The sequence below is a fragment of the Azospirillum sp. A29 genome (assembly GCF_042604625.1).
GTDB lineage: Bacteria > Pseudomonadota > Alphaproteobacteria > Azospirillales > Azospirillaceae > Azospirillum > Azospirillum palustre.
This window is the reverse complement of the sequence record NZ_CP170467.1, coordinates 451,348-506,323: the sequence shown is the minus strand read 5'-3', so window position 1 is coordinate 506,323 and position 54,976 is coordinate 451,348. Positions and strand designations below refer to the sequence as shown.

The 54,976-nt window shown below is 67.5% G+C and carries 55 protein-coding genes, 1 tRNA gene and 2 pseudogenes (2 of these 58 running past the window's edge); 36 read left to right on the top strand and 22 right to left on the bottom strand.

From position 1 onward, the window contains the following. From ABNQ38_RS30415 to ABNQ38_RS30380, 8 genes are all read left to right on the top strand, one after another. Positions 1–737: the 3' portion of a transporter substrate-binding protein gene (locus ABNQ38_RS30415; RefSeq protein ID WP_377811021.1), read on the top strand. The gene continues 511 nt to the left of window position 1, outside the view; only the last 737 of its 1,248 coding nucleotides appear in the window; the start codon falls outside the window, past its left edge; its stop codon occupies positions 735–737. Positions 738–792: 55 nt separating this feature from the next. Continuing rightward, complete coding sequence (gene urtB, locus ABNQ38_RS30410) at positions 793–1,662, top strand: urea ABC transporter permease subunit UrtB (RefSeq protein ID WP_109446928.1); 870 nt, start codon at positions 793–795, stop codon at positions 1,660–1,662. Positions 1,663–1,811: 149 nt separating this feature from the next. Further along, positions 1,812–2,951 carry an urea ABC transporter permease subunit UrtC gene (gene urtC, locus ABNQ38_RS30405; protein ID WP_377811020.1) on the top strand — a complete coding sequence of 380 codons (1,140 nt, stop codon included), beginning with the start codon at positions 1,812–1,814 and terminating at the stop codon, positions 2,949–2,951. Between the two features lie 14 nt (positions 2,952–2,965). Next, positions 2,966–3,715 (top strand): urea ABC transporter ATP-binding protein UrtD, encoded by a 750-nt coding sequence (gene urtD / locus ABNQ38_RS30400; protein WP_377811019.1) that lies wholly within the window; start codon positions 2,966–2,968, stop codon positions 3,713–3,715. Further along, entirely contained in the window at positions 3,708–4,403 is a 696-nt protein-coding gene (urtE, locus tag ABNQ38_RS30395; protein WP_377811018.1) for an urea ABC transporter ATP-binding subunit UrtE, read from the top strand. The genes urtD and urtE overlap by 8 nt, the downstream gene beginning before the upstream one ends. Positions 4,404–4,519: 116 nt before the next feature. Continuing rightward, a complete protein-coding gene (locus tag ABNQ38_RS30390; RefSeq protein ID WP_377811017.1) occupies positions 4,520–5,560 on the top strand; it encodes an aliphatic amidase in 1,041 nt (346 codons plus the stop codon). Positions 5,561–5,644: 84 nt separating this feature from the next. Beyond that, on the top strand, positions 5,645–6,445 hold the full coding sequence (locus ABNQ38_RS30385) for a CbbQ/NirQ/NorQ/GpvN family protein (protein ID WP_377811016.1): 801 nt from the start codon (positions 5,645–5,647) through the stop codon (positions 6,443–6,445). A gap of 41 nt (positions 6,446–6,486) precedes the next feature. Beyond that, positions 6,487–8,253 carry a nitric oxide reductase activation protein NorD gene (locus ABNQ38_RS30380; RefSeq protein WP_377811015.1) on the top strand — a complete coding sequence of 589 codons (1,767 nt, stop codon included), beginning with the start codon at positions 6,487–6,489 and terminating at the stop codon, positions 8,251–8,253. Here ABNQ38_RS30380 and ABNQ38_RS30375 read toward each other — a convergent pair. From ABNQ38_RS30375 to ABNQ38_RS30360, 4 genes are all read right to left on the bottom strand, one after another. Beyond that, positions 8,232–9,413, bottom strand: a complete 1,182-nt coding sequence (locus ABNQ38_RS30375) for an ABC transporter permease (RefSeq protein ID WP_377811014.1) — start codon at positions 9,411–9,413, stop codon at positions 8,232–8,234. The two genes, ABNQ38_RS30380 and ABNQ38_RS30375, sit on opposite strands and share 22 nt — an antisense overlap. Further along, positions 9,410–10,636 (bottom strand): ABC transporter permease, encoded by a 1,227-nt coding sequence (locus ABNQ38_RS30370; RefSeq protein WP_377811013.1) that lies wholly within the window; start codon positions 10,634–10,636, stop codon positions 9,410–9,412. Before ABNQ38_RS30370 ends, ABNQ38_RS30375 begins: the two co-directional genes overlap by 4 nt. A 1-nt stretch (position 10,637) precedes the next feature. Beyond that, positions 10,638–11,624, bottom strand: a complete 987-nt coding sequence (locus ABNQ38_RS30365) for an HlyD family secretion protein (RefSeq protein ID WP_377811012.1) — start codon at positions 11,622–11,624, stop codon at positions 10,638–10,640. Positions 11,625–11,841: 217 nt separating this feature from the next. Then, positions 11,842–12,837, bottom strand: coding sequence for a LysR family transcriptional regulator (locus ABNQ38_RS30360; protein ID WP_377811011.1), 996 nt, complete (start codon positions 12,835–12,837; stop codon positions 11,842–11,844). A gap of 195 nt (positions 12,838–13,032) precedes the next feature. Between ABNQ38_RS30360 and ABNQ38_RS30355 the strand changes: the two genes are divergently transcribed. Next, on the top strand, positions 13,033–13,311 hold the full coding sequence (locus ABNQ38_RS30355) for a DUF4167 domain-containing protein (RefSeq protein ID WP_377811010.1): 279 nt from the start codon (positions 13,033–13,035) through the stop codon (positions 13,309–13,311). Between the two features lie 332 nt (positions 13,312–13,643). Beyond that, positions 13,644–16,061 carry a PAS domain S-box protein gene (locus ABNQ38_RS30350; RefSeq protein WP_377811009.1) on the top strand — a complete coding sequence of 806 codons (2,418 nt, stop codon included), beginning with the start codon at positions 13,644–13,646 and terminating at the stop codon, positions 16,059–16,061. Between the two features lie 16 nt (positions 16,062–16,077). Here ABNQ38_RS30350 and ABNQ38_RS30345 read toward each other — a convergent pair whose 3' ends face one another. Further along, positions 16,078–16,875, bottom strand: a complete 798-nt coding sequence (locus tag ABNQ38_RS30345; RefSeq protein WP_377811008.1) for a phosphodiesterase — start codon at positions 16,873–16,875, stop codon at positions 16,078–16,080. A 216-nt stretch (positions 16,876–17,091) separates the two neighbouring features. Between ABNQ38_RS30345 and ABNQ38_RS30340 the strand changes: the two genes are divergently transcribed. The 8 genes from ABNQ38_RS30340 to ABNQ38_RS30305 all read left to right on the top strand — a co-directional run bounded on the left by ABNQ38_RS30340 (position 17,092) and on the right by ABNQ38_RS30305 (position 24,000). Continuing rightward, the gene (locus ABNQ38_RS30340; RefSeq protein WP_377811007.1) at positions 17,092–18,393 is read left to right on the top strand and encodes an alanine racemase; all 1,302 of its coding nucleotides are present in this window, start codon (positions 17,092–17,094) and stop codon (positions 18,391–18,393) included. Positions 18,394–18,414: 21 nt separating this feature from the next. Beyond that, positions 18,415–19,083 carry an amino acid ABC transporter permease gene (locus ABNQ38_RS30335; RefSeq protein WP_377811006.1) on the top strand — a complete coding sequence of 223 codons (669 nt, stop codon included), beginning with the start codon at positions 18,415–18,417 and terminating at the stop codon, positions 19,081–19,083. Between the two features lie 14 nt (positions 19,084–19,097). Then, a complete protein-coding gene (locus ABNQ38_RS30330) occupies positions 19,098–19,748 on the top strand; it encodes an amino acid ABC transporter permease (RefSeq protein ID WP_174475026.1) in 651 nt (216 codons plus the stop codon). Continuing rightward, on the top strand, positions 19,735–20,463 hold the full coding sequence (locus tag ABNQ38_RS30325) for an amino acid ABC transporter ATP-binding protein (protein ID WP_174475025.1): 729 nt from the start codon (positions 19,735–19,737) through the stop codon (positions 20,461–20,463). Before ABNQ38_RS30330 ends, ABNQ38_RS30325 begins: the two co-directional genes overlap by 14 nt. A 66-nt stretch (positions 20,464–20,529) precedes the next feature. Next, a complete protein-coding gene (locus ABNQ38_RS30320; RefSeq protein WP_377811005.1) occupies positions 20,530–21,333 on the top strand; it encodes a transporter substrate-binding domain-containing protein in 804 nt (267 codons plus the stop codon). Positions 21,334–21,366: 33 nt separating this feature from the next. After that, positions 21,367–21,711: a RidA family protein gene (locus tag ABNQ38_RS30315; protein WP_098737421.1), complete on the top strand. Its 345-nt coding sequence runs from the start codon at positions 21,367–21,369 to the stop codon at positions 21,709–21,711. 92 nt (positions 21,712–21,803) lie between these two features. Next, positions 21,804–22,838, top strand: a complete 1,035-nt coding sequence (locus ABNQ38_RS30310; protein WP_377811004.1) for a succinylglutamate desuccinylase/aspartoacylase family protein — start codon at positions 21,804–21,806, stop codon at positions 22,836–22,838. A 43-nt stretch (positions 22,839–22,881) separates the two neighbouring features. Next, on the top strand, positions 22,882–24,000 hold the full coding sequence (locus ABNQ38_RS30305; RefSeq protein WP_377811003.1) for a LacI family DNA-binding transcriptional regulator: 1,119 nt from the start codon (positions 22,882–22,884) through the stop codon (positions 23,998–24,000). A 94-nt stretch (positions 24,001–24,094) separates the two neighbouring features. Here ABNQ38_RS30305 and ABNQ38_RS30300 read toward each other — a convergent pair whose 3' ends face one another. Then, positions 24,095–24,391: a hypothetical protein gene (locus ABNQ38_RS30300; protein ID WP_377811002.1), complete on the bottom strand. Its 297-nt coding sequence runs from the start codon at positions 24,389–24,391 to the stop codon at positions 24,095–24,097. Positions 24,392–24,400: 9 nt separating this feature from the next. Here ABNQ38_RS30300 and ABNQ38_RS30295 point away from each other — a divergent pair, with 9 nt between their 5' ends. Continuing rightward, the gene (locus tag ABNQ38_RS30295; protein WP_377811129.1) at positions 24,401–25,651 is read left to right on the top strand and encodes a serine hydrolase domain-containing protein; all 1,251 of its coding nucleotides are present in this window, start codon (positions 24,401–24,403) and stop codon (positions 25,649–25,651) included. Positions 25,652–25,817: 166 nt separating this feature from the next. Beyond that, positions 25,818–26,426, top strand: a complete 609-nt coding sequence (locus ABNQ38_RS30290; protein WP_377811001.1) for a phosphatase PAP2 family protein — start codon at positions 25,818–25,820, stop codon at positions 26,424–26,426. 254 nt (positions 26,427–26,680) lie between these two features. On the opposite strand, the gene ABNQ38_RS30285 is transcribed toward ABNQ38_RS30290, so the two are convergent. The 7 genes and pseudogenes from ABNQ38_RS30285 to ABNQ38_RS30255 form a co-directional block, all read right to left on the bottom strand. After that, positions 26,681–27,304 (bottom strand): NADP-dependent oxidoreductase, encoded by a 624-nt coding sequence (locus ABNQ38_RS30285; protein ID WP_377811000.1) that lies wholly within the window; start codon positions 27,302–27,304, stop codon positions 26,681–26,683. Positions 27,305–27,319: 15 nt separating this feature from the next. Continuing rightward, the gene (locus tag ABNQ38_RS30280; protein ID WP_377810999.1) at positions 27,320–27,451 is read right to left on the bottom strand and encodes a hypothetical protein; all 132 of its coding nucleotides are present in this window, start codon (positions 27,449–27,451) and stop codon (positions 27,320–27,322) included. A 10-nt stretch (positions 27,452–27,461) separates the two neighbouring features. Beyond that, positions 27,462–28,528, bottom strand: a protein-coding gene (locus ABNQ38_RS30275; protein ID WP_377810998.1) for an IS630 family transposase whose coding sequence is annotated in 2 segments (ribosomal slippage) — positions 27,462–28,040 and positions 28,043–28,528 — 1,065 coding nt in all. Because the reading frame shifts where the segments join, the coding sequence is not laid out codon by codon here. 13 nt (positions 28,529–28,541) lie between these two features. Continuing rightward, complete coding sequence (locus tag ABNQ38_RS30270) at positions 28,542–28,853, bottom strand: alcohol dehydrogenase catalytic domain-containing protein (protein WP_377810997.1); 312 nt, start codon at positions 28,851–28,853, stop codon at positions 28,542–28,544. A 109-nt stretch (positions 28,854–28,962) separates the two neighbouring features. Continuing rightward, on the bottom strand, positions 28,963–29,349 hold the full coding sequence (locus ABNQ38_RS30265; RefSeq protein WP_377810996.1) for an alpha/beta hydrolase: 387 nt from the start codon (positions 29,347–29,349) through the stop codon (positions 28,963–28,965). Positions 29,350–29,411: 62 nt separating this feature from the next. Beyond that, positions 29,412–30,494 (bottom strand): annotated as a pseudogene (locus tag ABNQ38_RS30260) (alkene reductase). 59 nt (positions 30,495–30,553) lie between these two features. Continuing rightward, positions 30,554–31,342 (bottom strand): SDR family NAD(P)-dependent oxidoreductase, encoded by a 789-nt coding sequence (locus ABNQ38_RS30255; protein WP_377810995.1) that lies wholly within the window; start codon positions 31,340–31,342, stop codon positions 30,554–30,556. Positions 31,343–31,402: 60 nt separating this feature from the next. Here ABNQ38_RS30255 and ABNQ38_RS30250 point away from each other — a divergent pair, with 60 nt between their 5' ends. Both ABNQ38_RS30250 and ABNQ38_RS30245 read left to right on the top strand, forming a co-directional pair. Further along, positions 31,403–32,014 (top strand): TetR/AcrR family transcriptional regulator, encoded by a 612-nt coding sequence (locus tag ABNQ38_RS30250; protein ID WP_377810994.1) that lies wholly within the window; start codon positions 31,403–31,405, stop codon positions 32,012–32,014. Between the two features lie 200 nt (positions 32,015–32,214). Further along, positions 32,215–32,313: pseudogene (locus ABNQ38_RS30245) on the top strand (transposase); the annotation flags it as partial. A gap of 173 nt (positions 32,314–32,486) precedes the next feature. Here the strand turns inward: ABNQ38_RS30245 and glmS are convergent. The 3 genes from glmS to ABNQ38_RS30230 form a co-directional block, all read right to left on the bottom strand. Then, positions 32,487–34,313, bottom strand: coding sequence for a glutamine--fructose-6-phosphate transaminase (isomerizing) (gene glmS, locus ABNQ38_RS30240; RefSeq protein WP_377810993.1), 1,827 nt, complete (start codon positions 34,311–34,313; stop codon positions 32,487–32,489). A gap of 65 nt (positions 34,314–34,378) precedes the next feature. Beyond that, positions 34,379–35,731, bottom strand: a complete 1,353-nt coding sequence (glmU, locus tag ABNQ38_RS30235; RefSeq protein WP_377810992.1) for a bifunctional UDP-N-acetylglucosamine diphosphorylase/glucosamine-1-phosphate N-acetyltransferase GlmU — start codon at positions 35,729–35,731, stop codon at positions 34,379–34,381. An 810-nt stretch (positions 35,732–36,541) separates the two neighbouring features. After that, positions 36,542–36,952 carry a hypothetical protein gene (locus ABNQ38_RS30230; protein ID WP_377810991.1) on the bottom strand — a complete coding sequence of 137 codons (411 nt, stop codon included), beginning with the start codon at positions 36,950–36,952 and terminating at the stop codon, positions 36,542–36,544. A 502-nt stretch (positions 36,953–37,454) separates the two neighbouring features. Here ABNQ38_RS30230 and ABNQ38_RS30225 point away from each other — a divergent pair. Continuing rightward, positions 37,455–37,721, top strand: a complete 267-nt coding sequence (locus ABNQ38_RS30225) for a hypothetical protein (protein ID WP_377810990.1) — start codon at positions 37,455–37,457, stop codon at positions 37,719–37,721. On the opposite strand, the gene ABNQ38_RS30220 is transcribed toward ABNQ38_RS30225, so the two are convergent. After that, on the bottom strand, positions 37,666–38,451 hold the full coding sequence (locus ABNQ38_RS30220; protein ID WP_377810989.1) for a DUF3108 domain-containing protein: 786 nt from the start codon (positions 38,449–38,451) through the stop codon (positions 37,666–37,668). The genes ABNQ38_RS30225 and ABNQ38_RS30220 overlap by 56 nt on opposite strands. A 314-nt stretch (positions 38,452–38,765) precedes the next feature. On the opposite strand from ABNQ38_RS30220, the gene ABNQ38_RS30215 reads away from it, so the two are divergent. From ABNQ38_RS30215 to ABNQ38_RS30200, 4 genes are all read left to right on the top strand, one after another. After that, positions 38,766–38,840, top strand: a tRNA-Val gene (locus tag ABNQ38_RS30215). A gap of 216 nt (positions 38,841–39,056) precedes the next feature. Next, positions 39,057–39,221 (top strand): sugar tyrosine-protein kinase, encoded by a 165-nt coding sequence (locus ABNQ38_RS30210; protein WP_377810988.1) that lies wholly within the window; start codon positions 39,057–39,059, stop codon positions 39,219–39,221. 168 nt (positions 39,222–39,389) lie between these two features. Next, entirely contained in the window at positions 39,390–40,298 is a 909-nt protein-coding gene (gene panC / locus ABNQ38_RS30205; RefSeq protein WP_377810987.1) for a pantoate--beta-alanine ligase, read from the top strand. 188 nt (positions 40,299–40,486) lie between these two features. After that, positions 40,487–40,897: a flagellar basal body-associated FliL family protein gene (locus tag ABNQ38_RS30200; protein WP_109446978.1), complete on the top strand. Its 411-nt coding sequence runs from the start codon at positions 40,487–40,489 to the stop codon at positions 40,895–40,897. Positions 40,898–40,976: 79 nt separating this feature from the next. On the opposite strand, the gene oxlT (ABNQ38_RS30195) is transcribed toward ABNQ38_RS30200, so the two are convergent. After that, positions 40,977–42,284 carry an oxalate/formate MFS antiporter gene (gene oxlT, locus ABNQ38_RS30195; protein WP_377810986.1) on the bottom strand — a complete coding sequence of 436 codons (1,308 nt, stop codon included), beginning with the start codon at positions 42,282–42,284 and terminating at the stop codon, positions 40,977–40,979. Between the two features lie 334 nt (positions 42,285–42,618). Here oxlT (ABNQ38_RS30195) and ABNQ38_RS30190 point away from each other — a divergent pair, with 334 nt between their 5' ends. Both ABNQ38_RS30190 and ABNQ38_RS30185 read left to right on the top strand, forming a co-directional pair. Further along, entirely contained in the window at positions 42,619–43,314 is a 696-nt protein-coding gene (locus tag ABNQ38_RS30190) for a thiamine phosphate synthase (RefSeq protein WP_377810985.1), read from the top strand. Between the two features lie 154 nt (positions 43,315–43,468). Further along, the gene (locus ABNQ38_RS30185; protein WP_377810984.1) at positions 43,469–44,158 is read left to right on the top strand and encodes a GntR family transcriptional regulator; all 690 of its coding nucleotides are present in this window, start codon (positions 43,469–43,471) and stop codon (positions 44,156–44,158) included. A 42-nt stretch (positions 44,159–44,200) separates the two neighbouring features. Here ABNQ38_RS30185 and pyk read toward each other — a convergent pair whose 3' ends face one another. Next, a complete protein-coding gene (pyk, locus tag ABNQ38_RS30180; RefSeq protein ID WP_377810983.1) occupies positions 44,201–45,667 on the bottom strand; it encodes a pyruvate kinase in 1,467 nt (488 codons plus the stop codon). A 200-nt stretch (positions 45,668–45,867) separates the two neighbouring features. Between pyk and ABNQ38_RS30175 the strand changes: the two genes are divergently transcribed. From ABNQ38_RS30175 to ABNQ38_RS30165, 3 genes are all read left to right on the top strand, one after another. After that, on the top strand, positions 45,868–46,650 hold the full coding sequence (locus ABNQ38_RS30175) for an NUDIX domain-containing protein (RefSeq protein ID WP_377810982.1): 783 nt from the start codon (positions 45,868–45,870) through the stop codon (positions 46,648–46,650). Positions 46,651–46,804: 154 nt separating this feature from the next. After that, entirely contained in the window at positions 46,805–47,383 is a 579-nt protein-coding gene (locus ABNQ38_RS30170) for an NAD(P)-binding domain-containing protein (RefSeq protein ID WP_377810981.1), read from the top strand. Further along, positions 47,380–49,113, top strand: coding sequence for a pyruvate, phosphate dikinase (locus ABNQ38_RS30165; RefSeq protein WP_377810980.1), 1,734 nt, complete (start codon positions 47,380–47,382; stop codon positions 49,111–49,113). The genes ABNQ38_RS30170 and ABNQ38_RS30165 overlap by 4 nt, the downstream gene beginning before the upstream one ends. A gap of 46 nt (positions 49,114–49,159) precedes the next feature. Here ABNQ38_RS30165 and ABNQ38_RS30160 read toward each other — a convergent pair whose 3' ends face one another. Then, positions 49,160–50,089 carry a histone deacetylase family protein gene (locus ABNQ38_RS30160; protein WP_377810979.1) on the bottom strand — a complete coding sequence of 310 codons (930 nt, stop codon included), beginning with the start codon at positions 50,087–50,089 and terminating at the stop codon, positions 49,160–49,162. A 99-nt stretch (positions 50,090–50,188) separates the two neighbouring features. Next, complete coding sequence (locus ABNQ38_RS30155) at positions 50,189–50,644, bottom strand: CBS domain-containing protein (protein ID WP_377810978.1); 456 nt, start codon at positions 50,642–50,644, stop codon at positions 50,189–50,191. 427 nt (positions 50,645–51,071) lie between these two features. Between ABNQ38_RS30155 and ABNQ38_RS30150 the strand changes: the two genes are divergently transcribed. Further along, a complete protein-coding gene (locus tag ABNQ38_RS30150) occupies positions 51,072–51,293 on the top strand; it encodes a hypothetical protein (RefSeq protein ID WP_098737466.1) in 222 nt (73 codons plus the stop codon). 86 nt (positions 51,294–51,379) lie between these two features. Here the strand turns inward: ABNQ38_RS30150 and ABNQ38_RS30145 are convergent, their stop codons facing one another. Next, on the bottom strand, positions 51,380–51,823 hold the full coding sequence (locus ABNQ38_RS30145) for a GNAT family N-acetyltransferase (RefSeq protein WP_085084000.1): 444 nt from the start codon (positions 51,821–51,823) through the stop codon (positions 51,380–51,382). Between the two features lie 476 nt (positions 51,824–52,299). Between ABNQ38_RS30145 and oxlT (ABNQ38_RS30140) the strand changes: the two genes are divergently transcribed. The 3 genes from oxlT (ABNQ38_RS30140) to ABNQ38_RS30130 all read left to right on the top strand — a co-directional run. Then, positions 52,300–53,604 carry an oxalate/formate MFS antiporter gene (gene oxlT / locus ABNQ38_RS30140; protein WP_377810977.1) on the top strand — a complete coding sequence of 435 codons (1,305 nt, stop codon included), beginning with the start codon at positions 52,300–52,302 and terminating at the stop codon, positions 53,602–53,604. A 302-nt stretch (positions 53,605–53,906) separates the two neighbouring features. Further along, positions 53,907–54,650 (top strand): sulfite exporter TauE/SafE family protein, encoded by a 744-nt coding sequence (locus ABNQ38_RS30135; RefSeq protein ID WP_377810976.1) that lies wholly within the window; start codon positions 53,907–53,909, stop codon positions 54,648–54,650. A 226-nt stretch (positions 54,651–54,876) separates the two neighbouring features. Beyond that, positions 54,877–54,976: the 5' end (the start) of a 2-dehydropantoate 2-reductase gene (locus ABNQ38_RS30130; RefSeq protein ID WP_377810975.1), read on the top strand. It continues 929 nt past the right edge of the window; 100 of the gene's 1,029 nt are visible here — the first part of the coding sequence; it begins with the start codon at positions 54,877–54,879; its stop codon lies beyond the right edge, outside the window.

The following is a 54,976-nucleotide window of genomic DNA, read 5'->3' as shown; positions in this document are numbered from 1 at the left end:
CTTTCGGCAAGAAATTCTATCTGATCGGCTCCAACTACATCTATCCCAAGGAAGAGAACAACGTCTGCAAGATCCTGCTGAAGGAACTGGGCGGCGAGGTGGTCGGCGAGGAATATGTGCCGCTCGGCCATTCGGAATTCGGCTCGGTGCTGAACAAGTTCCGCGAGACCAAGCCGGACGTGATCTTCTCCACCGTGGTCGGCGACAGCGTGATCGCGCTTCACAAGCAGTACAAGGCGGCCGGGTTCAGCCCGGACAGGATGCCGATGGCCAGCCTGACCACGTCGGAGGTGGAGATCGCGGCAATGGGCGGCGAGTATGCCGCCGGCCATTTCACCTCCGCCCCGTACTTCATGGGCCACCAGTCCAAGGAGAACGAAGTCTTCGTCGAGAATTACCGGAAGCGCTTCGGCAAGGAGTCGGTGACACACTTCGTGTCGGAGGCGGCCTATTTCCAGATGCACCTGTTCCGCAAGGCGGTGGAGGCCATCGGCAAGGGCGACATCAGCCCCATCGCCGTCCGCGACGCCACCGCGGGGCTGGAGATCATGGCGCCGCAGGGCAAGGTGAAGGTCGATGGCGACAATCTGCACTGCTACCTGTGGCCGAAGATCGGCCAGGCCCAGGCCGACGGCCAGTTCAAGGTCATCCAGCAATCGTCGGATTGGGTAAAGCCGGAACCCTACTGGGCATATCCGGGCCAGAGCTGCACCAAGGACGGTCTGAAGGGTGCGTGAGCAATGAACGGGCAGGGGAGGGCGTCGCCCGACGCTCTCCCCGTCGGAGGGGCTTATGGATATTTTCTTCGGTCAACTCTTCACCGGGCTCAGCATCGCGTCGATTCTGCTGCTGGTGGCGCTCGGGCTTGCGATCATCTACGGCGCGATGGGGGTCATCAACCTCGCCCATGGCGAGTTCGTCATGCTGGGCGCCTACGGCACTTGGTTCCTCCAGTCGCAGTTCGGCCTGCCGCTGATCCCCTGCCTGCTGCTGGTGTTCTTCATGGTGGCGGCGGCCGGCTGGGTGGTCGAGAGCACGGTGGTCCGCTTCCTCTACCACCGGCCGCTCGACACCATCCTGGCGACCTGGGGCATCGGCATCATGCTGCAACAGGCGGTGCGCCTGTCCGCCGGGGCCGAGCTGCGCTATGTCCAGACGCCGGAGTTCCTGTCCGGCAGTATCGACATCGCCGGGGTCGGCATCCCCAGCTACCGCCTGTTCATCCTGGCGCTGACCGCCGCCCTGCTGGCGCTGACCTGGTTCGTCATCCAGCGGACCGAGTTCGGCATGAAGCTGCGCGCTGTCACCCAGAACCGCGAGATGGCCAGCTGCTACGGCATCAACAGCGCCAGGATCTACAGCCTGACCTTCGCCTTCGGTTCCGGTCTCGCCGGACTGGCCGGCGCGCTGGTGGCGCCGATCAAGAGCGTGGCGCCGGACATGGGCACCAACTTCGTGGTCGATGCCTTCATGGTGGTGGTGGTCGGCGGCGTCGGCAGCCTGATCGGCACGGTGGTCAGTTCCGGCCTGCTCGGCAGCGGCACCGCCGGCATCGCCTTCCTGCTGAACGACACGCTGGCCAAGGCGCTGGTCTTCCTGGCGGTCGTCGTCCTGGTCCGCTTCCGTCCGCAGGGCCTGTTCGTCGATCAGCGGCGCCGGTGAGGGGGGCCAAGACGATGACCAGCGTCCAGTTCCCCGACGACCAGCCCGCCAGCCTCGGCCAATCAAACCTCGGCCAAGCGAACCTCAGCCAACCCGATCTTCAAAACCGGGCCGGTTCCCCGGTCGGCCCCGTCGCCCGGAGCCCGCTCATGTCGAAATCGACCCTGTCGCGCAGCAAGCCCTATGCCCAGCTCGCCGCCTATCTGCTGTTCTGCGCCGTCATCCTGGCGGTTCCCAGTTTCGTCACCGACGCCTTCCTCCTGAACAAGTTCGCCCGCTATCTGGCGCTCGGCCTCGCCGCCGCCGCGCTGGCGCTCAGCTGGGGCTATGCCGGCATCCTCAATCTGGGGCAGGGGGTCAGCTTCGGCATCGGCGCCTATGCCATCGCCATGCATCTGAAGCTGAAGACCAGCCCGGTCCACACCGGGTCGGCCGGGCTGCCGGACTTCATGGTATGGAACAACCTCGATCATCTGCCCTGGTTCTGGCAGCCCTTCCATTCCAGCCTGTTCGCGGTGGCGGCCGGCATCCTGGCCCCGGTGGTGGTGGCGCTGCTGCTCGGATCCTTCATGTTCCGGGCACGGATCGCCGGGGTCTATGTCGCCATCATCACGCTCGCCATGCTGGCGGTGGTCAACCTGCTGTTCATCGACCAGCAGGCCTACACCGGCGGCTTCAACGGCATCACCGATCTGGCGTGGCTGAAGGCCGGCAGCGTCACCTTCGATCCCTACAGCCCGGCCTTCTACTATCTGTCCGCCGGGGCGCTGTCGCTGTGCCTGCTGCTCGGCCTCGCCTTCACCCGCAGCAAGGCCGGGCTGATCCTCCAGGCCATCCGCAACGACGCCGACCGGGTGCGCTTCTTCGGCTACGACGTCGCCGCCTACCAGTCGCTCGCCTTCGCGGTGTCGGCCGGCATGGCCGGGCTGGCGGGCATGCTCTACGCCATGGTGCTGGAGTTCGCCTCGCCCACCTTCATGGGGGTGCCGCTCAGCCTGTCGATGGTGATCTGGGCGGCGGTCGGCGGGCGCGGCTCGCTGCTGGGGGCCGCCATCGGCGCCATCCTGGTCAACTTCATGCAGGGCAGCCTGTCCGAGAGCTTCCTCGACACCTGGCAGCTGATCCTCGGCGGCATGTTCATCCTGGTCGTGGTCTTCCTGCCGAACGGCCTGTCGAGCCTGATCGGCATCCTGTCGGACCGCCTGACCCGCCCGTCCCGTCCCAAGGCGGACGCCGCCCTTGCCACCGCCCTTTCCGAGGCGCCGCATGCCGGCCGCACGCCGAGCTGAAGGAGACGATCCCCATGGCCTATCTCGAACTCCACGGGCTGGAAGTCAGCTTCGACGGCTTCAAGGCGGTCAACGGCCTGGATCTGGCGGTCGAGCGCGGCGAGCTGCGCTGCCTGCTGGGCGCCAACGGGGCCGGCAAGTCCACAACCCTGGACCTGATCTGCGGGCGCACCCAGCCGACCGGCGGGCGTATCCTGCTCGACGGGCAGGACATCACCAGTGCGCCGGAATACCGGCGCGCCCGCCATGGGGTGGGCCGCAAGTTCCAGGTGCCCAGCGTGTTCAAGGAACTGACGGTGCGCGAAAACCTGGAGGTGGCGCAGTCCCGCCATCCCGGCCCGGCCCGGACGATCCGCCTGTTCCCCGGCCTCCGCCTCGACCGGCGCATCGCCGAGGTGCTGGAGATCGTCGAGCTGGCCGACGAGCTGGACACCAGGGCCGCCTTCCTGTCGCACGGCCAGACGCAATGGCTGGAGATCGCCATGCTGCTGGTCCAGGACAGCGCCCTGATCCTGATGGACGAGCCGACCGCCGGCATGACCATCCAGGAGACCGGCAAGACCTCGCGCATCTTCCAGCGGCTGCGCGGCCGGCACACGCTGATCGTGGTCGAGCACGACATGGGCTTCGTCCGCGAGATCGCCGAGACCATCACCGTGCTGCACCAGGGCAAGCGCCTGTCCGAAGGATCGATCCGGCAGGTGGAGAACGATCCCAAGGTGCGCGAGGCCTATCTTGGAAGCGGGGGGATCTCCCATGCTTGACATGACCGACGTTTATTCCTTCTACGGCAGCAGCCCGGTTTTGCAGAATGTCAGCTTCGCGGTGCCCAGGGGCAGCCTGCTCAGCGTGCTGGGCCGCAACGGGGTGGGGAAGACCACGCTGATGCGGACCGTCATGGGGCTGACCGACCGGGTCACCGGCCGGATCGGGCTGGGCGGCAGCGATATCCGGAGCGAGCCGACCCACCGCCGCGCCGGCCTCGGCATCGGCTATGTCCCGCAGGGGCGCGGCATCGTCGGCAAGTTCACCATCCACGAGAACATCCTGATGGGCAGCTTCGCCCGTCCGGACGGCCGGCGCGAGATCCCGCCGCTGGTGTTCGAGATGTTCCCCTATCTGCGCGACAACCTGAACCGCAAGGGCGGCGACCTGTCCGGCGGGCAGCAGCAGCAGCTGGCGATTGCACGGGCGCTGGCGGCAAATCCGCAGGTCCTGCTGCTGGACGAGCCGACCGAGGGCATCCAGCCCAACATCGTCGAGCAGATCCAGAACGTGATCATGACCCTGAACCGCCAGTACGGCATCACCGTCGTGCTGGTCGAACAGAATGTGAGGTTCGCCCGGCAGGCCTCCGACCTTTTCCTGATGCTCGACAAGGGGCGGGTCGCCGCCCACGGGCCGACGGAGAGTCTGACCGACGATCTGGTTCACCGGCACATGGCGGTCTAGGCCACAGCTCCGGTCCCGTCTCTCTCAACCCCCCACACACGGGTTCGCCGTCCAGCCTCGCGCCGGGACGGAACGCCCCCTCCTTATCGATCCACAGACCAGAAAGGGAATGCACCATGTTGCACGGCGATATTTCCAGCAGCAAGGACACCGTCGGCGTCGCGGTCGTGAACTACAAGATGCCGCGCCTGCACACCAAGGCCGAAGTCCTCGACAACGCTCGCAAAATCGCGGAGATGGTCCAGGGCATGAAGGTCGGCCTGCCCGGCATGGATCTGGTGATCTTCCCGGAATATTCGACCCACGGAATCATGTACGATTCCAAGGAGATGTACGAGACCGCCTCATCGGTCCCCGGCGACGAGACCGAGATTTTCGCCGACGCCTGCCGCAAGGCCAGGGTCTGGGGCGTCTTCTCCCTGACCGGCGAGCGGCATGAGGAGCACCCGCACAAGGCGCCCTACAACACGCTGATCCTGATGAACGACAAGGGCGAGATCGTCCAGAAATACCGCAAGATCATGCCGTGGGTGCCCATCGAGGGCTGGTATCCCGGCAACTGCACCTTCGTCACCGAAGGGCCGAAGGGGCTGAAGATCAGCCTGATCATCTGCGACGACGGCAATTATCCGGAGATCTGGCGCGACTGCGCCATGAAGGGCGCCGAACTGATCGTCCGCTGCCAGGGCTACATGTATCCGGCCAAGGAACAGCAGGTCATCATGTCCAAGGCGATGGCCTGGGCCAACAACACCTATGTCGCGGTGGCGAACGCCGCCGGCTTCGACGGGGTCTATTCCTACTTCGGCCATTCCGCCATCATCGGCTTCGACGGCCGGACGCTGGGCGAGTGCGGAACCGAGGAGAACGGCATCCAGTACGCCCAGCTCTCCACCTCGCTGATCCGCGACGCGCGCCGGAACATGCAGTCGCAGAACCACCTCTTCAAGCTGGTCCACCGCGGCTACACCGGCAAGATCAACTCCGGCGAGGATTCGAAGGGCGAGGCGGCCTGCGCCTACAGCTTCTACCATGACTGGATCAACGATCCGGAAGGCACCCGCGCGCGGGTCGAGGCGATGACCCGCGGCACCGTCGGCACCGAGGAATGCCCCATCGACGGCATCCCCAACCCGGAAACCGCCCTGCATCGCTGAAGGATCAGGCGGATAGCGCGGCGGGTGTCGGACGATGCCCGCCGCCTTTCTCCGGGGCGAGACCAACGATAAGGAGACGCGCCGATGGCGCTGGATGCACACCGGATTCTGGAGGAGCCCTATTACCGGCCGGTCGCCGGGGAAGTGGCGCTGTTCGAGGCCGCCTATGCGGCGCGCATGCCGATGATGCTGAAAGGCCCCACCGGCTGCGGCAAGACCCGCTTCATCGAGCATATGGCATGGCGGCTCGGCCGGCCGCTGGTGACGGTGGCCTGTCACGAGGACATGACCGCGTCGGATCTGGTCGGGCGCTTCCTGCTCGATCCCGGCGGCACGGTCTGGCACGACGGGCCGCTGACCCAGGCGGTGCGGCATGGCGCCATCTGCTATCTCGACGAGATCGTCGAAGCCCGCCAGGACACCACCGTCGTCATCCACCCGCTGACCGACGCCCGCCGCATCCTGCCGCTGGAGAAGCGCAACGAGCTGGTCCAGGCCCATCCTGACTTCCAGCTGGTGATCTCCTACAACCCCGGTTACCAGAGCGTCCTGAAGGATTTGAAGGAATCGACCAAGCAGCGCTTCGCCGCCATCGAGTTCGGCTATCCGGACGCCGCGGTCGAAGCGGAGATCGTCGCCCATGAATCGGGCGTCGCCGCCGGCACCGCGGAGCTGCTGGTTCGCATCGCCGCAAGCTCGCGCAACCTGAAGGGCCATGGGCTGCAGGAGGGCGTGTCCACCCGTATGCTGATCCATGCCGGCCGGCTGGCGGCGCAGGGGATCGCGCTGGAGACCGCCTGCCGGATCGCGCTGGTTCTGCCGATCACCGACGACGCCGACGTGCGGGACGCCTTCTCCGCCGCCGTGTCGGCGGCGATTGCCTGATCCATCCCCGTTCGGGGAGAGGAAAGAGGACCGGAGGCCACATGCCCGACGACCAATCGCGCCAATTTCCCGCAGATCAGTTTCCCGCCGCCACCGCCTTCTCCACCGTCGAGCGCCGGCTGGTCGCCTATCTGGTCGCGCTGTGGCGGCTGCGGGTGCCGATCCGCCATGCCATGCCGGATGCGGCCGGCAACCCGCCGCGGCGGGTCAGCCTGGCGGACGGGCTGATCTGGATGCCTGGAACCTTCCGCGGCGTCGAGGGCCGCCGCTCCGGCGCGCTGTTCCGCGCCGCCCTGGTCCATGCCGGGGCGCATCTGCGCTTCACCGGCCCGCGCTTCCCGGCCGCCGGGCTGAAGCCGTTGCAGCTGGCGCTCGTTTCGCTGATCGAGGATGCCCGGGTCGAGCAGCTGGCGATGCGCGAGCATCCCGGCCTGCTGCGGGTCTGGCGGCCCTTCCACGTCGCCGAGCCGGATGGCGCCGGCACCGCGCCCGCCCTGATGGCGCGGCTGGCCCGCGCGCTGATCGACCCCGACTATCGCGACGACGATGCCTGGGTCGCCAAGGGCAGGCGGCTGTTCTTCGCGGCGGAGGCCGAGTGGGACAGCCCGGCGCTCAGCCGCCGGATCGGCGGGCTGCTCGGCAACGATCTCGGCCAGATGCGGGTGCAGTTCAATTCCAAGGACCATGTTGTCGAGCCGGCCTACCGCGACGACAGTCTCGGCCTGTGGGACCATGGCGAGGCGCCGCCGACCCCGCCCAGCGATGCCGAGACGGTGTTCGAGGCCTTCCGCACCGAACAGCAGGAGCGCGACCACGGCCGGCCCGACGAGCAGCTGGGGGAGGGCGCCACCCCGGCGCGGCTGTCCGCCACCGATGTGCCTGCCCGCGCGGCGGGGGAGGAGGAGATCGCCGCCCCGCCGCTGCGCTACCCGGAATGGGACTACCGCGTCGGCATCGACCGTCCCGACTGGGTGGTGCTGAACGAACGGCGGACCGAGCCCGGCGACCCCGCCGCCATCGCCCGCATCGTCGAGCGTCATCAGGCGACCGCCGACCGGCTGACCGCGCTGGTCCGCTCGGCCAAGGTCAGCCGGCCGGTGCGGCTGCGCCGCCAGCCGGAGGGCGACCGCATGGATCTGGACGCCTGCATCGACGCGATGGTCAGCCACCGCCGCGGCGAGGCTCCCGACCCGCGGGTGCATGAAGTTCTGGTCCGCCGCAACCGCGACCTGTCGGTCCTGCTGCTGCTCGACGTCTCCGCCTCAACCGGCGATCCGGTTGCCGGGGGCGGACGCAGCGTTCTGTCGCTGGAGCGGGAGGCCGCGACGCTGTTCGCCCAGGCGCTGGACGGGCTGGGCGATCCCTTCGCCATCGATGCCTTCCGCTCCAATGGGCGGCAGGATGTCAGCTATTACCGGATCAAGGCGTTCCGCCAGCCTTACGATGACGCGGCCAAGGGGCGGCTGGCCGGGCTGAAGGCCGGACTGTCCACCCGGCTCGGCACCGCGCTGCGCCATGCCGGCCGGCTGCTGGAACGGCAGGCGACCCACCGCCGCCTGCTGCTGGTGGTGACCGACGGCGAGCCGTCGGACATCGACGTCGCCGACCGCCGCTATCTGCTGGACGACGCCCGCCGCGCCGTGCTGGGGCTGGCGGCGCGGGGGATCGACTGCTTCGTGATCGGGCTCGATCCCCAGGGCCGCGATTATCTGACCCGGATGTTCGGGGTGCGCAACGTCATGGTGATCGACCGCGCCGAAAAGCTGCCGGAGGTGCTGCCGACCTTCTATCTGCGCCTGTCGACCTGACCGGGCCGAGGGGCGGGGGCTCCACGCCGGGCTGCGAGCGCAACGGCGATTGCGCCATAAAGCCCGGCCAGCGCCCACAGCGTCAGGAAGGGTTCGGCAACCTCGGAGAGGGGCGCCCCGAGCTGGGCCACGCGCACGAGCCCGTCGATTGCCGATGTGCTGGGCAGCAGCCGGGCGACCAGACGAACCGCGTCCGGCATCGATTCCTGCGGCCAGGAAAAGCCCGCCAGGAAGAAGACGGGCAAGCCGACCGCCGCGGTGGCGAGCTGGACCGCGAGCGGGGTGCGGAAGACCGCCGAGGCGATCAGGCCAAGGCCGCAGACGGCGAGGACGAACGGCAGCGCGAAGAGGAGAACGGTCGCGGGCGAGCCCAGGCGCGGGATGCCGTACAGATAGGGCAGGGCGATCAGGTAGAAGGGCAGGATCAGGGCTGCCGGCACCAGATAGGCCATGTATTTGCCGGTCACCGTCGCCAGCGGCCCCGCCTTCGGCTGGTTGGGGTCCGGGCCAGGGTCGGGGCCAGGGTCCGGGATGGTGCCGAGCAGGCCGGTTCCGATCAGCAGGAGCTGTTGCAGGATCAGGATGAAAGCCGCCGGCAGCAGATAGCTCGCATAGCCTCCCTGCGGATTGAACAGCGGCACCGCCGTCAGCGGCATCGGGTCGACGACGGCGCCGGCCAGAGCCGGATCGACGCCGGCACCGACCAGCCGCGCGCTTTCGACCTCCGCCCCGAGCGTCCTTGCCACCGCCGAGACGGCCCCGGCGATCCGCTGGTAGATCAGGAAATAGCTGGCGTCCGCATAGAGGGCGACCGGGGAGGGCCGCCCATGCAGCAGGTCGCGTTCGAAATTCCCGGGGATCAGCAGGATGCCCGACACCGTGCGTTCATAGACGGCGCGCTGGGCGCTGGGGAGGTCGGGCAGCACCAGGGCGACACTGACGTCGGAGGTCGCGTCGAGCCGGCGGACCATCTCCCGGCTGCTGGCGGTCCCGTCACGGTCCACCACCACGATGGGGACGTTGCGCAGCGCCTCGGTGAGGTAGGGCTGCGGATAGAACACGGCATAGATCGCCGCCGCCAGGATGAACACGGAAAAAACCGGGCGCACGGTGAAGATGCGGCGGAGCTCGTGGCGGAACACGGCGAGGACCGCTCTCATGACGCCTTCCCCTCGTGAACCGCGATGCTGCGCCCGCTGCGCGCCCGCCGGCGCCGGGCGCGCAGCCCCTCCAGACGCCATGCGGTCAGCCCGGCCAGCCCGATCACGAAAGCGGCGAGGACCAGCACCGGCGGCCAGGACAGGTCGGGCGGCGTGCCGCGGACGGTCTGGTCGATCCGTGCCGTCAGGTACCAGGTTCCCGGCAGCAGCGCCCCATAGCTCTGGGCGAAACCGTCCATGCCAAGGCGCGGAAAGCCGATGCCCATGAAGCCGAAGGCCGGTGCGGTCAGCAGCGTCCCGATGCTGACCGCCATCGCGGTGGAGCGCAGGAGCAGCGCCAGCAGGATGCCGAGCAGCTGGCAGGCTAGCAGGAACAGGATGCCCGCGAGGAGCAGAGTCCCCCGCTGGCCGCGCAACGGCAGATCGAGCAGGCTGAACAGGACGGAGTCGGCGAGGCCCAGAACCATCACCGACAGGATCGTGTAGGGCAGGACCTTCCCCGCCATGGCCGGCCACAGGCCACCGCCGAGCCTGCGCAGGATCGCCAGCCGGTGCCGCGTCTCGACATCCAAACCCACCGAATAGGCGGATGCCACGACCACCACCACCTGAAGCAGGCTGGGCAGCAGGGCCGCCAGCAGGAAATGGGCGTAATTCATGGTGGGGTTGAACAGGCCGTGGACCTGCACCGGGATCGGTGCCAGCGAAGCCTGGGCGGCATCCATCGGCTGGCCTTGGGCCGTCCGCAGCGACAGGCGGATGCCGGCCGCCACCGTCGAGACGGCATTGTTGACCCCGCGCAGGACGAGGTTGCCGGTGCTCAGCGTCTGGGCGTTGTAGAAGAACACGACCTCCGGCCGCCGGGCGGCCTTCACGTCCCGTTCCAGATCGCGCGGGATCATCAGCAGCCCGTGGACGGCGCCGGACAGGATCAGCCGGCGCCCTTCGGCAAGGTCGGCGACGCGCCGCGCCACCGCGACATCGGGCGTGGCGTCGACGGTGCGGACGATGGTGCGCGACAGGTCGGAGCCGTCGAGGTCGAGCACGGCGACCGGCAGGCGGGTGGCGAGACCGGCGCTGAAAATCGCCATCAGCAACCCCATTAGGCCAAGCGGCAGAAGGGTCACCAGCACCAAGAGACCGGGACGGCGCCGACGCAGCCAGACCAGTTCACGCTGGAAGACCAGCAGGAAGCCCGGACGCAACCCGGTGCGGGGCCGCATCTCAATGCCCCTGCCGGACCCAGATAGCGCTCATTCCCGGCCGCAGTCCCTCCACCGGCTCGGCTGGCACGGCCCGGACCTCGAAGGTCCGGAGATCGAAATCGCCGGTGGCGCGGGTCGCCCGCCACGTCGCGTATTGCCCCTGGACGTTGATCGTCGTCACCCGCACCGGGATCTCCGCCGAGCCGATTTTTGCCGACTTCAGGGCAGGAACGGTGACCCGGAAGCCGTCGCCGACGCTGAGCCCGGCCAGCAGATCTTCGCGCAGGTTGAAGGTGAACCACGGGTGGGCGATGTCCACCATGGAGAACAGCGGCGCGCCGGCGCTGAAATTCTCGCCAGACTCCGCCACCCTGGTGGTGATCTGGCCATCCATCGGCGCGCGGACGACCAACTCCTCCACATCGACGGAGCGCTGGCGAAGGGCGGCCTCCGCCTGCTTGACCTGGGCGGCGGCGAGGGCGCGCTCCTCCGGGCTGGCGCCGGTGACGGCGAGATGCAGGGCGGCCTCTGCCGATTCACGCTTGCGGACGGCCGCCTCCAGATTGCGCGCCGCCTCGTCGAGCCGGGCCTGCGGGGTGTTGCCCGAGCGGATGAGCTGGGCCTGCCGGCCGTAATTGTCCTGATAGAGGGTGACGTCGGCCTCCGCCGAGGCCAGATCGGCCCGTCTCGCGGTGATGGTTTCGGCCCGCGTGCTGTTGACCCGGTCGAGGTCGGCCCTGGCCACGCCGAGCGCCGCCTGGGCGGCGGACAGCGCCGCCACCAGCTGCGGGCTTTCCAGTTCGACCAGCACGGTTCCGTGTGCCACCCTGTCCCCGGTGTCGGCGCCCAGTCTGGCGATGCGGCCGGAAACGCGGGGGCTGATGTCGACCCGGTCGGCCGACACCTCCCCCTGGACGGTCAACGGCGGCGGCCGTGTCGCAAACCATAGGGTCGTGCCGAGCGCCGCGATGGCCGTACCCCCGATCATCCAGCGAAGAGCCCTCATTCCGCTCATCCCCCAAGCCTGCCCCGGACGCGACGCCGGTCCCGTTTCCTTGTGTGCTCGATGGGCTGATGTATTCGGTGAGAATACAGCGCGCGCCCGCGCCAATGCATCGCCGCCATTCATTGACGGCTGACAACCATATTCCGGCTTCAACGATGAAGAGGCGCTTCCGGTGCCGAATAACTACTTTGAAATTTCTGGATTCGGCAAATGAAGTTTATACAGCGCCATGATGAACGACGTTCAGTGTGTCCGGGTCGGCCATCGCGGCGGCAATCTGCTGGATCAGCCAGCAGGCGCCGGGGTCACGCTCGGCACGCTGGTGCCGGATCATGTCCAGGTTCACCCGCTGCGGTTCATAGGGAAGGTCGAGAATCGCCAGACCTGACTGTTCCACGGCCCGGATGGCCAGGAGCCTCGGCAGGGTCGCCACCATGTCGCTGACCTGCAGCAGCGGAGGGACGGCGGCATAATGCGGGACCGAGACGGCCACCCGCCCGGTCAGTCCCCTGTCGCTGTCGGCCGCTTCGAGGATCAGCCGTTCGACCCAGACCCGCCGGGATACGCCGCGGTCGTCGATGAACCCGTCGGTCGCCCCCTCTTCGCTGCCGGTCAACTCCACGACGACGTGGGGAAACTCGAACAGGCGTTCCCGTGTCACCGGCCCGGCGGCCAGCGGATGTCCGCGGCGGACCACCACGGCTTCCGATTCCTGGAAAAGCGTGGTGCGGCGCATGCGGTCCGGCAGGTCGGCAAACCAGCCGATTACGAAATCGACCCGTCCGTCGTCGAGTTGACGGACGACGTCCATGCGGTTGACAGGGAAGACCCGCAGATCGATCTGCGGCGCCAGCGGGGCGATCCGCGCGACGATGCGCGGCAGGACGATCACCGCCGCATAGTCGGTTGCGGCGATGCGGAAGGTCCGCACCGCCTCCGACGGGATGAAGGCCTTCATGCTCATCGCGTCGGCGATTCGTCCCAGGCCGTCGGCGATGCCGGACGACAGCTGGAGGGCGCGGGCGGTCGGTTCCATCCCGGAGGTGCCGGGGACGAAAAGATCGTCCTCCAGCGACTGACGCAGCCGGGCGAGCGCATGGCTGACCGCCGAGGGCGTGATCCGCAATTCCCTGCTGGCGCCGATCACGCTGCGATGCTGCATGACGGCTTCGAACACCCGAAGGAGATTCAGGTCCAGTCTGCGGATCGGCACGTTGTCGGTCCCATCCATGTCGGTTGAGGGGGACGGTTGGAGGGGGTGCGCCGGGTCCGGTCGCTTCGCACCGCCACACATCGCCGCCGGTCCGCATGCTGACGCGAATATGGCCGTCCGTCAAAGGGCGGCACGGCGCTACAGAATTTCCGCGCATCGCGGCGATGGGGAGCGTAGACTCTGCCGGATCGGAGGATGCCCCTCCCGTCTCAAAGGAAGTCCGTAAGCCCCATGCCACCCTCCAGGCCCCGCGTACCAGTGCCGCGACCGAACTTCAGCAAGTCCCGCTCCAACACCGGCGCATCGACCGGGGTCCGCCCGGCGCCCGCCCGTGTGAACGGATCGGCGGTGCAAAAACAGACCCAGTGGCTCGCCCGCGCCACCGATGCCGAACGCACCGGCGACAGTGTGGAAGCGGAGCTTTGCCGGCAGTATGCCGAGCATTGGTTTCGCGTCTCGCGCGGCCAGGAGTGAAGCCGGGCTGTCGCGAAGGCGAGCGAATGGACGCCTCCACCCGGTAAAGACGGTCGACGGCGTCTTCCCCGGGGCGTGAGCGGACCTTGTCCCGAGCATTCCCGCCGCCTATAAACAGGTATGCCTCAACGGAAGACTGTTTCAGTCCCGCCCGGTCCCGAACATCGAGCCGTTGCCGGACGATTGCGGGCTGAAAGCCACTCGCGCAGGCAGGGCAGATGGTCTGTGACCGCATGAGCGCCACCCTGCCGGACCTTGAGGCGTGCGATTGGAGCGCAACCCCGCTCGGACCGCGTGAGGGTTGGAGTCCTGCCCTCGATGCGATCTTCACGATGATGCTCGCATCCCCCTTCGCCATGTGCGCGACCTGGGGACCGGAACAGACGCTGCTCTACAACGCCGCCTATGTTCCCTTTCTGGGCAAGCGCCACCCGGCGGCGCTGGCGCAGCCGATTGCCGTCGTCTGGTCCGAGGTTTGGGACAAGATCGGCCCGCTCATCGCGCGCGTGCTGGAGGGCGAGGCGGTAAGCTTCACCGACATGCACCTCGTGATGACCCGCAACGGCTGCGAGGAGGACACGTGGTGGACCTTCGCCTACAGCCCGTTGCGCGACGGCGGACGGGTCGTCGGCATGCTCGACATCGCGACGGAAACGACCGCAGGGGTCACCGCGGCCCGGCAGCGCGACGCGGTCGAGGCCGAGCTGCGGGCGCGCAACGTGGCGCTGGAGCAGGAGGTTGCCGCCCGCACCGAAGCCGGCAACCGCTTCTCCACCCTCATCCAGCACCTTCCGGTCGGGGCGTGCCTGTTCGATGCCGATGGGCGGGCTCTGCTATCCAGCCCGCTTTTTCGCGAACTCCTGCCCGATCAACCCATCCCGTCCAGAATGACGAACTCGGAGGACGCCGACCGCTGGCGCAGCTTCGACGCCAACGGGGAGCGCCTGCCGCCCAGCCGCTATCCCGCCGCACGCGCCCTGCGCGGCGAGGTGGTCTCGCCGGGCATCGAGTTCCTCCACAGAAAGACGGACGGATCCGAGCGCTGGTTCGCCGTCAGCAGCGTGCCCCTGACGGACGGCGCCGGACAGGTCACCGGCGCCATCGCCATGCTCGAAGACATCGACCATCGCAAGCGCGCCCTGGAGACCGCCCGCACCGATGCCGAACGGGTCCAGCTGGCCCTGGCCGCCGGTGCGATCATCGGCACCTGGTTCTGGGACCTTCCGACCGACCGCTTCACGGTCGACGAGGCGTTCGCCGCGACCTTCGGGCTCGATCCGGCGCTTGGACGCGACGGCATCAGCCTGGCGCAGGTGGTCGAGACCGTTCATCCGGACGATCGGGCCGGTCTGGCCGAGGCGATGGGCGAGGCCATCGCGCGGGGCGGCCGCTATGCCCACCAGTACCGCGTCCGCCGGCATGACGGGCGCTATTACTGGATCGAGGCCAACGGGCGGGTCGATCTGGATGCCGACGGGACGCCGCGGGGCTTTCCCGGCGTGCTGATCGACGTGGAGGAGCGGCGCACCATCGAAGCGGAGCGCGACCGGGCGATTGCGGAGCTGCGTGCCCTCAACGACACGCTCGAACAGCGCGTCGCCGACCGCACGGCTGAGCTGATGCAGGCCGAGGAGAAGCTGCGGCAGGCGCAGAAGATGGAGGCGGTCGGCCAGCTGACCGGCGGCATGGCGCATGATTTCAACAATCTGCTCCAGGCGATGTCGGGCTGCCTTCAGCTGGTCGGGCGGCGCGCCGGCCATGTCGCCGGGGTGCAGAAGGTCCTGGAGTCCGGTCATCAGGCGGTGGACCGCGGCGCCAGCATGATCCGGCAGCTGATGGCCTTCTCGCGCCGTCAGAGCCTCGAACCCGAAGCCTTCGACGTCCGCGACCGCCTGCTGGGGATGCGCAGTTTCCTCGACCGGGCGCTGCGCGCCGACATCCGGCTGGAATTCGATCTGGAAAGCGGGTTGTGGCCGGCGATGGCCGACCCGGTGCAGTTCGAACTGGCGATCCTGAACCTCGCCACCAACGCCCGCGACGCCATTGCCGGAGCCGGCCGGCTGATGATCGGTGCCGGCAACGTCGAGCAGTGCGGCGAGACTGGCCTGCAAGGCCACTTCTTGCGGATCTGGGTGCGGGACAGCGGCCATGGCATGGCCCCGGCAATGCTGGAGCGGATCTTCGAGCCCTTCTTCACCACCAAGCCGGTGGGGCAGGGCACCGGGCTGGGTCTGGCGCAGGTCTACGGCTTCTGCCGGCAATCCGGCGGGATCGCGACCGTCGACAGCGTGGAGGGGCAGGGCACCACGGTGACGCTGTTGCTGCCGCGCGCCGGGACGATGCCCGTGGCGGCGGTCGATGCCCAGCGGGCCATGGTCGATGGCGGCGGCGCCAGCGTGCTGCTGGTCGAGGACGACCCGGTAGTGGCGCTGGTGATCGTCGCGGCCCTGGAGGAGATGGGGTATCAGGTCAGCCGCGCCACGACGGGGGAAGAGGCGTTGCGCCTGTTGCGGGACGGGGAAAGGCCGGATCTGCTGTTCACAGACGTGGTGATGCCGGGCGAGATCGACGGCGCGGCCCTGGCCGCGGCGGCGCGGGCCCTGCTGCCCCGGCTGGCGGTGGTTCTGACCACCGGCTACAGCGAGGACCGCGCCGCGCTGAAAGGCTTCCCCGTGCTGTCGAAGCCCTACCGGATCGAGGATCTGGCGCTGACCCTGCGCCAGGAGATCGACCGGAGCGCGAGGCTTTAAAGCAAGCTGTATATGTTCAAAAGAACGGGAGGGGGCCGGGAAAGTCCCCGACGGGCACGATATGGGTGACCAGCCCCGCGCCCTCCTGCCAGCGGTGAAGCAGGAAGGCCGGCGGCTCGACGTAGGAGGCCGGGTCGGCATCCGGCGCGAGCCGCAGCGCGATGGCCGTCGTCGTGCTGGGGGCCGTGACCAGCACCGTACCGGCGAAGCGGGCCAGCATGAAGCGGTGGACATGGCCGCACAGAAGGCGCTCGACCTGGGGATGGGCGGCCAGCACCGCCGCCAGACCCACGCCGTTCAGGCACTTGTACGCGTCGATGCAGGCAATGCCGCTTTCAAGGGGCGGCTGATGCAGCATGACGAGCGTCGGCCGCTCCGGCTCCTCCGACAGGCGCGCCGCGAGCCAGGCGCAGGCCTCCTCGCTGGCCTCCCCATGATGCTCGCCGGGAACGGTCACATCGAGGCCGACGATGCGCAGCGGCCCCTTGTCGTCCGCGGTGAAGTGGAGAGGCCCGGTTGCCGGCAGGTACGAGTGATCGGAGAAGGCCGTCCGGAAGGCTTCCCGGTCGTCGTGATTGCCGGGCAGCAGCAGGACGGGCTGGCGAATCGACCGCAGAGCGGCGCGCGCCTGCTCATACTCGGCCGCCGCGCCGCGATCGACGATATCGCCGGTGACGATCACAAGGTCGGGCGCGGGATCGAGCGCGTTCAGCTGACGAACGGCCGCGTCGAACATCGCATTCGAGTCGACCAGACCCTGGTACAGCTCGCCTCGCGGGCGGATGTGGGGATCGGACAGGTGGGCGATCAGCAAGGCGGCGGTCCCCGGTCGTGGTTCGGATCAGCCTAGAGGATCGGGGATGTTTTGCAAAACCCGATGAGCCGGTCTGCGACCTCCACCGGATGCGAAACCGGATTCTTTCCGAAGCCCTGATGACAACGTTGTCATTGCAACGGAACTGCAATATGATAACGTTGTCATCGGACGTTCGACGCTTCGTCCCCAACAGGCTGATCAGGATTGCCGCCCATGAGCATGTTTCTCGATGCCCTGCTCGACAGCAGTTTGGACGACAGCATCCGTGGGGTGCCGCCGGGGACGGCGCCGCTGCGGCTGCGGGACGTCGGCGCACAGGGCTGGCGGCCGGCTGCCGGCGACATGGCGCTGCCGGTCCTGACGCTTGACGAGGACGCCTTCGCCGCCAACCGCGACCTGATCCTTGCCTATGCGCGACAGCACGGGGTGGCGCTCGCCCCGCATGCCAAGACGCCGATGGCGCCGCAGATCGCCGCCGGACTGGTGGAGGCCGGGGCCTGGGGCGCCACCGTCGCCAATCTGCAGCAGGCCGCCGTCCTGCTGCGCGCGGGCGTGACCCGGCTGATCCTCGGCAACGAGATCGGCGGCATCGCCAGCGGCAGGCGGCTGGGCGCGCTGCTGGCCGCCCATCCCGACGCCGACCTGCATGCCTTCGCCGACTCCCCGGCGGCGGTCGCGACGCTGGCCGCTGCCGCCGAGATCGCTGGACGCCCGCTGGCCCTCCTGGTCGAGGTCGGCGCCGGTCGCGGCGGCGCCCGCGACCGCGCGGCGGTGGAGGCTATCCTCGCCGCAGTCCTCGACCATCCCGGCCTGCTGGTCCTCGACGGCGTCGCCACCTATGAGGGGGCGGTCGCGACCTCCGACCCGGCCGCGACCGCCGCCAACATCGCCGCCCTGATGGAGCGGACGGCGGAGGCCTTCGCCCTCGTGCGCGCGTTGGTGCCGGACCGGCCGCTGCTGCTCACCGCCGGCGGATCGGCCTTCTTCGACATGGTGGTCGCCGGTCTGGCGCCGGTCGCGAAAGCCGACGGCAACGCCACGCTGGTGCTGCGCAGCGGCGCCATCTTCTTCCACGACCATGGCACTTACGAACGCGCGCTCGGGGCGCTCGATGCCCGGCAGGGCTTCGCCTGCGGCGGCGCCACGGCCGCCGATTTCCGTCCGGCCCTGCGCCTGTGGGCGGAGGTGCTGACCCGGCCGGAGCCAGGGCTGGCGATCTGCGGCTTTGGCATGCGCGATTCCTCCTTCGACCAGGATCTGCCCCGCCCGCTGCGCATCCACCGCGACGGCGTGGCGCTGCCCGCGGACGGGCTGCGGGTGACGCGGCTGAACGACCAGCACGCCTTCGTCGCCGTGCCGGCCGGCCCCGACCTTGCCGGCCACGATCTTGCGGTCGGCGACATCGTCGAGTTCGGCATCTCGCATCCCTGCACCTGCATCGACCGCTGGCGGGTGCTGTTCGGCCTTGGCGCCGACGGTCGGGTGCGCAGCGCCTACCGCACCTTCTTCGGCTGACCCGAGGCGGCCAGATTCCCCATGCAGACATTGAATTTCCAGCAGATCTGGCGCTATCAGGACCAGCTGATCGACGGCACGCTGCACACGCTGCTGCTGACCCTGGTCGCCGCGGCCATCGGCACCGCAATCGGCGTCGCCGCGGCGGCGGCGGTGCGCAGCGGACCGCGCCCGGTGCGCTGGGCGATCCGCGGCTATGTCGAGCTGATCCGCAACACGCCGTCGCTGATCCAGCTGTTCGTGGTCTTCTTCGTGCTGCCGGGCTTCGGCCTGCGGATGGGGGCCTTCGAGGCGGCGTCCATCGCGCTCGGCCTCTATTTCGGCGCCTACTGCACCGAGATCGTCCGCGCCGGGCTCGACGCCATCCCCGGCAGCCAGGTCGAGGCCGGCCAGTGCCTGGGGCTCTCGCGCTGGCAGGTGTTCCGCTACATCGTGCTGCCGCCCGCCCTGCGCAGCGTCTATCCCGCCTTCACCAGCCAGTTCGTCCTGCTGCTGCTCGGCACCTCGCTGGCCTCGCAGATCTCGGCGGAGGAGCTGTTCCACACCGGCGGCTTCATCGAGACGCGCACCTACCGCAGCTTCGAGGTCTATGCCGTGATCTGCGGCATCTATTTCGCCCTGGTGATGACCTTCAAACTGCTGTTCGCCGCGGTGGGGCACCTCGCCTTCCGCTGGCCGGTTCGGCGCTGACGGAGACACCGGCCATGCGTTCCTTCTCCCTCGCCGATTTCCTGTCGCTGCTGAGCGCCCTGCAATGGACGGCCGTGCTCGTCCTCATCGCGCTCGGCCTCGGCGCGCCGCTGGCCCTGCTGCTCGCCCTGATGCGGACCAGCGCCAGCCGCGCGCTGCGCTGGACCGCCACCGCCTTCCTGCAACTGGTCCAGGGCGTGCCGCTACTCGGCCTGCTGATGTTCTTCTATTTCGGCATGCCGGTCTTCCTCGGCATCGAGATGCCGCCCCTGGTCGCCGTCGGCATCGCCATGACCGTCTACACCGCCTCCTTCCTCGGCGAGATCTGGCGCGGCGGCATCGAGGCGGTGAAGCACGAGCAGTGGGAGGCCGCCGCCTGCCTCGGCCTGTCGACCTGGCACCAGTTCCGCTACGTCATCGCGCCGCAGGCTTTCCGCATGGCGCTGCCGCCGACCGTCGGCTTCCTCGTCCAGCTGATCAAGGGGACCTCGCTGGCCTCCATCGTCGGCTTCGTCGAACTCGCCCGCGCCGGCCAGCTGGTCAGCGCCGCCACCTTCCAGCCCCTGCTGGTCTACTCGATCGTCGCGGCGATCTATTTCGCCGCCTGCCTGCCGCTCACCCTGTGGGCCCGTTCCCTGGAGGTCCGTCTCAATGGCGCTCGTTGACATCCGAAACGTTACCAAGAGCTATGGGTCGACCCAGGTGCTCAAGGGGGTGTCGCTCGACATCAAGGAAGGCGAGATCGTTACCATCATCGGCAAGTCGGGCTCCGGCAAATCGACCCTGCTCCGCTGCATCAACGCGCTGGAGCGCATCGACGGCGGCGAGATCACGGTGGAAGGCCAGCCGGTGCGCACCGACATGCCGAACCTGCGCGACTTCCGCCAGCGCGTCGGCATCGTCTTCCAGGCCTTCAACCTGTTCCCGCACATGACGGTGGAGCGCAACATCACGCTGGCCCCGGTCCTCAACAAGCGGATCGCCAAGGCGGAAGGCAGGGCGCTGGCGCTGGACGTGCTGGAGCGCGTCGGGCTGGCCGACAAGATCGACGCCTATCCGGCCCAGCTGTCCGGCGGGCAGCAGCAGCGCGTCGCCATCGCCCGCTGCCTCGCCATGCGCCCGCACCTGATGCTGTTCGACGAGGTGACCTCGGCGCTCGACCCCGAACTGGTCGGCGAGGTGCTGAAGGTGATGGAGGACATGGCGCGCCAGGGCATGACCATGGTGCTCGTCACCCACGAGATGGGCTTCGCCCGCAACGTCGCCTCCAAGATCGTCTTCATGCATCAGGGCCGCGTCTGGGAAGAGGGGCCGCCGGCCGAGCTCTTCGCCAACCCGCGCACCCCCGAACTGCAAAGCTTCATCGCCTCCGTCCGCTGAGGCATGGCCGAACCAACCACCGGTTCCCCGAGGACCGGACAACCACCAGAACAGAGGAGCAATGTCGTGAGACTCTTCCGGACCCTCGCCGCCGCCGTGGCGGTCTGCGCCACCGTCGCGCTCTCCGCCGCCGCCCTGCCGTCCGCCGCGAAGGCGGATGCCCTGCAGAACGTGCTGTCGGCCGGCAAGCTGCGCGTCGGCGTTCTGATGGACGCCGCCCCCTGGGGCTTCAAGGACGCCAAGGGCGAGGCCGCCGGCCTCGACATCGATCTGGCGAAGCTGATGGCCGCCGACATGGGCGTGAAGCTGGATCTGGTGCAGGTGACCGGCGCCAACCGCATTCCCAGCCTGCTCGCCAACAAGGTCGACGTGCTGATCGCCGCCGCCGGGGCCACGCCGGAGCGCGCCCAGCAGGTGACCTTCACCCAGCCCTATGCCGCGGTCAATCTCGGCGTCTACGGGCCGAAGTCGATAGCGAACGCCAGTGATCCGGAGGGGCTGAAAGGGCACAGCATCGGCGTCGCCAAGGGCTCGACGCTCGACATCTGGCTGACCGACAACGCCCCCGGCGCCAAGCTGGTGCGCTTCGAGGACACCCCCGGCGCCATCGCCGCCTATCTGGCCGGGCAGGTCGACACCTTCGCCGAGAACAGCGCCATCGCGCTGAAGGTCGCGCAGGACAATCCCGGCAAGGATGTCGAGCTGAAGTTCCTGATCCGCCAGTCGCCGGCTCATGTGGCCGTCCGCCACGGCGAACAGGATCTGGTCAACTGGATCAACACCTTCCTGTTCTACAACCGCCTGAACGGCAAGCTGGGCGCCCTGCAGATGACGTGGTTCAAGGAAAAGCAGACGCTTCCGCAGATGTAACCCGCCGTTCGGCATCCAAGAGAGGTTTTTTCGATGATCACCAGGTTCCAGGTCGGTTCGCGCATGAGCCAGGCCGTCGTTTGCCAGGGCATGGTCCACATCGCGGGCCAAGTCGCCAACAACCGCACCGGCTCTATTCACGAGCAGACCCGCGACGTGCTGGCCAAGATCGACGCCCTGCTGGCGGAAGCCGGCAGCGACAAGTCCAAGCTGGTCGCCGTCAACGTCTTCCTGCCGCACATCACCGACTTCGACGCCATGAACGAGGTCTACGATGCCTGGATCGATCCGGCCAACCCGCCGGCCCGCGCCTGCACCGAGGCGCGGCTGGCCGACCCGGACCTGCGCGTCGAGATGACGGCGCTGGCCGCTCTGTAAGCGGGCTTTTTCGGTGAACCGGAAGGGGCGCCGGGCAGCCGTTTGCCCCGACAAGCGTCGCGGAGGCGCCCCTCCGCCAGAAGGTTTTTGGAATGCACACTGGCCTCTACCACGCGCTCGATTTCACCGCCGACGGCAAGTCGCTGGATTTCCTCAGCATCCCGTTCTCGGTGGATCGCTCCCCCTATTATCAGGTGAAGGTCCCGGTCTGCCGCGTGCGCAACGGGACGGGTCCGCGCGTGCTGCTGATGGCGGGCAACCACGGCGACGAATATGAAGGCGAACTGCTGCTGGGCCGGCTGTTCCGCCGCCTCGATCCCGCGCGCATCCGCGGCGAGGTGACGATCCTGCCCGCCGTCAACGCCCCGGCGGTGATGGCGGCACGGCGCCGGTCGCCGCTGGACGAGGGCAACCTCAACCGCGCCTTCCCCGGCGACCCCGCCGGCACGCCCACCTTCCGGCTGGCGCATTTCCTCGAACACGAGCTGTTCCCGCGCCATGACGTGGTGTTCGACATCCATTCCGGCGGCACCTCGATGGCTCACCTGCCCTGTGCCCTGATCGAACGGCAGGGCACGCCCGACCGGCTCGGCCGCGCGCTGGAGCTGATGCGGGCGCTGGGGATGCCCTACGGCTTCGTGGCGGAGAACGGCGCCACGGCACCGACCTCGATGGCCGCCGCCGCACGGGCCGGCGTCATCGGCATCAGCGGCGAGTTCGGCGGCGGCGGCACGGTGACGCCGGAGACCATGGCCTATACCGCCCGCGCCATCGACAACCTGCTGATCGCCACCGGGTTGACCGACGCGCCGGTTCTCTCGGTTCCGGCACCGGTTCCGGCGCCGATGCAACTGCTTCAGCTTGACAGCCACCGGCAGGCGATCTACGCGCTGCGGCGTGGCTGGTTCGAACCGGCGGTCGATGTCGGGGCGCGGGTCGCCGCCGGCGATCTCGCCGGCTGGTTCCACGACCTGACGCGGCTCGACCAGCCGGAGGAGGAACTGCGCTTCCAGGAGGCGGGCATCGTCATCTCGCGGCGCCTGCACAGCGACAGCGAGGCCGGCGACTGCCTGATCCAGGTGGCCCGTCCGGTCGAGGAGGCGGGCATCCTGGGGCGCGCGGCCTGACCGGGCAGCATCGCATGGAGAGGCGGCCAAGGAGACGGGCGATATGAGTGAGAGCAGCGCGGCGAAGCGTCCGCCGACCATCGACGACGTCCTCCGCCTCCGGGCGGCGGAACCGGTGGTGTCGGCGGCCGGGGAGGCAGACGGGGACGCCGCCGGGGACGCAGACGGGGGGGCGGCTCCGACGCGGATCGTCGAGATCGCCCGGCTGGCCGGGGTGTCGCCGATCACCGTCTCGCGCGCCCTGCGCCAGCCGGAGAAGGTGGCCGAGGCCAAGCGACGGAAGATCCTGGAGATCGTCGAGCGCACCGGCTACGCCACCAATCCGCATGCCCGCGCCCTGCGGTCGGGCCAGTCGAACATCGTCGCCGCCTTCGTCTCCAACCTGCAAAGCCAGCAGTTCTGCCTTGCCGTGCAGGGCTGCGGCGAGGTGCTGGAGCCGCAGGGCTACCAGCTGATGATCGGGCAGACCTCCTACTCCTACGCCAAGGAGACGACGATGATCCAGTCGCTGCGCGAGATGCGGCCGGCGGCGGTCATGTTCACCGGCGTCATCGAGATCGAGGAGAACCGGCGGGCGTTGCGGGCGCTCGGCATTCCGATCATGGAGACCTGGGCCTATCCCCGCGACCCCATCGACATGCTGGTCGGCTTCTCGAACATCGACGGCGGCCGTCTGGCGGCCGAGCATTTCGCCGGGCGGGGCCATTGCCGCGTCGCCTTCATCGGCCGCCGCAGCGGTCGCGGTGCCCTGCGGCTCACCGGCTTCCGCGAGGGCGCCCGCGCCGCCGGGCTCGACATCGTCGCCGAGCTGTCGGTCGACAGGGTCGGCAGCATGGTCGATGGCCGCCGCGCGCTCGCCGAACTGCTGTCCCGCAACGCGGCGGTCGAGGCGGTGTTCTGCGCCAACGACCTGCTTGCGACCGGCGCGCTGCTGGAGGCGCGCCGGCTGGGCATGCGCCTGCCCGACGACATCGCCATCCTCGGCTTCGGTCACAACGACGTAGCCGAGGAACTGCCGCCCGGCCTGACCACCATCGGCATCGACAGCCGCGACCTCGGCCGGCAGGCCGGATCGATGATCCTGCAACGGATGCGCGGAGACATGCCGCCGGAGCCGATCCGTGCCGTCGAACTGACGCTGACCCATCGCGGGAGCAGCTGAGACGGGGCCGCCGGTCTGCGCGCCCGAGGCTTCGTCCGACAACGATTCCGTGAGATGCTCGTGCCCGCGTCCTGCCGATCGGCTGCATCGCCGCTCACCGGCGGCCAGCGCGGCAGGCCGGTCCGATGATCGAGCGGGGAAGCATGGCGAACCGATACCGGCATGGTTTCAGAAGAATTGCCTGCCCGCCGCTGCCATGACGCATTTGCCTTCGAAGGGCCCGGTCGTGTCGGCCGGTCAGGCCGACCCTGCGCTCGAAGCCCGTATCCAACGGATCGTAGCCGGCCTTCCGCCGCCGGTGATCGTCGCCGGTGATCCGGCCGACCGGCCAAGTCTGGCTGCGCGCATGGCGGCGCTGCATGTCCCTGGCGTCAGCGTTGCCGTCATCCATTAGGGCCGGCTGGCCTGGACGCGCGGTTTTGGAGACGCCACGGTTGGCGGCTCGCCGGTGACTGCCGACACGCTGTTCCAGGCGGCGTCCATCAGCAAGCCGATCACCGCGCTGGCGGTGCTGAAGCTGGTTCAGGACGGCCGGCTTCGCCTTGATACAGACGTCGACGGCCACCTCGTTTCCTGGCACATCCCGCCGGCCGCCGGGTCAACCGCCGTCACTGTTCGCGGATTGCTGAACCATAGCGCGGGGCTGACCGTGCACGGGTTCGCCGGCTATCCAGCCGGTCAGCCAGTCCCGACGTTGGCTCAGGTGCTCGCCGGCATCCACCCGGCGAATTCGCCGCCGATCCGCGTCGGCCAACCGCCGGGCACCGCATGGCGGTATTCGGGCGGCGGATATACGGTGCTTCAGCAGCTGTTGATCGACGTCACGGGCGAGGCGTTTCCCGTTCACATGGATCGGGCGGTTCTCGGTCCATTGGCGATGACAAAGAGCACGTTCGCACAGCCTCTGCCCGTCGAGCGGGTCGCGGAGGCGGCGACACCCTATGATTTCGATGGCAAGCCGGTCGAGGGCGGTCCCCACATCTATCCGGAGATGGCGGCCGCCGGGCTGTGGTCGACACCGTCCGACTTGGCGCGGGTTATCATGGCGTTCCAGCGCGCCTGGACTGGTGGGCGCGATGAGGTGCTGTCGCCCGACATGGTCAAAACCATGCTGACGCCCGGTCCCGGCGGCTTCGGCCTGGGGTTTGGAATCGATGGCAGCGGAAAGGGCGGCGGACGCGAACCCTGCTTCTTCCACAGCGGGCTCAATGCCGGCTTTTCGTGCGTGATGGCGGGTTGCATGGGCGGCAGCCAGGACGGGGCCGTGATCATGACTAACGGCTCCGCCGGAACTGTCGCTCATGGCCTGCTGCGCGCGATTGCCGAGGAGTACGATTGGCCGGCATTTCGGCCGCTCGAACGCCGGCTCGGTCTCGCCGACCCGGCACGTTACGCCCGTTTGGCTGGCCGCTACCGCCTGCCCGATTTCGAGATCGCTGTCATTGCCGATGGCAATCGCTTGTACGGTCTGGTCGGCAGCGATCAGGTCGAGATGTTTCCACTTGCAGGCACCGACGAATTCTTCCTGACGGTCGATGTCTCGACGGTCGCTTTTCGTATACCCGCTGCCGGCCCGGCAACCGCGCTGATGCTTCGGACCGCGAACACCGACCAAACGGGGCCGCGCGCCGATCTGCCCGCCGCGCCATGAGGACCGTCTTCGTCGGGGGGCCGATTGGAGCGTTCGCCATCCTCATCGCTCTCCCGAACTCAGCCGAACGCCCCGGTCCTGGCCATTCGCGCCCAGGCATGCGCAAGCGCCACGGCCTATCTGTCTGCCCTGCCTGTCATCGAATCGAAACGATCGGACCGCGCTTATGGAAGCTCTGAACCAACATCTGTTCCTTCTGCTGAACGCTCCGCCCGATCCGCCGGCCGGGCTTCTCATGCTGGCGCGTTTTCTGGCGGACGACGTGGTGGTGCTGGTCGCGGCCCTGGTCGCGGCGCTGTGGGTGTGGGGACGGCAGGACGGACGCGCCGTCCTGGTCGGTGCCGGCTGCGCGCTGCTGACGGCGGCGCTGGTCAACTCGGCGATTGGCGCACTCTGGCATCATCCGCGCCCCTTCATGATCGGGTTGGGGCACCAGCTGATTCCGCATGCCGCAGATTCATCCTTCCCCAGCGACCATGCGACCTTCATGTGGACGATCGGGATCAGCCTGCTGCTGCGAGGGTCCTGGCAGCGGCTGGGCTGGGGGATGATGGCCTTCGGGATGGGCGTCGCGTGGGCGCGCATCTATCTTGGCGTTCACTTCCCCCTGGACATGGCGGGTGCGCTTCTGGTCTCCGCCACCGCTTCCCTGCTGGTCATTCCGGTACGCCCCATCGTCGATGGAGTGCTGACGCCGGCCATCGTCCGGCTTTACGAGGGAGCGGTGCGGCTGCTGCATCTGCCCGCCGCCCTGTTCCCGCTGGACCGCAAATGAGGGTTTGAGGGGATCGCGCTCCCGAACCGGCTGGATCGGGAGCCGGGCCCTTGCCGACCGGCCGCGCTCCGCACTCGGCGGCAAAGCGCCGGACATCGGCGGCATGGCTCGAACCTGGGCCGAACCTGGCGATGTCGCCAAGCTGTCCGGGAAACGGCGACCAGCTCGGACCGACGCTTTTGGAGAAACTTCATTCAGTCTTTACAGCATCCTGCCTCGTATACCGCAAAATTGGCCAAAATCCAGATTTCATCTCAGATCAGCTGGACAACAACCTTACCCTTGGCGCGCCCGCCATCGAGATAGGTCAGTGCCTCCTTCGCTTGATCGAACGCAAAAACCCTGTCGATCACCGGACGAATATGTCCTGCATCGATGAGACCGCCGATTTCCGCCAGCTGCCCACCGTCGGGGCGAACGAACAAAAAGGAGTAGCGGAGATCGCTTCTCTTTGCAAGGCGCCGGATTTTCCAACTCATAAGAGAGAAAATAACCCGGAACATCGGATTCATGTGCCGGGCTCGTGCGAAAGCGGCATCAAGGGGGCCGACCAGAGAGACGATAGAACCCTTTGGCTTGAGGATCCCGATCGATTTCTCGATGCCATCCCCTCGGACGGTCCCAAGCACCATGTCGTAGGCGCGCAGAACGGTTTCGAAATTCTGTTGCCTATAGTCCACGACTTCATCCGCGCCGAGCCCTTTGACCAGTCCGAGATTCCCGGTGCTGGTCGTTGTGCCGACAGTTGCGCCGAGATATTTGGCGAGTTGGATCGCGAATGTGCCGATCCCGCCCGAACCGGCCGGGATGAAAATCTTCTGCCCGTGCTTGAGGCCCACCCGTTCCTTCAGTGCCTGCCAGGATGTCAGGCCAACCATCGGAATCGAGGCGGCTTAGTTGAAATCGAGCTTTGCAGGTTTGAACGCCGCAACATGCTCCGGAACGGCGACGAAATCGGCAAGCGTGCCACGGCCCAGGTCGAACACGCTGGCGAAGACGGCGTCGCCCACCTTGAAGCGTGTCATACCGGCGAGCCTAAGCATTGACACATGTTAACCATGGGTAATTGGTTAGGGAGCGTAGGCGCCCTGGCGTGGCGGTGAGGGCGTTCCAGGCGTCGCAGCAGGCTTGGACGACGGCGTCGTAGTCGGGCAGTAGCCGGTGGGATAGGAAGCGCTCGCGCAGGTACAGCCAGACGCGCTCCACGGGGTTCAACTCGGGACTGTATGGCGGCAGGGGTACCAGCGTGACGTTGTCCGGCACGACCAGCGCCCGTGATCCGTGCCAGCCGGCTTGATCGAGCACGAGCACCGCCTGTACGTCCGGTTCCAGGCTTCGGGAGAAGCCGTCCAGGAACAGGCTCATGGCGATGATGGAGACGGTCGGCATCACCAGCGCGAAGTCGGCGCCGCTGGCCGGGCAGACGGCGGCGTAGAGGTAGACCGAGGTGAAGCGCTTGTCGCACAGCCCGGCGGGACGCTGCCCGCGCTCCCACCAGCGATGCGCGGTGCGGCCCTTCTGGCCGATGCGGGCTTCATCCTGGAACCAGAGTTGGAGGCGTCGCCCAGGGTGCGCGGCCGCAGCAGCCTTCAGCGCTTCGCGCAGCCCCTTTTTTGGAACGCGGCTTGTGCCTTGGCGTCGGACTGCGGGTGGCGAGGGCGCGTCTTCTGCTTCGATAGACCCAGCCGGCGCACGATGCGCGACAGGCTGGCCGGATGCAGTGTCTTGGCGAAGCGCTCGGCGATCACCTCGCACAGGATCGGCAGGGTCCACTCCACGCACCCGTGCCGCTTGGGATCGGGGCCGGCGAGGATGATGGCCTTGAGCGTCGCCTGCTCGCCGTCGCTCAGCCATTCTGGCCGGCCAGGGAGCGGGCGGTCGTAAAGCCCGGCCACCCCCTCAGCGTTGTAGCGCACCACCGCATCGCGCAGGGCTTGGCGATCCATACCCGCCAGCCGTGCCGCCTCCGCCCGGCTCACCCCATCGAGGGCATGAGCGATGGCGAACATCCGCGCCGCCACCCGCCCCTTGCCCTCCCGACGCGCCAGGGTGCGCAATTCACCGGCACTCAGGTCTTCCCGGATCGGCAACGCCGCTGGCATGCGATTCTCCCCCTCATGGACGGGGAATCGAATCATGGTTCATTCGCCTTGGGAAGCCCCGCAGTGAGTCAGCCCCTCCGCTCGCCGGTATCACGCCGCTGCCAACCTCCGCGACGACGCCGGCGACGTCGCTGCCGATGGTCGCCGGAAGCTCGAACCTGAGCACTGGCTTGAAAGTGCCCTTGGGGATGATGTTGTCGATGGGATTCAGTCCAACGGCATGGACCTGAACGAGGATTTCATCCGGACCGATGGTGGGACCTGGGATGTCGGCGTATTCGGGTTGGGCGGATTTGCCGTAGCGCTTGAAGACGAGAGCTTTCATGGATTGACCTCGAAAAATGTATGTGCGGCCTGACGAACAGAGCCGCCACCTTGGAAATGCTTGCCAAGACGCTCCGGGTTTTCGCGCAGCAAACGAAGAAGGTGGCGGGTCAGGCGGCAAAGAACGCCCTGGCTTCCATCAGGAAGGCATCGTGATGCTGGAAGATGCCGCCATGTCCGGTGTCGCGGTATAGAACCAGCTTGGCGCCTGGAATACGCCGCGCCAAGGCGATCGAGTTCTCGCTCGGCACCATGATGTCGCTATCGCCATTGGCGACCAGAACGGGGGTGCGGATCGTTAAGGCCGGACGGTCCGCCGCCAGTCCCTCGACCAGGGGCGGGTCGAAATTGTCGAGATTGGCCGCCCAGTGATTGAGCAGCACCACCGGAACGCCTCCATGCGACCCAAGACGGCGATAAGCGAACCGCGTACCGGCCACCTCGACATGCCGGGTGGGCGCGGTCTTCAAGTCTGTTTTGAGAGTGTCGCCGGCCATGGCGGATCCTTGGATGCGGTTCGGATGGGCGGCGCCCCGGCTGAAACGCCGCCCGATTTCCGTCAACCGGCGAGGGTCGGGTAGTCGGTGTAGCCCTTGGCCCCGCCGCCATAGAGGGTCGTCGGGTCGAGGGGGTTGAACGGCGCCCCCGCTTTCAGCCGCTCGACGAGGTCGGGGTTGGCGATGAACGGCCGGCCGAAAGCGAACAGGTCCGCCTTGCCGCCTGCGAGATGTTGTTCGGCCAGCGTCAGATCGAAGCCGTTGTTGGCGATGAAGGTCCGGCCGAAGCGTTGGCGAAGCGCGCGGTAATCGAAAGGCGAGGTGTCGCGCGGGCCGCCGGTCGCGCCATCGACGACGTGGATATAGGCGATGCCGAGCTTGTCCAGTTGCTCGACCACATAATTGAACTGCGCCTGTTCGCTGTCCGAGATGACGATGCCGCTGGCCGGCGAAACCGGCGACAGGCGGACGCCGGTGCGATCCGCCCCGATCTGCGCCGACACGGCGTCGGTCACCTTGAGCAGCAGGCGGGCGCGGTTCTCGACCGAGCCGCCATAGGCGTCGGTGCGGGCATTCGCCGTCTCGCGCAGAAACTGGTCGAGCAGATAGCCGTTGGCGCCATGCACCTCGACCCCGTCGAACCCCGCTTCGATCGCGTTGGCGGCGGCCCGGCGGAAGGAATCGACGATTGCGGGGATCTCCCCGATGTCCAACGCACGCGGTTCGGAAACGTCGGCAAAGCCGTAGTTCACGAACGTCTTGGTTTTCGCACGGATTGCCGATGGCGCGACCGGCGCCTCGCCGCCGAGCAGATCGACATGGCTGACCCGGCCGACATGCCACAGTTGGACGAAGATGCGTCCGCCCCTGGCATGGACCGCATCGGTCACCGTTCGCCAGCCGGCGATCTGTTCCGGCGTGTAGAGGCCGGGCGTGTCCTGATAGCCTTACGCCTGCGCCGAGACCTGGGTGGCCTCGGTGACGATCAGGCCGGCGCTTGCGCGCTGGGCATAATACTCCGCCGCCAACGCCCCCGGCACGAGGCCGGCGCCGGCGCGGTTCCGGGTCAGCGGCGCCATGACGATGCGGTTGGAGAGCGTGAGAGGGCCGAGTTCATACGGCCCGAAGAGGGTTTTGACGCTCATGGAGCGGCCACCTTTCGTACGGCTGGGGCGTTCGGTCGGAGAATTGACTGCCCGAGGGCTCAGTCCGCCGTCCGATAGCGCGCCGCGGCTTGGTCCTGGCGGGTGTTCGGAAGCATGGCCTGACGCGCCGCCTGATAGGTGTTCCATTGCTCCACATCGGGCAGCGGCGGAATCGTGACCGTCTCGCGCCGGTCGAAGCCGACCAGCGCCGCATCGACGAGGTCATCGACCTCCATCACCCCGGTCATGCTGTTGACGTCGGCGCCGGCATGCTCCCAGATTTCGGTGCGCGTCGCGGCGGGAAGCACCGCCTGGACATAGACGCCCTTCGGGCCGAGTTCGATGCTGAGCCCCTGCGACAGGAACAGCGCGAACGCCTTGGTCGCGCCATAGACGGTCATGGCGAATTCAGGGGCCAATCCGACCACGGAGCCGACGTTGATGATCGCACCTTCGCCAGCCTGCGCAAAGCGGGGAGCAACGGCGCTGCAAAGCCGCAGCATGGCCGTGGTGTTGAGGGCGAGGAGTTGCGTGACGACATCCGTCGATTGCTCGATGAAGCTGCCGCCAATGGCGGTTCCGGCATTGTTGATCAGGATGCCGATGCGCGCATCGTCGCGCAGCCGCGCCTCCACCACGGCAAGCTCGTCGGCCTGCGTCAGATCGGCCTCGACGATGTCGACCGCCACGCCGGTTTCCTGCCTCAGGCGTGCGGCAAGCGCCTCCATGCGCTTCCGGTTGCGCGCGACCAGCACGAGATCGTGGCCGCGACGTGCGAACCGGTCGGCATAGACGGCGCCGATGCCGGTGGAGGCTCCGGTAACCAGGACCGAGGGAAGGGTTGCCATGGGATTGCTCTCTGCTCTGCTGAAACCTATAATCATGATCATCATCATGATTGCCTAATTATGATGATGATCATGATTGTGTCAATGGGGCCGGTGGAGAAATTTGAAATGAAGGTCAGTCGAGAGAAGATGGCGGAGAATCGCGATCGGATCCTGGATGTCGCCAGCAGACTGTTCCGCGAGAAAGGGTTCGACGCCGTCAGCGTGTCCGAGGTGATGAAGGCCGCCGGTCTGACGCACGGCGGATTCTATGGTCATTTCAGCTCGAAGGACGATCTTGTCGCCGAGACGATTGGCCATGCCCTCTCAAGGGGCGACAGTAGAGGCCTCGATCTCCGGGCTTATCTTGCCGACTATCTTGCGCCCCGGCATCGCGACAATCCTGCCGCCGGCTGTCCCACGGCGGGCCTTGTCGCGGATATCCGCCACCAGACGCCGGCTGCCCGCGCCGCCATGACGGCCGGCCTGCGGTCACAAATCGAGCGTGTGGCGAAAGCCCTCCCGGATATCGAGGCGGAGGACAGGCGCCGCGCGGCGATCGGATCCTGGGCTGCGATGGTGGGGGCGGTGATCCTTGCGCGCGCGATCGACGACAGGGCGCTTTCGGATGAGGTTCTGGAGCAGACGCGTGCTTGGATCGAGGCCACGTTGGATCCGGCATCTGCCAAATAAACGATGCCCGCATTCACAGTGTACCAGCCATCGGCGGCTTCTTGATCACGCCGGCACCCAGCAAGGCGTTATAGCAGGCCGCGGGAAAACGGGCGTTTCCATCGCCCGTTCCGGTCGGGATGGAGCGCTTTTCCACGCTTCGAGGCTCGCGGAGCCGCCTTTCGGGCGGACTCCGGGCGTGATTATGCCGCCACCAGCAGCTGATCTCCGACGCCCATGACGGCATCAAAGCCGTCGTCACCCGGGTCTTCCAGGCGACGTGGCAAAGGTGCCGGGTGCATTTCTCCAGCACCGCCCTTCCTTGTGGAAGAGGGGGATCCTGTCCTCGTCGAACGGGTAACGGCGGCGAGCCATGGCACCTCCGGGGTGCAGCCACCTCTTTCGTTGGTGCGCCGAATCCCCAGACGGTGCAAGGTCATTCAGTATGAGACTTTATTCTCCGTAAACAATTTGTCCACGGAGAATGCCCCGCTTACTCCACCGTCACGCTCTTCGCCAGATTGCGCGGCTGGTCCACGTCGGTGCCCTTCAGCACGGCCGTGTGATAGGCCAGCAGCTGCACCGGGATGGCGTAGAGCAGCGGGGCGACCAGCGGGTCGCAGGCGGGCAGTTCGACCGACCAGCGGACCTTGTCCTTCAGCTTGTCGATGCCCTTCCGGTCGGCCAGCAGCAGCACCTTGCCCGACCGCGCGCAGACCTCCTGCACGTTCGACACCACCTTTTCGAACAGGGCGTCGGACGGCACCAGCACGATCACCGGGACATTGTCGTCGATCAGCGCGATGGGGCCGTGCTTCAGCTCGCCGGCGGCATAGCCTTCGGCGTGGATGTAGCTGATCTCCTTCAGCTTCAACGCACCTTCCAGGGCCAGCGGATACATGGCGCCGCGGCCGAGATAGAGGACGTCGCGGGCCTCGGACACCTCCTGCGCCAGCTCCTTCAGCCGTTCGTCATGGGCCAGCACGTCGGCGGCGCGGGCCGGCACTTCGCGGAGCGCGTGGGCGATCTGCTGCATCCGCTCCTGGTCGATGGCGCCGCGGGCACGGCCGACGGTGACGGCAAGGCAGGCCAACGTGGTCAGCTGGGTGGTGAAGGCCTTGGTCGAGGCGACGCCGATCTCCGGCCCCGCCATCGTGTAGAGCACGGCGTCGGATTCCCGGGCGATGGTGCTTTCCGGGGCGTTGACGATCGACAGGATCTTCTGGCCCTGGCGCTTGCAGTAACGCAGGGCTTCCAGCGTATCCAGCGTCTCGCCCGACTGCGAGATGAACAGGGCGATGCCGCCCGGCGGCAGCGGCGCCTCGCGGTAGCGGAACTCCGAGGCGATGTCGACCTCGACCGGGATGCGGGCCAGCGTCTCGAACCAGTATTTGGCGACGAAGCCGGCGTAATAGGCGGTGCCGCAGGCGACGATGGTCAGCTTGGACGCGCCGGCCAGATCGAAGGGGAAGTCCGGCAGGGTGAAGGTGCCGGTCTCCGGGTTGATGTAGGCGTTCAGCGTGTCGCCTATGACCTGCGGCTGCTCGTAGATTTCCTTGAGCATGTAGTGGCGGTAGCCGTCCTTGCCGATCAGGGCGCCGGACACCGCGGTGGTCTTCACCGGACGCTCCACCACCGTGTCGGCGGCATCGTGGACGATGGCGGCGGTGCGGCTGACCTCGACCCAGTCGCCGTCCTCCAGATAGCAGATGCGGTTGGTCAGCGGCGCCAGCGCGAAGGCGTCCGACGCCAGATACATCTCGCCGTCGCCATAGCCGACGGCCAGCGGCGTGCCGTGGCGGGCGCCGATCATCAGCTCATGCTCGCCGGCGAAGATCAGCACCAGGGAGAAGGCGCCGGTGAAGCGCTTGAAGGCGGCGGCCGACGCCTGGACCGGGGTCATGCCCTGCTGGTCCAGGTAGTAGGTGACGAGATGGACGATCACCTCGGTGTCGGTGGCGCTTTCGAAGACATAGCCGTGGCCGGTCAGCTCGTCCTTCAGCTCCTGGTAATTCTCGATGATGCCGTTGTGGACGACGGCCACGCGCTTGGTGGCGTGCGGGTGGGCGTTGTTCTCCGTCGGGCCGCCATGGGTGGCCCAGCGGGTGTGGCCGATGCCGACCGTCCCGGACAGCGGCTGGTCGCGCAGCTTCATGTCCAGGTTGGCCAGCTTGCCCTCGGCGCGGCGGCGCTCGATATGGCCGTTCACCAGGGTGGCGACGCCCGCGCTGTCATAGCCGCGGTATTCGAGCCGGCGCAGGCCCTCCACCAGCCGGGGAGACGCGTCGTGGATGCCGTTGATACCGATGATGCCGCACATGGACCTGATGCTCCTGAAAAAGGTGCCGGCTGACGAGCCGGAGAGAAACGGATCCCGGACCGATCCTACGCCTTTTTTGCTTTCTCGTTTTGCTTCCGTTCGCGGAAACGCTTCGCCCAGCCGGCGTACGCCTTCTGGTTGCCGCGGGCGACCACCAAGGCGTCCGCCTCCACCGCCATCGTCACCACGCTGCCGGCGCCGACGATGGCGCCGTCGCCGATGACGACCGGGGCGACCAGCGCGCTGTTCGAGCCGATGAAGGCCCCGGCGCCGATGTCGGTCCGGCTCTTGGAGAAGCCGTCGTAATTGCAGGTGATGGTGCCGGCGCCGATGTTGGCCTTGGCGCCGACGCGGGCGTCGCCGATGTAAGTCAGGTGGTTGGCCTTGGCCCCGGCTTCGATCACCGCGTTCTTCACCTCGACGAAATTGCCGATGTGGGCGTCCGGGCCGATCTCGGCGCCGGGGCGCAGGCGGGCATAGGGGCCGATGACGGCGCCGCTGTCGATGCGCACGCCTTCCAGATGGCAGTAGGGCTTGATCTCCACCCGGTCGCCGACCGTCACGCCGGCGCCGAAGAAGCAGCCGGGGCCGACCACCACGTCGCGGCCGAGCCGGGTGTCGACGCTGAGAAAAATGCTGTCGGGGTCGATCAGCGTGGCGCCGTTGTCCATCGCGACCTTGCGCAGGCGGCGTTGCAGCAGCTTCTCCACCTCCGCCAGCTCGGCGCGGGAATTGACGCCGACCACCTCGGCCGGGGCGGCCTCCACCACGGCGCAGGCCATGCCGGCGCGGCGCGCGATCTGGACCACGTCGGTCAGGTAATATTCGGACTTGGCGTTGTCGTTGCCGACGCTGCCGATCAGGTCGAACATGCGCGCGCCGTCGAACGCCATCAGGCCGGCGTTGCACAGGGTGACCGCGCGCTCCTCCTCGCTGGCGTCGAGATACTCGACGATCTTCTCCAGCCCGCCGCGGGCGTTCAGGATCAGGCGGCCATAGGCGCCGGGATCGTCGGGGCGCATGCCCAGCACCACCACGGCCGGGTCGGCCGCCTGCCGGCGCGCCTGCACCAGGGCGCGCAGCGTGTCCGGCGTCACCAGCGGCGTGTCGCCGTACAGCACGATGACGTCGCCGGCGAAGCCTTCCAGCAGACCGAAGGCGGCGCGCACGGCGTCGGCGGTTCCGCGCTGCTCGTGCTGGACCGCGATGGGGTAGGGGGCGACGGCGGCGGCCACGCTGTCCATGCCGGGGCCGACCACGACCACGACATGGTCAGGGTCAAGCGTCTTCACCGCGGCCAGCACATGCCCGACCATCGGCCGGCCGGCAACCCGGTGCAGCACCTTGGGCAGATCGGATTTCATGCGCGTGCCCTTGCCGGCGGCGAGGATCACGCAGGCGAGCGGACGATGGGCCATGGTGATGTTCCTGGTCGAGCCTTGAAGTGGAAGGAAAAGCCGGTCGATGAAGGCGACGTACTTGAAGCTGGTAAACGTTAAGACATCACTGCTGGACAGGACGGCGCTTCTACGGGAGTGGGCGCCGCACCATCCGCATTTCCGAGAGTGGTGTGCCACAGCACAGCATGGAAGCCCAAGTCAACTTTTGTTTCAATCTGCAATAAATGAATGTTTCCAACGGGTTGCCTGCTCAGTTTCTTGTGGTTTCCGTCTGTCGTCTTGCCGTTTGGCGATGGCTGCGCTCACCCGTTCCCACCGGTCTGCCCGGCCTGATGGGGCTCGGGATCTTTCAGGGACATGTATCCGATGCCGGCCGCGATCTCCGGGGCAGGACGGCCGAATTCCGCCGGCAGAGAGGATGACGCCTTTCACAGATCATGGAAATTTTTCCTTTCGGTTCCGGCTAATCTTTTCTTTTCAAGATCAGGGCGCCGCCAAATCCTATTCTGTCCCGGGGCCGTTCGGGAGCGGAGTTGAACAGTATTGTCACCGAAGTAGCGTTTCGTTTCCCCTGCGTCAATTCGGCCTTTAGGTCCGCGCGGCACGGTACCCACAGCCGGCTACCGGTCTTTTTCTGAGTAGCCTGGATCGCAGAGCCGTCATAGTCATCCCGCCATCCAGCTGGCGAGGTCCGATGACGTCTGGCCAGGGGCGCCATGCAGGGCGCAGCCGGAAACCTGACCGGAGCCGGGGCGCGCGGTCAGGTGGGCTGTCTGGGGCCGGTCCTGCACGAAGGGCCGATATCGCGATGCCCGGTGCAGAGAGTTTTCAGGCTGTGGGGGGGCTGGAAGATCCGTGCTTCTGCCGCAGTGCCTTGAGCAGGGCAGCCCGGAGCGTCTCGGGCGAGCAGGGCATTTCCAGCAGGATTCCGCTGAAGGCGCCGGCTTTCCAGCGCTGGAGAAGGCTGGAATCTCCCGTGATGCCAATCCATGGCAGAGGATAGCCGATTTCGGCTTCGAAGCGGCTGGCCAGCTGGTCGCCGGTCTCCTGGCCGTTCGTCGGAGGAAGAAGCAACACCGTCGGACGGAGATTGTCTGCCCTGGTGTCTGCAATGATGTCATCCAGGTTGTCGCCGGAAACGACTTGGCATCCCCAGGACTCCAGCAATGCTTCGATGCCAAGGCGCAGAACCGCGTTTTGCTCCAACACAACGACAGTGTTCCCTTTGATCGCCGGCACTGTGCGATGTCCTCCAGCCGTGAGTGGTCCGGAACATTTCCAGAGACGGTAACTCGTGGGCTGGCGCGACATTGCACGCGGTCTCAATTTTGTCATTAACCTGTGATGGCTTCAACCGTCAGTAGGTTCAGGACGTGCCGCTCACCGACACAGAGGCGATCTGTATCCCGATACCGGCGGGTACATACGCCGTTACTATCCCTTTGAACGGAAGGGGTATCCCTCAGGACCCGCGTGCCGGAACCGCAAAGCCCATAGACTAACAAGGGTCGATCCGGCGCCGCCGGGTGACGGGACGCCGATCCGGGGGAGGACGCGCCATGATGCAGGACGATGCCCTGACAGCCGGCTCGCTGGCTTTCACCGTCCTGCTGCTGACGTTGGCCGCAGCCGGCAGGCACGACAATCAATCAAAAACCTGCCGGGTGCGGGTCGGACGGCGGCGTGCTTCGCGGCCGTCCGGCCAGTGTCACGGCGGCAGCCGATGGGAAGGAACTCCACCATGGCCTCTCGCATGGCTCGGATCGTTCATATGGGCAAACTGGGCGGCTTTGCGGCGCTGTTGGACGGCAGGATGCTCGAGTTGGAAGGCTGTTTCCTCTGGCCGTCGGCGGCGGCGCTGAGCGACGCGGCGCGGCGGGTCGGCATCGCGCTGTCCGACCTGATCCTGGACACCCGCTCCACAACGGGACCGGCCGGGCCGGCCGCCGCGGTCAGCGCACAGTCTGCGGCGAGGCTCCGGCCGGGCGGTCTGCCGCTGGCGGCGTGACCCCGGTCAGGTGGACCACCACGCTGCCGAAATCGCTGTCCGTCTCCAGCCGGACGGGCAGCGGCGGAGAGCCGGCAGCAACCGGAGCCAACCACAGATTGACCGGCGGCCGGTCGGCAGGGTTGTTGCGTTGCCAGAAGCGGCCGCCCGACGATGACCGGGCATAGCCGGCCACCGGCTTGTAACTCACCCGGCATTGCTGGGCGACACCGGAGAAGATCGAGTAGCGCGACGGGTCGACGATCCGCCGCCCCACCTCGCTGAACACCATGTCGTAGCGGCGGCGACCGTCGAACACCGGCAGCGACCGGTCGCAGCCCTCGCTCGCCCCCACCGCGAACAGCAGGTCGAGCACGGCGGTCAGCGGATCCAGCGTGCCGCGCTGCAGGTCCGGCGGCACCGGCTCGCGGTCGTCCTTGTCCGCCGGCGGCGTGACGCTGGTGGAGACGTCGCCCTGCGGTCCGTAGGTCAGCGTGACGTTGCGCGGCTCGCCGCGCAGCAGGCTGGTCTGGCGGTGGGTGTCCGGCCGCAGGTCGTCGCCGCGGACATGGCCGTCGCTCTCGGAGTCGGTGCGCCAGCTGAACAGCCGGCCGATGGTGCCGCCGGTTACCGCCGACACGGCGATGCGGTAGCGGTCGCCGGCCACGTCCAGCGTCGCATTCACATCCAGCGCGGTCACCCCGCCGACGAAGACCCGGTAGGTCGCCTTCACCGGCTCCGCCGACGCCACGGCTGTTGCCAGGGGAAGCAGGGGCAGGGAAAGGCCGGCCGCAATCAGGGCTGTCCGGGCAGGGCGGGGGAGATGGCGAGGAAGGCGGCGGGGGCTGGGCTGGGGCACGGTCCAAAGCTCCTGCGGTCGTCGGGACATTTTCGGGGGCGGCGTTTTCGGGGCGTCATTTCGGGTGGGCAATCTTTTTTAAGATGGGGATGAATCTGATGCTTGACACCCGGTGGGGAAGGCCGTAGAAACCCGCCCACCGCAGCGGCGGGGCCGACGAAAGACGGTCGCGACGCAAAAGAGTTCGGTACAGAGTTTTACGGTTCGGGCGCGTAGCTCAGCGGGAGAGCATTCGCTTCACACGCGAAGGGTCACAGGTTCAATCCCTGTCGCGCCCACCATTAAAAAAGGCTTCGGACGATTGTCCGGGGCCTTTTTTGCTTCCCACTCCGCCCGACGGGAATTGCGGACGCAGGGGCGAACCGGAACGGCCAACATCGAAAAATTCTTATGTGACGGGCGATCCCGCGGTCGATTGACGCAGATCAGCCCCTTTTGCGCTGCAATAGGCTAGACAGGGCATCATTCCTGTCACCCGCTTCGGAAAGCCAACTCACATGGACGATAACCGTATCGCTTTGCTGTCCCTCGCCCTGCTGGTCGCCGTCCTGGCCGTTATCATCGGTTCGGTTATCCTGGTGCCGTCCTTCACCGCGCTGCTGGCGACGCTGCTGGCCTGGGCGAACCTGGCCTATCTGGTCGGCATCACCTTCAAGCGTTGATGGCCAAGCGCTGATCCGAAACCGCGGTGGAGAGGGAGGTCGCCCTTTCCGCCGCGGGTGCCGAACCATGACGGTTCGGCAACAGTCTGTCCTGCGGAAAGCTTTTCTGGACAGGAACGGTCCGTCGGGGTATCCAGCGCCCGTTTCGCTGTGCCAAGGACCGACGCCATGACACCGACCGCCGCCCCGTCGTCTTCCAATCTGATCGGCACCCTGTCCGCCGGCACTCTGCCGATCCTGCGGACGGTCGAGGACCTGCGGTCCCAGGTCGCCGCCTGGCGCCGGGAGGGGCTGACCGTCGCACTGGTGCCGACCATGGGCGCCCTGCATGACGGCCATCTGGGCCTCATCCGGCGCGGTCGCGAGCTGGCCGACCGGGTGGTCGCCAGCGTCTTCGTCAACCCGACCCAGTTCGCTCCGCACGAGGATTTCGACCGCTACCCGCGCGATGAAAGCGGCGATGCCGCCAAGCTGGCCTCGGCCGGCTGCCACGCGCTCTACGCGCCGACCGTGCGCGCCATGTATCCGCAGGGCTTCGCCACCGCCATTTCGGTCGGCGGTCCGGCGAAGGGGCTGTGCGGCACCTTCCGGCCGCAGATGTTCGGCGGCGTGGCGCTGGTGGTGACCAAGCTGTTCCTCCAGGCCCTGCCCGACGTGGCGGTGTTCGGCGAGAAGGATTACCAGCAGCTGATGGTGATCCGCCGCTTCACCCGCGATCTCGACATTCCCGTCCGTGTCGAAGGGCTGCCGACGGTGCGCGAGGCCGACGGGCTCGCCATGTCCTCGCGCAACGCCTATCTCAGCGCCGACGAGCGTGCCCGCGCGCCCGAACTGAACCGGGCGCTGACCGCCGCCGCCGCCGCGCTGGCGGCAGGGGCGGAGGTCGATGACGCGCTGACCGGCATCCGCGGCCGCATTGCCGAGGCCGGCTTCGGCACCATCGATTATGTCGAGCTGCGCGACGCCGAAACGCTGGAGCCGGTGAGCGCCGTTACCCGGCCGGCCCGCCTGCTGGCTGCCGCCTGGATGGGCAAGGCCCGGCTGATCGATAATGTGCCGGTGATCCCCGCCTGCTGACCGACCGAAGATTGGGGCCTTAACATTGGCAGTTGCCGGCATGATCGACATTTGACCGGCATTTGTTGTGCGCCTAGCATTCCCGGACGGGCAGGATCCCCGATAGGTTTCGTGGCCCCCGCGATGGGGGCGGAAAGGCCACTTTGCGGCTCGTTCGTCGCAACCGGCAGGGGGAAACGGTTTCCCTGATGCCAATCCTTCTGACCGGCCTGCTGCTGGTGCTGGCAGCGCTGGGGGGCACCGCAGCTTTGGTCGCCACCCGCAACCGCGCCCCGGCCTCCCAGACACAGCTGGGACCCGACAAGAAATACGCGGCGCTGCCGCTGATGACCTTCAGCCTGGGTGGCAACGATGCCCGGATGGTCGACGTCAAGGTGCTGCTGGAGATCGACCCGTCGGTGGACGGCAAGGTGGCCGACCCCTATGTCCCCCGCATCACCGACCGGCTGTCCGACCGCATGCGCCAGCTCGACCCGCAGCAGCTGACCGGCGCCGACGGGGCGATGCTGATGAAGAGCACGATTGCCGGGGTCCTCGACCGCGAACTGCGCGGCGTGCGGGTGAGGGAAATCCTGCTCGACCGGATGGTGGTCAGGTAGCGCGCTTCCAAAAAAGAGGCCGCCCGGCCCGGCGGGATTTCCGCGGGACCGGGCGTCTCTTGAAACTACGCCTTGGGTCTCAGTCGGCCAGCCGGGTGGTCAGGCGAGGAGTGGCGCTGGTGGCCGCCGCGACATAGCGGGCGCGCAGCGGCTTCAGGACGAACAGGGCGAGGAAGGCGGCCAGCGCGTTGACGATGGCGACGCTGTAGAAGACGGTCTGCCAGCTGCCGGTCGCCTCGACCATCAGGTTGCCGACCGGCACCAGCAGCGCGGCGACGCCCTTGGCGGTGTAGAGAAGCCCGGCGTTGGTGGCGGCGAAGCGCGACCCGAAGGTGTCGCCGCAGCAGGCCGGGAACAGGCTGAAGATCTCGCCCCAGGCGAAGAACACCAGACCGGTCAGGATGACGAAGGCGACCGGGTCGGCGCCGTATGCGCTGAGCGCCATCACGCCCACTGCCTCGATGGTGAAGGCGATGAACATGGTGTTCTCGCGCCCGATATGGTCGGACACCCAGCCGAAGAAGGGCCGCGTGATGCCGTTCATCACCCGGTCGATGGACAGCGCGAAGGTCAGGGCCGGCAGGGTCAGGCCCAGGATGCTGACCGGGGCGTCGATCAGCCCCATGTCGGTGGCGATGGGGCCGAGCTGGGCCGTCACCATCAGGCCACCGGCGGCGACCATGGTGAACATGCCGTACATGATCCAGAAGACCGGCGTCCGCAGCATCTCCTGCGGGGTGTAATGGCGCCGCTGCGGGGCGGAGCCGCCGCGCGCCTGCCCATAGCCGTGCTTCGGCGGGTCGGTCATGAACCAGGCCAGCACCAGGATGACCATCCCCTGGCCGAGGCCGAAGGTCATGAAGGTGTTTTCGAAGCCCGAGGTCTCGATCATGGTGGCGATCGGCACGACGGTGAGGGCGGAGCCGGCGCCGAAACCGGCGGCGGTCAGGCCGGCGGCCAGCCCGCGGCGGTCGGGAAACCATTTCAGCGCATTGCCGACGCAGGTGCCATAGACGCCGCCGGCGCCGATGCCGCCGATCACCGCGGCGAGATAGAGCAGGGTCAGCGAATCCGCCACCGCGTTCAGGGCCCAGGACAGGGCGCACAGCGCGCCGCCCACCAGCACGACGATGCGCGGACCGAACCTGTCGACGAACCAGCCCTCGACCGGCACCAGCCAGGTTTCGGTGACGATGAAGATGGTGAAGGCCACCTGGATCGCGGTGCGGCCCCAGCCATGCTTGTCGTCGATCGGCTCAACGAACAGGGTCCAGCCATATTGCAGGTTGGCGATCATCGACATGCAGACGATGCCGATGGCCAACTGCATCCAGCGCCCGCCCCAGGGTGCGACCTGGGCCGTATTGCCGTGCGTGTCACGCACCATGTCCTTCCTCCCCATTACCCGACATGTTCTGTTCGGCGACATGTTTCGTTCGGATTGCCGGACCTTGGGCTCTCGTTTGGCCGCATCGTTGGTTTCTGATGTCCGGTCCGGAAAAAAAGGCGATGGGCTGAGGCTCTCTGCCACCAACTTGGGGTTGCTGGCATGCCAAATGCCCCATGCCCGACTCTACGATCATCAGTTTGACGGATGATGTCAATACGAACCATTTGTCGGACGGACAACAGGCATGCGGATTGTCGATTTGTATCCGCTGGATTTCCGCAGAATGGGAAAATGACCGTCCCGGGACTGGCCGAAAGAGACGGGCCCTGCGATGATGACCGGCCCAACCGAAGGACTCGGCCCCATTTCACGCCCCACGCCATTGCCTGAGCCGCCGCTGCTGGCGATCACCGACCGCAGGCTGGCCGACCGGCCGCTGCCGCAGGTGGCGGAGCGTCTGTTCGCCTGCGGCGTGCGTTGGCTTTCCTTGCGAGACAAGGACTTGCCCGATAGGGAAAGGCTGGATCTGGCTCGCGCATTGATTGCGTGCGCCCGTCCGTGGGGAGCCCGCGTCACCCTGCATGGCGACCCGGCGCTGGCCGCCGCGGCCGGCATGGGCGGGGTGCATCTGCCGGCCGGCGGCGATCCTGCGGCGGCGCGTGTGCTGCTGGGGGCCGGGGCGCTGATCGGGCTGTCGCTTCACGACTCGGACGGCGCGCAGGCGATGGCGCGGGCGGCCGGGCAGGCCGATTACGTGACCGTCTCGCCGGTTTTCCCCTCCGCCAGCAAGCCCGGTTACGGGCCCTGCCTGGGCGAGGCCGGCCTGCGGCGATGGGTGGATCTCGGGGTGCGCTGCGGCATGCCGGTGATCGGGCTGGGCGGTCTCGACCGGGCGGATGCGGTAGCCGGATGCCGGGCGGCCGGGGCCGCGGGCGTTGCGGTGATGGGGCTGGCGATGCGCGATGCGCAGGCGCTCAAGCCTCTGCTGGCAGCGCTGGCGCCGGAGGGGGACGATCTGCCGCGCTGAGGCCGGCCGTGGGCGCAATTCACGCCTATCCCCCTGGACATCTCAACGGATTGCATGCATCTGGTATGTAGGATACGAACACGCGGAAGGTCCCGAACCGGGGACCCGCCCGGCTGCGCCGCAACGTCCGGCGAGACATGAGGACATCCACTCCATGACCTTTCCCGCTCTCAACGTCCAGCCCCTCGACACCGGAACCACCTTCCGCAGTCAGGTCTATCACGCGCTGAAGCAGGCGATCACGGAGATGGACATCTACGACCATGACCGCGAGATCCGGCTGGACGAGCGGCAGCTCAGCGACAAGCTCGGCGTCAGCCGCACCCCGATCCGCGAGGCGCTGACCCTGCTGGAGCAGGAGGGCTTCATCCGCCTGCAACCGCGCCGCGGCATTTTCGTCGTCCGCAAGACCAAGACCGAGATCGTCGAGATGATCCAGGTCTGGGCCGCGCTGGAAAGCATGGCCGCCCGCATGGCCGCCGAACATGCCCCGGGCGCCGAGATCCACAAGCTGTGGGACCTGTTCGGCAGCTTCGAGCAGCGCAGCCCGAAGGACCATGTCAGCGAATATTCCGACGCCAACATCGCCTTCCACAAGAGCATCATCCAGCTGAGCGGATCGAAGCTGATCCAAGACGTCACCGACAACCTGTTCATCCACATGCGGGCGATCCGCAAGCTGACCATCGGCCAGGAGGACCGGGCCGAGCGCTCCATCCACGACCACCGCGCCATCATCAAGGCCCTGGAGGACCGCGACGCCAACCTCGCCGAACGGCTGGTGCGCGAGCACACCATGGGTCTGGCCGCGCATGTGGAGAAGCACTGCGATTTCTTGGAGTAAAGAACGGGCCGGGGCGGTTTGTGCCGCCCCGGCCGCAGCGGCTCAGACCGTCAGCGCCTCCTTCTGCGCCGTCTCCAGCTTCGGCATATCGTCGCCGTCGATGGTCACCACCCGCAGGGAGTTCGTCTTGCCCGGCGTGCCGAAGGGAACGCCGGCGGTGACCACCAGCGACTGGCCGGACTTGCCGATGCCGGTTTCCGCCGCCGCCGTCAGCGCACGGCCGACCATCTCCGAGAAATTCGCCACGTCGTCGGTCAGCACGGCATGGACGCCCCAGGCCAGCGACAGCCGCCGCGCCGTCGCCTCGTTGGCGCTGAGGCCGAGGATCGGCACGCTGGGCCGCTCGCGCGAGGCGCGCAGCGTGGTCGAGCCGGTGGTGGTGTAGGTGACGATGGCGGCGGCGCTGATGGTTTCCGCCACCTGTCGCGCGGCGGCGGTCAGCGCGTCGGGGGCCGTCGCCTCCGGGCTGGGATGGTCGGCATCCATGATGCGGCGGTAGAGCGGGTCGCCCTCCACCCGGCGGACGATGCGTTCCATCATCGCCACCGCCTCCACCGGATAGCGGCCGGAGGCGGACTCCGCACTCAGCATCACCGCATCGGCCCCGTCATAGACGGCGTTGGCGACGTCAGACGCCTCGGCGCGGGTCGGGGTCGGCTCCGACACCATGGATTCCAGCATCTGGGTGGCGACGATCACCGGCTTGCCCATGGCGCGGCTGAGCCGGATCATCTTCTTCTGCAGGCCCGGCACGTCCTCCGGCGGCAGTTCGACGCCGAGGTCGCCGCGCGCCACCATCACCGCGTCGGACAGTTCGATGATGCGGTCGAGCGTCGGCAATGCTGCCGGCTTCTCGATCTTGGTCATCACATGCGCGCGGTTGCCGATCAGTTCGCGCGCTTCCAAGATGTCCTCCGGCCGCTGGACGAAGCTGAGGCCGATCCAGTCCACCCCAAGGTCGAGCCCGAAGGCGAGGTCGCTGCGGTCCTTCTCCGACAGGGCGCTGAGCGCCAGCGCCGCACCCGGCACATTGACGCCCTTGCGGTCAGACAGGGTGCCGCCGGCCACCACCTCGGTCTCCGCGAAGTCTGGGCCGCAGTCCAGAACGCGCAGCCGGATGCGGCCGTCGTTCAGCAGCAGGTCCAGGCCGGCTTCCAGGCTGGCGAACACCTCCGGATGGGGCAGGCAGACGCGGCGGCTGTCGCCCGGCCGGCGGTCGAGATCCAGGCGGAAACGGTCGCCGATGGCGAGATCCACCGGCCCGAAGCCGAAGGTGCCGACACGCAGCTTCGGCCCCTGGAGGTCGAGCAGGACGCCGATAGGCCGGCCAACGGTCTTTTCGGCGGCACGGATGCGGGCGAAGCGCTCCGCATGTTCGGCCTGGGTGCCGTGGCTGGCGTTCAGGCGGAAGACATTCACGCCCGCCCGGGCGAGTGCCGTGATCTGGCTTTCCGACGAGCTGGCGGGGCCCAGCGTGGCGACGATCTTTGTGCTGCGGTGAAACGGCATGACGACAGCCTTCCTCCGCCCGGCCCTTTGCAAAAAGGGGCGGGACTGGCGAACGATGATGAGTTGGGGTTCGGTGTTGGCCCGATGCTGGAAGTCCTAGGCCGGACGGTCAAACGGCGCCCGATCCTTATTCCGCATCGTGAGAGTGGTTCACCCCGCGGCACATGGACAGCCGGCTGGCCCGTCGGCGACACTGGGGCATGCCCGAGACCGCGCCGCAAAGCCCCGTTCCACCCCATCCCGCCGCCACGCTGATCCTGCTGCGGGACGGGCCTGACGGGCTGGAACTGCTGGTGATGGAGCGCCATGCCGGCCTGCGTTTCGCCCCCGGCGCCACCGTCTTCCCCGGTGGGCGCATGGAGGCGATGGACCATGATCCGCATTGGCGCCGGTTCTGGCCGGATGAGGACCCGCCGGCCGATCTGGCGCACCGCGTCGCCGCCTTGCGGGAGTGCGCGGAGGAATGCGGCGTTCTGCTGTCCCGCGATCCCCTTGCGCCCGGCGCTCTCGGCGAGCTGCGCCGCGCGCTGGCGGCGGGGGAGGGGTTCGCCGCAGCGCTGGAGCGGGCGGGCGCTGTCCCCGCCCTCGACCGGATGGCGCCGCTGGCGCGCTGGGTGACGCCGGAGATGCTGCCGCGCCGCTTCGACACGCTGTTCTATCTGGCCCCGGCACCGGAGGGACAGCAGCCGGTCTGCGACGGTGGGGAAGCGGTCGAAACCCTGTGGGCGAGCCCGCGCCGTCTTATGGCGGAGGCTGGAGCCGGACAGCGGCGGCTGGTCTACGCCACCCGGATGACGCTGCTGCGGCTGGCGGGCTGTGCCGACGTGGCGGCGGCGATGGCTTTTGCCCTGCCAAAACGGGAATTTCCGCCGCCGATCGTGCCGCGGCTGGTGGAAACCCCGTCCGGTCCGGTGCTCCGCATTCCGGAGGGCTGCGGCTTTTCGCCACTGGAGACCCCGGCCGAACATGTTAGGCTTGGGTAAGATTAGGTAAGTCGGAACGGGTTTCCGCGATGTGAAAATTGCGCGATGGTGCTATTGTGCGACGCGAAATACGCAATCAATCTCCAGACTGACGCACGGCGCCGAATCCTGCTGAGGGAAACGGCGGCGGGGGCGGAAGCAGGAGGATCGCGCAATGGATGTCGGGTTCGTCGGAAACGGGGAGATGGCCGATGCGATCATGGACAGGCTGCGGCAGGCCGGGCACCGGCTGCACCACGACCGCCATGGCCGCAGCGCGTTCCGTGACCAGGCCGGGATGTGCGACGTCGTGATGATGCTGTTGCCCGATGCCCGCGCGGTCGAGTCCGCCCTGTTCGGCGACGCCCGTTTCGCCAATGACGGCTTTGCCGGCGCCCTGCCGCCGGGAACGCTGGTGATCGACCTGTCCCGCATCCCGCCGTCCGAGGCTTCGGCCAACGCCGCGCGGCTGTCCGGCATGGGGGTCCTGACGGCCGATGCGCCGCTCGCTCCAGGTTTCACTCCCGGCATCACCATCGATTTCGGCGGCAGCGATGCGGCCTGCGCGCGGGCCGAACTGCTGCTGCGGCTGTTTAGCGATGGCGTCGTCCGTGCCGGCGGACCCGGTGACGGGCAGCGGGCGCATCTTGCCCGGACTGCGGACAGGAAGAACGACGATCCGGATGGACTGCACCGGCTGCTGCGTCTGATGGCCTTCGACGGGCCGGCCGAACCCATGTTGAGTGCATCATGAACAGCTTGACCGCTCCCGACATCGCCCAGCTCCGCCATCCGGTCGCGCTCGTCCCGGCTGCACTCGTTCGGACCGCCGTACCGGATGTGATCGTGCCCTTCGGGGCCGGACTAGGCGATGGCCGGGCCGATGTCGGGCGGCTGGGCAACAAGGGGGCGCGTCTGGTGGAGATGGCGGCGCTGGGCATTCCGGTGCCGCCGGGCTTCGTCATCGTCGCGGAGGCCGGGCGCGGGCTGGGGGCGCAGGATGCGCTGCCGGCCGGCCTGATCGAGCGGATCGACGGCGCCGTCCTGGCGCTGGAACGGCAGGCCGGGGGGCGTTTCGGCGATGCCGGGTGCCCGCTGCTGCTGTCGGTCCGCTCCGGCGCCGCGGTGTCGATGCCCGGCATGATGGACAGCATCCTCAATCTCGGCCTCAACGACCGCAGCGTCGAAGGGCTGGCGGCCACGTCGGGCGACGCGCGCTTCGCCTATGACTGCTATCGCCGGCTGGTCCAGTCCTTCGGCTGCGTGGTGATGGGCGTGCCCGGCCACCGGTTCGAGGCGCTGCTGGACGAGCACAAGGAGGAGCGGGCGCTCCAGCGCGACGGCGACCTGACGGCGGAGGACTGGCGCACCCTGCTTCCGTCTTTCCTGCGGCTGGTGGAGACCCGCTGCGGCCGGCCCTTCCCCCAGGACCCCGCCGAGCAGCTGCGTCTGGCGGTGGCGGCGGTGTTCCGCTCCTGGATGAACCCGCGGGCGGTGGCGTTCCGCGCGCTGCACGACGTTCCGGAGGATCTGGGAACGGCGGTGACGGTGCAGGCGATGGTGTTCGGCAACCGCGGGCCGGACTCCGGCACCGGCGTGCTGTTCACCCGCGACCCCTCCATCGGCGTGCCCGGCCTGTGCGGCGAGTTCCTCGCCGACGCCCAGGGCGAGGACGTGGTGTCCGGCACCTGCGACCCCGACCCACTGAGCGCCGGACAACTCAACTCCGGCCAGCCCAACCCCGACCGCTCCATGGAGCGCCGCCTGCCGGCCGTCTATGCCGAGCTGTGCGCGGTGGCGGACCGGCTGGAGCGTGCCTTCGCCGACATGCAGGACATCGAGTTCACGGTGGAGGGTGGGCGCCTGTTCATCCTGCAATCGCGCAGCGGCAAGCGGTCGTCCGAGGCGGCGGTCCGCATCGCCGTCGATCTGGCGGAGGAGGGGATCGTCACCCGCGACGAGGCGGTGCGCCGCGTCGATCCGCAGGCGCTGGACGAACTGCTGCGCCCGACCCTGACGGCCGACGCGCTGGCGGCGGCCATCGCCACCGGCCTGCCGGCCTCGCCCGGTGCAGCCACCGGCCGGGCCGCCTTCACCACCGACGACGCGGTGCGGCTGGCGCGCGGCGGGGCGCCGGTGATCCTGTGCCGGCCGGAAACTTCGCCGGAGGACATCCACGGCATGCACGCCGCCGTCGGAATCGTCACCGCCCGCGGCGGCTTCACCAGCCACGCCGCCACGGTGGCCCGCGGCATGGGCAGGCCCTGCGTCTGCGGCGCCCGCATGCTCCGCATCGATGTCGAGGAGGGGGTGATGCGGATCGGCGATGTGACCGTCCGCACCGGCGACCTGCTGACCATCGACGGCAGCAACGGCGCCGTGGTGCTGGGGGCGGCCCCGTTGCAGCGGCCGGCCCCGGACTGCGCGACCGCCCGGCTGCTGGAGTGGGCGCGGGAATGCGGGGTGGGACTGGCGACGGATTGAGGGGGAGGGAAGCGGGCTTGCGCGCCTGCTCCCCATACAGCGCCCCTTAGGCGCGCATCAGCGCCGTAAGATGGGCGGCGCAGCCTTCCGCCAGACCGGTGGCGTCATAGCCGCCCTCCAGCGCCGACACCACCCGGCCGCCGCAGACGCGGTCGGCAAGCTCGACCAGCTTGCGCGTCACCCATTCGAAATCCTCCGCCGTCAGGCCGAGCTGCGCCAGCGGATCGCGCTTGTGCGCGTCGAAACCGGCGGAGATCAGCAGCAGTTCCGGCTGGAACGCCTCCAGTGCCGGCAGGATGACGCGCTCCACCGCCTGTCGGAACTCGACGGAGCCGCTGTAGGGCTCCAGCGGCAGATTCAGGATGTTGCCGTCGACGCCGCGCTCCCATGAATTGCCGGTGCCGGGATAGAGCGGCGACTGATGGGTCGAGGCGAAGAACAGGTTGGGGTCGTCGGTGAACATCGCCTGCGTGCCGTTGCCGTGATGCACGTCGAAATCGACCACCGCGACGCGGGTCAGCCCATGGACCTTGCGGGCATGCTCTGCCCCGACCGCGATGTTGTTGAAGACGCAGAACCCCATGGCGCGGGCCGGTTCGGCATGGTGGCCGCAGGGGCGCACCGCGCAAAAGGCGTTGGTCGCCTCGCCGGCCAGCACGGCATCGACCGCGGCGCAGACCGACCCGGCGGCGCGCAGGATCGCACCGCGCGACCCCGGCGACAGCAGCGTATCGCCGTCCAGCCGCTGGTAACCGTCGGTCGGGACCGCGGCCAGGACCGCATCGACGTAAGACCGCTCATGGACCCGCGACAGCTGTTCCACATCCGCTTCGGGCGCGGACCGGCGCTCCAGGTCGCGGAACTCCGGCCGATCGAGCACCTGCCACACCACGGCCAGCCGTTCCGGCGCCTCCGGATGGCCGGGGCCGGTGTCATGCGCGAAGCAGTCGTGATGGGTGAAGATCAGGGTGGTCACAGAGGGTCACTCCCATGGCAAAGGCACCGCCGGACTCGATGTGCCGGCGGCGCCGCAGTCGGGTGGGGCGGCCTGGGTGGGGCAGCCGGGTGGGACGGATCAGTGGGCGTAGGTAGCGGCGGCCGGCGGTTCCGCGACCCCGGTGACGGTGCCGTCCAGCTCCTGCAATTGCAGCCGGGTGAAGTCGCGGGCGCTGACGACGCCGACCAGATGTCCGTCCTCCAGAACCGGAAGATGGCGGATGTGGTGCTGCTCCATCAACTGCAAGGCCTGCCGCACGCTGTCGGACGGGGCGCAGGTCACCGGCTGGCGGGTCATCAGCTGCGACACTGGCATCGCCATCAGCGAGCTGCCCCGTTCCAGCAGGGCGTGCACGATGTCGCGCTCCGACAGGACGCCGGCCAGCGTGTTGCCTTCGGTGCGGCAGACGTCCTTGACGACCAGGGCGCTGATGTTCTCCGCCTTCATCAGGCGGATGGCGTCGGCGACCGTCGCACTGGTCCGCACGGCGACGACGCGGGCTTGCTTGGTGCGCAGGATGTGTTCGACCTTCATGGCGGGACTCCTGATCGGCTGCGGCTGGCGGGAAAGCCATCTGTGGGGTGGCCCGTCTTCAGGGCCGGCAGGGCGCCCGGCCGGGCGTCGTGCTTTGAATATGGTATGCCAAATACTGTACGCCAATCAAACAATTTCGATGGCCAATTTTGGCGGCGGCCCAAATTTCAGGCCGCCTCATACGATGGTGCAGCGCAAAGGGCCTCGTCCTGTTGGCTCATGATACCAACGCAGCACAGCCATACTGTCCGTAATGCGATATGTTTGTTATGCATGCAAATGGACTGAGGCATGCGGTATGCGCATGTCCGGCATCATGTACCTTGTATACCAAAAAACTTGAACCAATTGCTGCATCGCGTCATAACGGAACTGTCACGTCGAAGCCGACCAAACAAAAAAAGCACCCCACCGAGACACTGGAGCGATGAACATGTTGGAAATGCTGGTTCTGGCGCTTGTGCTGTCCGTCTTCGGCGGCACGGTCCATTATATTCTGTCGATGCAGATCGCCAACGCGGGCAAGTCGCAGCGCGATTTCTCCTCCGCGCCGCTTCGCCTCGCCAACCCGACCGAAGCCGATCTCAAGGAGCCGGAAGACGAACTGCCGCCGGGTCCGGCCTGGGCGAGCTTCCCGCGCGCCTTCTGATCCGCAGCTCTTCCTTCCTGTCATCGTGAGAAAGACGGCCTCCCGGGGCCGTCTTTTTCGTTTTCGCCTTCGGTATTTCCACCCGGTCAGGCGAGCGGCAGCACCAGCTGGAAGCTTTTGATGGTCATCCGCTTGCGGTGATAGAAGCGGTGGGCCTCGCCGCGCTGGATGCCGGAGATGATTTCCATCTGGGCGCAGCCGCGCTCCCGCGCCTCGCCGGCCAGCCAGTCGAACAGCTTGTCGCCCAGCCCGTAGGAGCGCTTGGCGGAGCTGGTCACCAGATCCTCGACATACATATAGCGGCCGCGCGACAGCGTCTCGTGGACGCGGAAACCGCCGCATCCGGCGATCTCGCCATCCAGCCGCAGCAGGGCGAGGTTGTAGCCGTCGTCCATCTGGCGGCGGATCTGCGCGCGGTAGGCTTCGGGGTCGGTCATGTGGGTCCGCAGCTCCTTCATGATCGGGTAGCTGGCGGCGATATCGGCATCGTCACGCGCCACGACGATCTCGATGTTCTGCTGCTGGTCCATGGCGGTCGACTCCTTATCAATATGGGTTCTGCCGGAAAGGGCATCGGCGCCGACGGTACGTCCCCGGCGCTGGCATACCATATGCCAGTAGATTGTCCGGCCAAAAGCTGGCCTGCCACACTTTCCGCGTACCGGAAAACCAATGGCCGGGCGTAGGCCCCGCAACAGGGCGAATGCAGCCTGCGGAAACAGTTCGTGCCTTCCACTAATCGCTTGCACGGCATTCGGCATCTGGTATACCATATTGATAATTCCAGATCGGATCAGGACCGCACCGATTTGGCGGGGGGCGAAAACCCGCCTCCCACAGCAGTGACGCGCCCCGGGGCCGCATCCCCGCCGCGCTGCCACTCACAGCAAACAACAGCATCAAATTCCGAAGCATCTCAGAAGACACCCAAAGAAAACGCCTAAAGCATCAAAACAGAAGCGACGCCCGAATCGGCAGAGAACCGCTTCCTAGGAGGAGATAGAAGATGCAGCATACGAATTCGGAGGCGCAGGGAGCACCGCTCGGCGGCCGCTGGATGCAGTTGGTCATCGGCGTGATCTGTATGTCGATGATTGCGAACCTGCAATATGGCTGGACGCTGTTCGTCAACCCCATCGATGAAAAGTATCATTGGGGCCGTGCCGCCATTCAGATCGCCTTCACCATTTTCGTCGTGACCGAAACCTGGCTGGTGCCGGTCGAGGGCTGGTTCGTCGACAAGTTCGGTCCCCGCATCGTCGTTGTGGTCGGTGGCATCCTGTGCGCCCTGGCCTGGGTCATCAATTCGTTCGCCGACTCGCTGGCGCTGCTCTACATCGGCGCGGCCGTGGGCGGCGTCGGTGCCGGCGCCGTGTACGGCACCTGCGTCGGCAACGCGCTGAAGTGGTTCCCGGATCGCCGCGGCTTGGCCGCCGGCCTGACCGCCGCCGGCTTCGGTGCCGGTTCCGCCCTGACGGTCGTTCCGATCGCCAACATGATCCAGACCTCCGGCTTCGAGCAGACCTTCCTGGTGTTCGGTCTGGGCCAGGGCCTGATCGTCTTCGCGCTGGCCTGGTTCCTGAAGGAAGCCGACCCGGCCCTGCTGCCGAAGACCAAGAGCAACATCGCTCAGAGCCGCCGCAACTACACCCCGCAGGAGACGCTGAAGTCGCCGGTCTTCTGGGTGATGTACCTGATGTTCGTCATGGTCGCCGCCGGCGGTCTGATGGCCACCGCCCAGCTCGGCCCGATCGCCAAGGACTTCCACCTCGACGGCATGCCCGTCAGCATCATGGGCCTGACCCTGCCGGCGCTGACCTTCGCGCTGACCATCGACCGCGTGCTGAACGGCGTGACCCGTCCGTTCTTCGGCTGGGTGTCTGACCATATCGGCCGTGAAAACACGATGTTCGTCGCCTTCGCCATCGAAGCGGTCGGCATCCTGGCGCTGAACCAGTGGGGCCAGCACCCGGTCGCCTTCGTCGTCCTGACCGGTCTGGTGTTCTTCGCCTGGGGCGAGATCTACAGCCTGTTCCCGTCCTGCTGCGCCGACAGCTTCGGGTCGAAGTTCGCCACCACCAACGCCGGCCTGCTCTACACCGCCAAGGGCACCGCGTCGCTGGTCGTTCCCTTCGCCAACGTGATCGTGTCCACGACCGGCAGCTGGCAGGCGGTGTTCTTCTTCGCCGCCGCGGTCAACGCCATCGCCGCCTTCATGGCCCTATTCGTCCTGAAGCCGATGCGTGCCCGTCAGATCGCCGAGGACACCACCCAGCCGGTCGGCAAGCTGGTGACCGAGGGCGCCGACTGAAAGAATCGCGGACTTTCCGCCGATGGGGTTCCCGTTGACCGGGGGGCCAGCCGGAACTCCAAGTAACGTCGGAACGGTGTAAGGGCGGAACAGGTACCGCCGGAAAAACGACAAACCGGCATCGGGACCACCGCATTGGTCCCGGTGTCGGTTTGTCGCGTTTTGGGAGGCTGGCCGTGAACCGCATTCACGACCCGCGCCCCCCGACTGACAGGTCCGGGCAGAGAACGCTCGGAGAGTGATATTCTGTATACAGAATACGGCTGGTGCCGTCAACACGGATCGAAAGGGGTGGGTCGGTCATGTTGGGTATGTTTGTCCTGATGCTGGCGGCCTTCTGCTCCGGCGCCCTGAACGCCGTCGCCGGGGGTGGTGCCTTCATCACTTTTCCGGCCCTGCTGTTCGCCGGGGTGCCGCCGGTGGCCGCCAACGCCTCCAGCACCGTGGCGCTGTTTCCGGGGCAGGCGGCCAGCAGCTGGGCCTACCGGCGGGAGATCGCCGCCGGCGGTCAGGTGAATGTGCCGGTCTTCGCCGCGCTCAGCCTCGTCGGCGGACTGGTGGGCGCGCTGCTTCTGCTGGTGACGCCGAATGCGACCTTCGCCCGCTTCGTGCCCTGGCTTCTGTTGTTCGCCACCTCCGTCTTCGCCATCGGCGCCTATGCGCCGGGCATCGTGTCCCGGCTGCGGCTCGGCGGTCGCAGCGTGCTGGTGGTGCAGTTTCTGATCTCGATCTATGGCGGCTATTTCGGCGGCGGCATCGGCTTCCTGATGCTGGCGGCGCTGACCCTGTTCGGGCTGCGCGACATCCACGCCATGAACGGGCTGCGGCTTTTGCTGGCGATGCTGATGAACGCGGCGGCGGTCGGCACCTTCATCGTCGCCGGCGCGGTGTCCTGGCCGGAAACCGTGGCGATGGCCCTGGCGGCGGTGGCCGGCGGCTATGCCGGCGCCATCGGTGCGAAGCGGGTCGATCCCAAGCTTTTGAAGACTGTGGTGGTCATCATCGGCGCGGTGCTGACCCTGTACTTTTTCGCGAAGGGAGCTTGATCCGAACGGAGTGTAGACCACGCCCGCAATCTCAACCGAGCCCCCACATTCCGCATTGACATACGGTATGTGGTATACCAAACTCCAGACACAGTTTGCGCGACAGACTGTTGGATGCCGCTGCAAAGCGACCGGTCAGCCGATGGATGCGGCCGGTGCGGGCGGGCTGGCGTCGTCCAGCCCCACAGCATTCAAAAAGTGAAATCGGGGGAGAGGGGAATCCGGCATGAAGATCTGCATCTACGGATCCGGGGCCATCGGCGGCTACCTCGGCGTTCGCCTGCATCAGGCAGGTGCCGAAGTCAGCTTGGTGGCGCGTGGCGCGC

Coding starts and splice junctions, on each gene's coding strand:
- urtB (WP_109446928.1), top strand. CDS start 793: ATGGATATTTTCTTCGGTCAACTCTTCACCGGGCTCAGCATCGCGTCG.
- urtC (WP_377811020.1), top strand. CDS start 1,812: ATGTCGAAATCGACCCTGTCGCGCAGCAAGCCCTATGCCCAGCTCGCC.
- urtD (WP_377811019.1), top strand. CDS start 2,966: ATGGCCTATCTCGAACTCCACGGGCTGGAAGTCAGCTTCGACGGCTTC.
- urtE (WP_377811018.1), top strand. CDS start 3,708: ATGCTTGACATGACCGACGTTTATTCCTTCTACGGCAGCAGCCCGGTT.
- ABNQ38_RS30390 (WP_377811017.1), top strand. CDS start 4,520: ATGTTGCACGGCGATATTTCCAGCAGCAAGGACACCGTCGGCGTCGCG.
- ABNQ38_RS30385 (WP_377811016.1), top strand. CDS start 5,645: ATGGCGCTGGATGCACACCGGATTCTGGAGGAGCCCTATTACCGGCCG.
- ABNQ38_RS30380 (WP_377811015.1), top strand. CDS start 6,487: ATGCCCGACGACCAATCGCGCCAATTTCCCGCAGATCAGTTTCCCGCC.
- ABNQ38_RS30375 (WP_377811014.1), bottom strand. CDS start 9,413: ATGAGAGCGGTCCTCGCCGTGTTCCGCCACGAGCTCCGCCGCATCTTC.
- ABNQ38_RS30370 (WP_377811013.1), bottom strand. CDS start 10,636: ATGCGGCCCCGCACCGGGTTGCGTCCGGGCTTCCTGCTGGTCTTCCAG.
- ABNQ38_RS30365 (WP_377811012.1), bottom strand. CDS start 11,624: ATGAGGGCTCTTCGCTGGATGATCGGGGGTACGGCCATCGCGGCGCTC.
- ABNQ38_RS30355 (WP_377811010.1), top strand. CDS start 13,033: ATGCCCCTCCCGTCTCAAAGGAAGTCCGTAAGCCCCATGCCACCCTCC.
- ABNQ38_RS30350 (WP_377811009.1), top strand. CDS start 13,644: ATGATGCTCGCATCCCCCTTCGCCATGTGCGCGACCTGGGGACCGGAA.
- ABNQ38_RS30340 (WP_377811007.1), top strand. CDS start 17,092: ATGAGCATGTTTCTCGATGCCCTGCTCGACAGCAGTTTGGACGACAGC.
- ABNQ38_RS30335 (WP_377811006.1), top strand. CDS start 18,415: ATGCAGACATTGAATTTCCAGCAGATCTGGCGCTATCAGGACCAGCTG.
- ABNQ38_RS30330 (WP_174475026.1), top strand. CDS start 19,098: ATGCGTTCCTTCTCCCTCGCCGATTTCCTGTCGCTGCTGAGCGCCCTG.
- ABNQ38_RS30325 (WP_174475025.1), top strand. CDS start 19,735: ATGGCGCTCGTTGACATCCGAAACGTTACCAAGAGCTATGGGTCGACC.
- ABNQ38_RS30315 (WP_098737421.1), top strand. CDS start 21,367: ATGATCACCAGGTTCCAGGTCGGTTCGCGCATGAGCCAGGCCGTCGTT.
- ABNQ38_RS30310 (WP_377811004.1), top strand. CDS start 21,804: ATGCACACTGGCCTCTACCACGCGCTCGATTTCACCGCCGACGGCAAG.
- ABNQ38_RS30305 (WP_377811003.1), top strand. CDS start 22,882: ATGAGTGAGAGCAGCGCGGCGAAGCGTCCGCCGACCATCGACGACGTC.
- ABNQ38_RS30300 (WP_377811002.1), bottom strand. CDS start 24,391: ATGGATGACGGCAACGCTGACGCCAGGGACATGCAGCGCCGCCATGCG.
- ABNQ38_RS30290 (WP_377811001.1), top strand. CDS start 25,818: ATGGAAGCTCTGAACCAACATCTGTTCCTTCTGCTGAACGCTCCGCCC.
- ABNQ38_RS30285 (WP_377811000.1), bottom strand. CDS start 27,304: ATGGTTGGCCTGACATCCTGGCAGGCACTGAAGGAACGGGTGGGCCTC.
- ABNQ38_RS30280 (WP_377810999.1), bottom strand. CDS start 27,451: ATGACACGCTTCAAGGTGGGCGACGCCGTCTTCGCCAGCGTGTTCGAC.
- ABNQ38_RS30270 (WP_377810997.1), bottom strand. CDS start 28,853: ATGAAAGCTCTCGTCTTCAAGCGCTACGGCAAATCCGCCCAACCCGAA.
- ABNQ38_RS30265 (WP_377810996.1), bottom strand. CDS start 29,349: ATGGCCGGCGACACTCTCAAAACAGACTTGAAGACCGCGCCCACCCGG.
- ABNQ38_RS30255 (WP_377810995.1), bottom strand. CDS start 31,342: ATGGCAACCCTTCCCTCGGTCCTGGTTACCGGAGCCTCCACCGGCATC.
- ABNQ38_RS30250 (WP_377810994.1), top strand. CDS start 31,403: ATGATGATGATCATGATTGTGTCAATGGGGCCGGTGGAGAAATTTGAA.
- glmS (WP_377810993.1), bottom strand. CDS start 34,313: ATGTGCGGCATCATCGGTATCAACGGCATCCACGACGCGTCTCCCCGG.
- glmU (WP_377810992.1), bottom strand. CDS start 35,731: ATGGCCCATCGTCCGCTCGCCTGCGTGATCCTCGCCGCCGGCAAGGGC.
- ABNQ38_RS30225 (WP_377810990.1), top strand. CDS start 37,455: ATGGCCTCTCGCATGGCTCGGATCGTTCATATGGGCAAACTGGGCGGC.
- ABNQ38_RS30210 (WP_377810988.1), top strand. CDS start 39,057: ATGGACGATAACCGTATCGCTTTGCTGTCCCTCGCCCTGCTGGTCGCC.
- panC (WP_377810987.1), top strand. CDS start 39,390: ATGACACCGACCGCCGCCCCGTCGTCTTCCAATCTGATCGGCACCCTG.
- ABNQ38_RS30200 (WP_109446978.1), top strand. CDS start 40,487: ATGCCAATCCTTCTGACCGGCCTGCTGCTGGTGCTGGCAGCGCTGGGG.
- oxlT (WP_377810986.1), bottom strand. CDS start 42,284: ATGGTGCGTGACACGCACGGCAATACGGCCCAGGTCGCACCCTGGGGC.
- ABNQ38_RS30190 (WP_377810985.1), top strand. CDS start 42,619: ATGATGACCGGCCCAACCGAAGGACTCGGCCCCATTTCACGCCCCACG.
- ABNQ38_RS30185 (WP_377810984.1), top strand. CDS start 43,469: ATGACCTTTCCCGCTCTCAACGTCCAGCCCCTCGACACCGGAACCACC.
- pyk (WP_377810983.1), bottom strand. CDS start 45,667: ATGCCGTTTCACCGCAGCACAAAGATCGTCGCCACGCTGGGCCCCGCC.
- ABNQ38_RS30175 (WP_377810982.1), top strand. CDS start 45,868: ATGCCCGAGACCGCGCCGCAAAGCCCCGTTCCACCCCATCCCGCCGCC.
- ABNQ38_RS30170 (WP_377810981.1), top strand. CDS start 46,805: ATGGATGTCGGGTTCGTCGGAAACGGGGAGATGGCCGATGCGATCATG.
- ABNQ38_RS30165 (WP_377810980.1), top strand. CDS start 47,380: ATGAACAGCTTGACCGCTCCCGACATCGCCCAGCTCCGCCATCCGGTC.
- ABNQ38_RS30155 (WP_377810978.1), bottom strand. CDS start 50,644: ATGAAGGTCGAACACATCCTGCGCACCAAGCAAGCCCGCGTCGTCGCC.
- ABNQ38_RS30150 (WP_098737466.1), top strand. CDS start 51,072: ATGAACATGTTGGAAATGCTGGTTCTGGCGCTTGTGCTGTCCGTCTTC.
- ABNQ38_RS30145 (WP_085084000.1), bottom strand. CDS start 51,823: ATGGACCAGCAGCAGAACATCGAGATCGTCGTGGCGCGTGACGATGCC.
- oxlT (WP_377810977.1), top strand. CDS start 52,300: ATGCAGCATACGAATTCGGAGGCGCAGGGAGCACCGCTCGGCGGCCGC.
- ABNQ38_RS30135 (WP_377810976.1), top strand. CDS start 53,907: ATGTTGGGTATGTTTGTCCTGATGCTGGCGGCCTTCTGCTCCGGCGCC.